General features: G+C 47.9%; 52 protein-coding genes and 1 tRNA gene (2 of these 53 only partly in view). 24 read left to right on the top strand and 29 right to left on the bottom strand.

Translation table 11 applies throughout. From position 1 onward, the window contains the following. The 5 genes from leuC to CAP50_RS07395 form a co-directional block, all read left to right on the top strand. Nucleotides 1–841, top strand: partial view of a 3-isopropylmalate dehydratase large subunit gene (gene leuC / locus CAP50_RS07415; RefSeq protein ID WP_100749555.1) — the 3' portion only. Its footprint begins 578 nt before the window's first position; 841 of the gene's 1,419 nt are visible here — the last part of the coding sequence; the start codon falls outside the window, past its left edge; its stop codon occupies nucleotides 839–841. Between the two features lie 44 nt (nucleotides 842–885). Then, nucleotides 886–1,536, top strand: coding sequence for a 3-isopropylmalate dehydratase small subunit (leuD, locus tag CAP50_RS07410; RefSeq protein ID WP_100749554.1), 651 nt, complete (start codon nucleotides 886–888; stop codon nucleotides 1,534–1,536). Between the two features lie 136 nt (nucleotides 1,537–1,672). Continuing rightward, complete coding sequence (locus tag CAP50_RS07405; RefSeq protein WP_100749553.1) at nucleotides 1,673–2,341, top strand: hypothetical protein; 669 nt, start codon at nucleotides 1,673–1,675, stop codon at nucleotides 2,339–2,341. A gap of 204 nt (nucleotides 2,342–2,545) precedes the next feature. Beyond that, entirely contained in the window at nucleotides 2,546–3,649 is a 1,104-nt protein-coding gene (gene leuB / locus CAP50_RS07400) for a 3-isopropylmalate dehydrogenase (RefSeq protein ID WP_100749552.1), read from the top strand. A gap of 377 nt (nucleotides 3,650–4,026) precedes the next feature. Then, on the top strand, nucleotides 4,027–5,160 hold the full coding sequence (locus tag CAP50_RS07395; protein WP_100749551.1) for a L,D-transpeptidase family protein: 1,134 nt from the start codon (nucleotides 4,027–4,029) through the stop codon (nucleotides 5,158–5,160). 481 nt (nucleotides 5,161–5,641) lie between these two features. On the opposite strand, the gene infA is transcribed toward CAP50_RS07395, so the two are convergent. From infA to dinB, 7 genes are all read right to left on the bottom strand, one after another. Beyond that, nucleotides 5,642–5,863 (bottom strand): translation initiation factor IF-1, encoded by a 222-nt coding sequence (infA, locus tag CAP50_RS07390; RefSeq protein ID WP_021814850.1) that lies wholly within the window; start codon nucleotides 5,861–5,863, stop codon nucleotides 5,642–5,644. A 107-nt stretch (nucleotides 5,864–5,970) separates the two neighbouring features. Beyond that, entirely contained in the window at nucleotides 5,971–6,810 is an 840-nt protein-coding gene (truA, locus tag CAP50_RS07385; RefSeq protein ID WP_100749575.1) for a tRNA pseudouridine(38-40) synthase TruA, read from the bottom strand. Nucleotides 6,811–6,874: 64 nt separating this feature from the next. Next, nucleotides 6,875–7,960, bottom strand: coding sequence for an asparaginase (locus tag CAP50_RS07380; RefSeq protein WP_075101600.1), 1,086 nt, complete (start codon nucleotides 7,958–7,960; stop codon nucleotides 6,875–6,877). 213 nt (nucleotides 7,961–8,173) lie between these two features. Beyond that, nucleotides 8,174–9,793 carry a FimV/HubP family polar landmark protein gene (locus tag CAP50_RS07375; RefSeq protein WP_100749550.1) on the bottom strand — a complete coding sequence of 540 codons (1,620 nt, stop codon included), beginning with the start codon at nucleotides 9,791–9,793 and terminating at the stop codon, nucleotides 8,174–8,176. A 51-nt stretch (nucleotides 9,794–9,844) separates the two neighbouring features. Further along, nucleotides 9,845–11,704 carry a type IV pilus assembly protein FimV gene (locus CAP50_RS07370; RefSeq protein WP_100749549.1) on the bottom strand — a complete coding sequence of 620 codons (1,860 nt, stop codon included), beginning with the start codon at nucleotides 11,702–11,704 and terminating at the stop codon, nucleotides 9,845–9,847. A gap of 123 nt (nucleotides 11,705–11,827) precedes the next feature. Next, a complete protein-coding gene (gene queA, locus CAP50_RS07365; protein WP_100749548.1) occupies nucleotides 11,828–13,042 on the bottom strand; it encodes a tRNA preQ1(34) S-adenosylmethionine ribosyltransferase-isomerase QueA in 1,215 nt (404 codons plus the stop codon). Nucleotides 13,043–13,272: 230 nt separating this feature from the next. After that, nucleotides 13,273–14,358 carry a DNA polymerase IV gene (gene dinB, locus CAP50_RS07360; protein WP_100749574.1) on the bottom strand — a complete coding sequence of 362 codons (1,086 nt, stop codon included), beginning with the start codon at nucleotides 14,356–14,358 and terminating at the stop codon, nucleotides 13,273–13,275. A 404-nt stretch (nucleotides 14,359–14,762) separates the two neighbouring features. On the opposite strand from dinB, the gene CAP50_RS07355 reads away from it, so the two are divergent. Then, on the top strand, nucleotides 14,763–15,017 hold the full coding sequence (locus tag CAP50_RS07355; RefSeq protein ID WP_241900690.1) for a hypothetical protein: 255 nt from the start codon (nucleotides 14,763–14,765) through the stop codon (nucleotides 15,015–15,017). 51 nt (nucleotides 15,018–15,068) lie between these two features. Here CAP50_RS07355 and CAP50_RS07350 read toward each other — a convergent pair. Both CAP50_RS07350 and CAP50_RS07345 read right to left on the bottom strand, forming a co-directional pair. Continuing rightward, nucleotides 15,069–15,155 (bottom strand) — tRNA-Leu (locus CAP50_RS07350). Between the two features lie 153 nt (nucleotides 15,156–15,308). Further along, a complete protein-coding gene (locus tag CAP50_RS07345; protein WP_100749547.1) occupies nucleotides 15,309–16,082 on the bottom strand; it encodes a ferredoxin--NADP reductase in 774 nt (257 codons plus the stop codon). A gap of 531 nt (nucleotides 16,083–16,613) precedes the next feature. Between CAP50_RS07345 and CAP50_RS07340 the strand changes: the two genes are divergently transcribed. Together CAP50_RS07340 and CAP50_RS07335 are read left to right on the top strand one after the other, a co-directional pair. Next, nucleotides 16,614–17,489, top strand: a complete 876-nt coding sequence (locus CAP50_RS07340; protein WP_100749546.1) for an SAM-dependent methyltransferase — start codon at nucleotides 16,614–16,616, stop codon at nucleotides 17,487–17,489. 117 nt (nucleotides 17,490–17,606) lie between these two features. Next, a complete protein-coding gene (locus CAP50_RS07335) occupies nucleotides 17,607–19,394 on the top strand; it encodes a GspE/PulE family protein (protein WP_100749545.1) in 1,788 nt (595 codons plus the stop codon). 46 nt (nucleotides 19,395–19,440) lie between these two features. Here CAP50_RS07335 and CAP50_RS07330 read toward each other — a convergent pair whose 3' ends face one another. Next, nucleotides 19,441–20,106: an acyltransferase gene (locus CAP50_RS07330; protein WP_100749544.1), complete on the bottom strand. Its 666-nt coding sequence runs from the start codon at nucleotides 20,104–20,106 to the stop codon at nucleotides 19,441–19,443. Between the two features lie 225 nt (nucleotides 20,107–20,331). Here CAP50_RS07330 and CAP50_RS07325 point away from each other — a divergent pair, with 225 nt between their 5' ends. The 6 genes from CAP50_RS07325 to gspK all read left to right on the top strand — a co-directional run bounded on the left by CAP50_RS07325 (nucleotide 20,332) and on the right by gspK (nucleotide 25,408). Beyond that, the gene (locus tag CAP50_RS07325; protein WP_075101591.1) at nucleotides 20,332–21,120 is read left to right on the top strand and encodes a TatD family hydrolase; all 789 of its coding nucleotides are present in this window, start codon (nucleotides 20,332–20,334) and stop codon (nucleotides 21,118–21,120) included. Between the two features lie 233 nt (nucleotides 21,121–21,353). Continuing rightward, nucleotides 21,354–22,037, top strand: coding sequence for a TetR/AcrR family transcriptional regulator (locus CAP50_RS07320; RefSeq protein ID WP_075101590.1), 684 nt, complete (start codon nucleotides 21,354–21,356; stop codon nucleotides 22,035–22,037). Between the two features lie 172 nt (nucleotides 22,038–22,209). Next, nucleotides 22,210–23,058: a prepilin-type N-terminal cleavage/methylation domain-containing protein gene (locus CAP50_RS07315; RefSeq protein ID WP_100749543.1), complete on the top strand. Its 849-nt coding sequence runs from the start codon at nucleotides 22,210–22,212 to the stop codon at nucleotides 23,056–23,058. Between the two features lie 3 nt (nucleotides 23,059–23,061). Beyond that, nucleotides 23,062–23,535 (top strand): type II secretion system minor pseudopilin GspI, encoded by a 474-nt coding sequence (gspI, locus tag CAP50_RS07310; protein WP_100749542.1) that lies wholly within the window; start codon nucleotides 23,062–23,064, stop codon nucleotides 23,533–23,535. Beyond that, on the top strand, nucleotides 23,532–24,341 hold the full coding sequence (gene gspJ / locus CAP50_RS07305; protein ID WP_100749541.1) for a type II secretion system minor pseudopilin GspJ: 810 nt from the start codon (nucleotides 23,532–23,534) through the stop codon (nucleotides 24,339–24,341). Before gspI ends, gspJ begins: the two co-directional genes overlap by 4 nt. 38 nt (nucleotides 24,342–24,379) lie before the next feature. Further along, entirely contained in the window at nucleotides 24,380–25,408 is a 1,029-nt protein-coding gene (gspK, locus tag CAP50_RS07300; protein WP_100749573.1) for a type II secretion system minor pseudopilin GspK, read from the top strand. Nucleotides 25,409–25,420: 12 nt separating this feature from the next. Here gspK and CAP50_RS07295 read toward each other — a convergent pair whose 3' ends face one another. From CAP50_RS07295 to ychF, 4 genes are all read right to left on the bottom strand, one after another. After that, on the bottom strand, nucleotides 25,421–26,101 hold the full coding sequence (locus CAP50_RS07295) for a TetR family transcriptional regulator (protein WP_075101587.1): 681 nt from the start codon (nucleotides 26,099–26,101) through the stop codon (nucleotides 25,421–25,423). A 144-nt stretch (nucleotides 26,102–26,245) separates the two neighbouring features. Further along, on the bottom strand, nucleotides 26,246–27,694 hold the full coding sequence (locus tag CAP50_RS07290) for a deoxyguanosinetriphosphate triphosphohydrolase (protein ID WP_172953079.1): 1,449 nt from the start codon (nucleotides 27,692–27,694) through the stop codon (nucleotides 26,246–26,248). Between the two features lie 128 nt (nucleotides 27,695–27,822). Further along, the gene (locus tag CAP50_RS07285; RefSeq protein WP_100749540.1) at nucleotides 27,823–28,374 is read right to left on the bottom strand and encodes a hypothetical protein; all 552 of its coding nucleotides are present in this window, start codon (nucleotides 28,372–28,374) and stop codon (nucleotides 27,823–27,825) included. Between the two features lie 178 nt (nucleotides 28,375–28,552). Next, a complete protein-coding gene (gene ychF, locus CAP50_RS07280; protein WP_075101584.1) occupies nucleotides 28,553–29,644 on the bottom strand; it encodes a redox-regulated ATPase YchF in 1,092 nt (363 codons plus the stop codon). Between the two features lie 453 nt (nucleotides 29,645–30,097). Here ychF and CAP50_RS07275 point away from each other — a divergent pair, with 453 nt between their 5' ends. The 3 genes from CAP50_RS07275 to arfB all read left to right on the top strand — a co-directional run bounded on the left by CAP50_RS07275 (nucleotide 30,098) and on the right by arfB (nucleotide 32,524). Then, nucleotides 30,098–31,345, top strand: a complete 1,248-nt coding sequence (locus tag CAP50_RS07275) for an NAD(P)/FAD-dependent oxidoreductase (protein WP_075101583.1) — start codon at nucleotides 30,098–30,100, stop codon at nucleotides 31,343–31,345. A 64-nt stretch (nucleotides 31,346–31,409) separates the two neighbouring features. Then, nucleotides 31,410–31,748 (top strand): RidA family protein, encoded by a 339-nt coding sequence (locus CAP50_RS07270; protein WP_075101582.1) that lies wholly within the window; start codon nucleotides 31,410–31,412, stop codon nucleotides 31,746–31,748. Nucleotides 31,749–32,110: 362 nt separating this feature from the next. Continuing rightward, complete coding sequence (gene arfB, locus CAP50_RS07265; RefSeq protein WP_075101581.1) at nucleotides 32,111–32,524, top strand: alternative ribosome rescue aminoacyl-tRNA hydrolase ArfB; 414 nt, start codon at nucleotides 32,111–32,113, stop codon at nucleotides 32,522–32,524. 62 nt (nucleotides 32,525–32,586) lie between these two features. Here arfB and CAP50_RS07260 read toward each other — a convergent pair whose 3' ends face one another. The 4 genes from CAP50_RS07260 to CAP50_RS07245 form a co-directional block, all read right to left on the bottom strand. Beyond that, nucleotides 32,587–33,399 carry an enoyl-CoA hydratase gene (locus CAP50_RS07260; RefSeq protein ID WP_075101580.1) on the bottom strand — a complete coding sequence of 271 codons (813 nt, stop codon included), beginning with the start codon at nucleotides 33,397–33,399 and terminating at the stop codon, nucleotides 32,587–32,589. Nucleotides 33,400–33,530: 131 nt separating this feature from the next. Then, a complete protein-coding gene (locus CAP50_RS07255) occupies nucleotides 33,531–33,725 on the bottom strand; it encodes a hypothetical protein (protein ID WP_241900689.1) in 195 nt (64 codons plus the stop codon). A gap of 78 nt (nucleotides 33,726–33,803) precedes the next feature. Continuing rightward, nucleotides 33,804–34,961 (bottom strand): glycerate kinase, encoded by a 1,158-nt coding sequence (locus CAP50_RS07250; protein ID WP_075101579.1) that lies wholly within the window; start codon nucleotides 34,959–34,961, stop codon nucleotides 33,804–33,806. 65 nt (nucleotides 34,962–35,026) lie between these two features. After that, nucleotides 35,027–36,376, bottom strand: coding sequence for a GntP family permease (locus CAP50_RS07245; RefSeq protein ID WP_075101578.1), 1,350 nt, complete (start codon nucleotides 36,374–36,376; stop codon nucleotides 35,027–35,029). A gap of 281 nt (nucleotides 36,377–36,657) precedes the next feature. Between CAP50_RS07245 and cobT the strand changes: the two genes are divergently transcribed. The 3 genes from cobT (at nucleotide 36,658) to CAP50_RS07230 (ending at nucleotide 39,411) form a co-directional block, all read left to right on the top strand. Beyond that, on the top strand, nucleotides 36,658–37,734 hold the full coding sequence (gene cobT, locus CAP50_RS07240) for a nicotinate-nucleotide--dimethylbenzimidazole phosphoribosyltransferase (protein WP_075101577.1): 1,077 nt from the start codon (nucleotides 36,658–36,660) through the stop codon (nucleotides 37,732–37,734). After that, complete coding sequence (gene cobS / locus CAP50_RS07235; protein ID WP_083608559.1) at nucleotides 37,734–38,681, top strand: adenosylcobinamide-GDP ribazoletransferase; 948 nt, start codon at nucleotides 37,734–37,736, stop codon at nucleotides 38,679–38,681. The genes cobT and cobS overlap by 1 nt, the downstream gene beginning before the upstream one ends. A 172-nt stretch (nucleotides 38,682–38,853) precedes the next feature. Next, complete coding sequence (locus CAP50_RS07230; RefSeq protein ID WP_075101576.1) at nucleotides 38,854–39,411, top strand: histidine phosphatase family protein; 558 nt, start codon at nucleotides 38,854–38,856, stop codon at nucleotides 39,409–39,411. A gap of 152 nt (nucleotides 39,412–39,563) precedes the next feature. Here the strand turns inward: CAP50_RS07230 and CAP50_RS07225 are convergent, their stop codons facing one another. The 6 genes from CAP50_RS07225 to ppsA all read right to left on the bottom strand — a co-directional run bounded on the left by CAP50_RS07225 (nucleotide 39,564) and on the right by ppsA (nucleotide 45,076). Then, complete coding sequence (locus CAP50_RS07225; protein WP_241900688.1) at nucleotides 39,564–39,833, bottom strand: hypothetical protein; 270 nt, start codon at nucleotides 39,831–39,833, stop codon at nucleotides 39,564–39,566. A 245-nt stretch (nucleotides 39,834–40,078) separates the two neighbouring features. Further along, a complete protein-coding gene (gene rplI / locus CAP50_RS07220) occupies nucleotides 40,079–40,588 on the bottom strand; it encodes a 50S ribosomal protein L9 (RefSeq protein ID WP_075102155.1) in 510 nt (169 codons plus the stop codon). A gap of 25 nt (nucleotides 40,589–40,613) precedes the next feature. Further along, the gene (gene rpsR, locus CAP50_RS07215; RefSeq protein WP_058368567.1) at nucleotides 40,614–40,841 is read right to left on the bottom strand and encodes a 30S ribosomal protein S18; all 228 of its coding nucleotides are present in this window, start codon (nucleotides 40,839–40,841) and stop codon (nucleotides 40,614–40,616) included. 16 nt (nucleotides 40,842–40,857) lie between these two features. Further along, nucleotides 40,858–41,256: a 30S ribosomal protein S6 gene (gene rpsF, locus CAP50_RS07210; RefSeq protein ID WP_075102154.1), complete on the bottom strand. Its 399-nt coding sequence runs from the start codon at nucleotides 41,254–41,256 to the stop codon at nucleotides 40,858–40,860. Between the two features lie 300 nt (nucleotides 41,257–41,556). Further along, a complete protein-coding gene (locus CAP50_RS07205) occupies nucleotides 41,557–42,537 on the bottom strand; it encodes an RDD family protein (RefSeq protein ID WP_241900687.1) in 981 nt (326 codons plus the stop codon). 154 nt (nucleotides 42,538–42,691) lie between these two features. Next, nucleotides 42,692–45,076, bottom strand: coding sequence for a phosphoenolpyruvate synthase (gene ppsA, locus CAP50_RS07200; RefSeq protein ID WP_075102152.1), 2,385 nt, complete (start codon nucleotides 45,074–45,076; stop codon nucleotides 42,692–42,694). A 625-nt stretch (nucleotides 45,077–45,701) separates the two neighbouring features. Between ppsA and ppsR the strand changes: the two genes are divergently transcribed. From ppsR to sthA, 3 genes are all read left to right on the top strand, one after another. Then, nucleotides 45,702–46,598, top strand: coding sequence for a posphoenolpyruvate synthetase regulatory kinase/phosphorylase PpsR (ppsR, locus tag CAP50_RS07195; protein ID WP_075102151.1), 897 nt, complete (start codon nucleotides 45,702–45,704; stop codon nucleotides 46,596–46,598). Nucleotides 46,599–46,677: 79 nt separating this feature from the next. Further along, the gene (locus CAP50_RS07190; protein ID WP_100749539.1) at nucleotides 46,678–47,082 is read left to right on the top strand and encodes a DUF4377 domain-containing protein; all 405 of its coding nucleotides are present in this window, start codon (nucleotides 46,678–46,680) and stop codon (nucleotides 47,080–47,082) included. 89 nt (nucleotides 47,083–47,171) lie between these two features. Continuing rightward, nucleotides 47,172–48,821, top strand: coding sequence for a Si-specific NAD(P)(+) transhydrogenase (gene sthA / locus CAP50_RS07185; RefSeq protein WP_100749538.1), 1,650 nt, complete (start codon nucleotides 47,172–47,174; stop codon nucleotides 48,819–48,821). Between the two features lie 294 nt (nucleotides 48,822–49,115). Here the strand turns inward: sthA and CAP50_RS07180 are convergent, their stop codons facing one another. The 5 genes from CAP50_RS07180 to CAP50_RS07160 all read right to left on the bottom strand — a co-directional run bounded on the left by CAP50_RS07180 (nucleotide 49,116) and on the right by CAP50_RS07160 (nucleotide 55,538). Then, nucleotides 49,116–50,306 carry an ABC transporter permease gene (locus CAP50_RS07180; RefSeq protein WP_100749537.1) on the bottom strand — a complete coding sequence of 397 codons (1,191 nt, stop codon included), beginning with the start codon at nucleotides 50,304–50,306 and terminating at the stop codon, nucleotides 49,116–49,118. Then, the gene (locus CAP50_RS07175; protein WP_100749536.1) at nucleotides 50,306–51,682 is read right to left on the bottom strand and encodes an ABC transporter permease; all 1,377 of its coding nucleotides are present in this window, start codon (nucleotides 51,680–51,682) and stop codon (nucleotides 50,306–50,308) included. Before CAP50_RS07175 ends, CAP50_RS07180 begins: the two co-directional genes overlap by 1 nt. 3 nt (nucleotides 51,683–51,685) lie before the next feature. After that, the gene (locus tag CAP50_RS07170; protein WP_100749535.1) at nucleotides 51,686–52,879 is read right to left on the bottom strand and encodes an HlyD family secretion protein; all 1,194 of its coding nucleotides are present in this window, start codon (nucleotides 52,877–52,879) and stop codon (nucleotides 51,686–51,688) included. 45 nt (nucleotides 52,880–52,924) lie between these two features. Beyond that, nucleotides 52,925–53,791, bottom strand: coding sequence for a YihY/virulence factor BrkB family protein (locus tag CAP50_RS07165; protein ID WP_100749534.1), 867 nt, complete (start codon nucleotides 53,789–53,791; stop codon nucleotides 52,925–52,927). A gap of 109 nt (nucleotides 53,792–53,900) precedes the next feature. Beyond that, nucleotides 53,901–55,538: a TolC family protein gene (locus CAP50_RS07160; protein ID WP_241900686.1), complete on the bottom strand. Its 1,638-nt coding sequence runs from the start codon at nucleotides 55,536–55,538 to the stop codon at nucleotides 53,901–53,903. A 696-nt stretch (nucleotides 55,539–56,234) separates the two neighbouring features. On the opposite strand from CAP50_RS07160, the gene CAP50_RS07155 reads away from it, so the two are divergent. Then, nucleotides 56,235–57,671, top strand: the 5' portion of a protein-coding gene (locus CAP50_RS07155) for an FGGY family carbohydrate kinase (protein WP_100749532.1). 222 nt of this gene lie beyond the right edge of the window; the window shows 1,437 of its 1,659 coding nt (coding positions 1–1,437); it begins with the start codon at nucleotides 56,235–56,237; the stop codon falls past the right edge of the window.

Genomic DNA, 57,671 nt, shown 5'->3' with positions numbered 1-57,671 from the left:
TATTGCCAAAATCGGTACGGCAGGCGGCACAGGATACGCAATTGAATTTGCAGGGCAAGTGTTTGAAGACATGAGCATGGAGGGGCGCATGACCGTCTGTAATATGGCGATTGAGGCGGGCGCACGCGTTGGTATGGTGGCGGTCGATGATACGACGATTGACTATGTCAAAGGCCGTCCTTATGCGCCAACCGAGGAGCAGTGGGAGCAAGCCGAAGCTTATTGGCGTACGTTATACTCAGATGATGATGCCGTATTTGATAGCGTGATTGAGATTGATGGTAGTGAGATTGCGCCGCAGGTGTCTTGGGGCACGTCACCTGAAATGGTCGTCGATGTCACTCAGTCTGTCCCGACACCTGACGAAGCTATCGATGAGGCGCAGCAAGAAGGCTGGCTACGCGCATACACCTATATGGGCCTAAGCGCAGGTCAAAAGATTACCGATATCCAGCTTGATCGTATTTTTATTGGCTCATGCACCAACTCGCGTATCGAAGACTTGCGTGATGCTGCTGCGGTCATCAAAGGCCGCAAAGTCGCTGACAATATCAAGGAGGCGATTGTGGTGGCGGGCTCAGGGCAGGTCAAGCAGCAGGCAGAATCAGAAGGCTTGGATACCGTCTTTACGGAGGCGGGTTTTGAGTGGCGTGAGCCTGGCTGTTCGATGTGCCTTGCGATGAATGCCGATAAGCTAGAGCCTGGAGAGCATTGTGCCTCAACCTCTAACCGTAACTTTGAAGGCCGTCAAGGCAATGGTGGTCGTACGCATTTGGTCAGCCCCGCGATGGCAGCAGCAGCAGCATTGGCGGGTCACTTTGTGGACGTGCGTACGTTTTAAGACCGTTCATCCATAACTCCCTCATTGAATTGATAGGAAAAACTATGCAAGCTTATAACACCCAAACGGGTATCGTTTGCCCACTTGATCGCGCAAACGTCGATACCGACCAGATTATCGCCAAGCAGTTTTTAAAGTCCATTAAACGTACTGGTTTTGGCGTCAATCTATTTGATGACTGGCGTTATTTGGACGAAGGGTTTCCGGGGCAAGATAATAGTAAACGCCCGATCAACCCTGATTTTGTCTTAAATCAGCCCCGCTATCAAGGTGCTACCATTTTGCTGGCACGCAGAAACTTTGGCTGTGGCTCAAGCCGTGAGCATGCGCCTTGGGCACTGTCAGAATATGGCTTTCGTACGATTATTGCGCCAAGCTTTGCCGATATTTTTTATAATAACTGTTTTAAAAACGGTATGTTGCCCATCGTCTTAGACGAAGAGATTGTCGATGAATTGATGAAAGCGACCATGGCCAATGAAGGCTATGAGCTCACCGCCGATCTTGAGCGTCAAGTTGTCATCACTCCAAGCGGTGAAGAGTACGCTTTTGAGGTCGATGAGTTTCGTAAGCATTGCTTGTTAAATGGTCTTGATGACATCGGACTGACTTTGCAGCAAGGCGACGCCATCAAAGCGTATGAGGACAAAATGAAGCAAAAAACACCGTGGGTGTTTAATGACGTACAAGCATAAAAAAGTGCCTCTTAACCGTGGTGGGCAACGTGCTGAACAATAGTAATGCAGCGTTGAGTTATGGCGGTGAACTGGCTAAAATAAGGGGGTCGTTGTGTTGTTTTTATCTTCCTTATTATAAACAGTAGCCGCCATTATGAATAAAACACGTTATGCTTTGTGGACCAGTACAGTGATTGCTGCCAGTTTTTTAATGTCAGGCTGCCAGCTATTAACCGGTTATCAAAAAATTGATGAAGCCGAAGATGCCAAAGTATGGGCAGGCCATATTCAGCCAGTCGCAGGCGAGGTAAGTATCGCGTGTGTTGGAACCTATCACTGCGAAATCGTGCAGATAGACAAAACACTCGTCATCGCTCCTGACAGTCACGAGCCGGTAAATCCAGCCATGGTGACGACGCTTGCAGAGGGCACAAAAAAGACCCCAACCAGTGCAGAGATGATGCCGCTTGCCAATAAAAAGTCGATCAAGATAGTGCCGCTATCCGCCTCTGCAATGCCAGGATTGACCAATTACTATGCCAGAGTCATGCCAGCCAAGCGCGAAATTCACGTCAATTTCTATCCAGAAAATAACGTGGGCTATGTTGAGCGTTTTGCCATGATTCATGATTTTACTCAGGCAGGGACTTATCAGTTACGTGCTTATCAAAAAAAGCCTAGTAATAAGTCAGGCAGCTTGCTAGAGACCGCGTCGCCCGAGCCTTTATGCATTGAGCTGCTACAGGGTAGTACCGTACAGCGCCGGTTTTGTAAGCAGTTAGATAGCAAGCATCGAGGTGAGTTTGTAGAAACCCGTATATAAAAATCTGGTTAATACGTCGATGTCATCTATTTGTGCTAGATAGCCTGCTTCACTGTCGTTTGTCTCATGTTTAACGCAGTTTTTGAGATAAAGACACGCCTTAAAAGCCGCGAAACACGCTGTAGCGAAGGCGTATATTTTGGTATGTTTTAGCAAAAATCCATCGCAGTATTATTCAATAAAAACCTATGAAAAAGGATCAGTATGGCAACGATTTTGACACTAGCGGGCGATGGCATCGGCCCTGAGATTATGACCCAAGCCATTGATGTATTAAATGCCGTCAATGACAAGTTTGCATTAAATTTGACCCTCGAATCTGGGCTGATCGGCGGCGTCGCCATCGATGCGACTGGCGAACCTTTACCAGATGAGACCTTGGCTCGTGCCCGTGTCGCCGATGCAGTATTACTAGGCGCGGTCGGTGGTCCAAAATGGGATGGTATCGAGCGCAGCAAGCGTCCTGAGCGTGGTCTTCTGAAGATTCGCGGTGAGCTTGGCTTGTTTGCCAATCTACGTGTGGCAAAGCTGTATCCTCAGCTGGCCAATGCCTCGAGTATCAAGCCTGAAATCATCTCAGGTCTCGACCTGCTAATCGTGCGTGAGCTGACAGGCGGTATCTATTTTGGAGAGCCGCGCGGTATTCGTACGCTAGATAATGGTGAGCAGCAAGGCTATAACACCATGGTATATAGCACAAGCGAAATTCAGCGTATCGGCAAGGTGGCGTTTGAGTTGGCAAAAACGCGGGCAGCCGCGATAGGTAGTGCTGCCAAAGTCTGCTCAGTGGATAAGGCCAATGTCTTAGAGGTTACTGAGCTGTGGAAGCAGACGATGATTGAGATGCAGCAGGCTGAGTATGGTGATGTGGCGTTATCACATATGTATGCTGATAATGCATGCATGCAGCTGATTAAAGACCCAAAACAGTTTGACGTTATGGTGACGGGCAATATGTTTGGTGACATCTTATCTGATGAAGCTGCGATGCTGACAGGGTCCATTGGTATGTTGCCATCAGCCAGTCTTGATGCGTCAGGAAAAGGCATGTACGAGCCTTGTCATGGCTCGGCACCGGATATCGCAGGGCAAGACAAGGCCAACCCATTAGCGACGATATTATCTGTTGCCATGATGCTGCGCTATACCTTTAAGCAAGAAGCGGCCGCCCAAGCCATTGAGCAAGCAGTCAGCGACGTGCTGGATGATGGACTTCGTACGCTCGATATTTTAGATCCTAGTGAAGCTGGATTGACCCAGGTTGGCTGTCAGCAAATGGGACAAGCCGTTTTGGCAAAATTGGTATAAGGCTCTGCGATATTGCGCCCTATAAAAAGCCATATACAAAGTCTGACGACTCATTTAACGTCTGACTGCTCGTTTTTTGACTGTTAAATCGTCGTATTTTATAAGTTTAGCACCCATACATTGCTCTGCAGTTTATGGGTTTTTTATATTTGTCTTATATTCATTTGGCTGCGCTGGGTAACATAACCAACCTGTTATCCGCAAAAAAGTACTTTTATTAACACAGCTTGTGCAGAAGGCCGGTCTTATTAACATAAAGGTGTTATATGCTCACAGACCGATATGGCACCATATTTCACGTATACAACTGATAAAAAACAATCTGATAAAAATAATCGATATAACAATAAAACCTGATAAAAATGCTAGGAGCACACATGTATCATTTAAATAAAATCAGTGCAGCGCTCGCCGCGGTTGGTTTTTCAGCTGCCGTATTGATAGGACAAAGCGTTATCGCCGATACAGACAATGCCAGGGGCGATGCTCAGGCAACGATGAGCAAATCCGCCGCCACTAAAGACGTTAGCCCAGTCACCAACGGCGTCAGTCAAAAGCTGACTGGTGATAGCAAAACGTCGATGTCGCTTAACAAACTGCTTCCTACCATTAAGTACAGCACCGACGATTTGCCAGCGATGGCAAAAAAAGTAAACGACGCCAGCTGGACGTCAGGTACTAATATCGATCGGACAATTGGCACCAAGTTACAAGCATTATTAAACTGGCATCACAGTGGCGTGGGTGCGGTCGATGGATACTGGGGAAAAAACACCAAAAAAGCCATGCAAGCCTTTCAAAAAGCCAATGGCCTAAGTGTCACAGAGGCTTTAAATACCGAGACTTGGCAAGCCCTTACGAGTGATAAGGTGCTTATGATGCAGCCTGTGTTGGTCAGCTACCAATTGACAGACGCGGACGTCGATATCAAAACCACTACTATCCCAGCGGGCGCTACCGCAAAAGCTGAGCTAGAAGGTCTATATTATGAAAGTGTGATAGAGGCGTTGGCAGAGAAGTTTCACATGAGTGAAAAATATCTTAAAACCCTAAATCCCAATGCCAGCTTTTCAGCGGGTGAGACCATAACGGTCTATAATCCAGGAAACCCCAACACCGCGCCCGTCAGCCGTGTGGTCGCCGACAAAACCACTCAGACGCTATATGCGTACGATGATAAAGGGACTCTGGTTGCCAGTTATCCGACGACAGTAGGGAGTACGGCCACCCCGTCGCCATCAGGCACGCATACAGTAGAGGTCAAGGTTCATGAGCCCAACTATACTTATACTGCCGATGATGGGAGCCAAACTATCTTGCCGCCAGGCCCTAACAACCCAGTCGGCTCTGTGTGGATTGGCCTGAGTAAACCCTCTTATGGTATTCATGGCTCGCCAGACCCTGCTCGTATCAGCCGTCAAGCATCCGCAGGCTGCGTGCGTCTGACCAACTGGGATGCCTTGGCACTATTAGGTGTCATACAAAATGGGGCTACGGTAGAGTTCAAATAGCTTCAGACAAAAGACACAGAGCATGAAGCCATCGAGGTTTTTTGCTCATAAAGGCGGGTTTTATGAACGCGCCAAAAAAATACCGCTAACCATCAGTTAGCGGTGTTTTTATGCGGGTATGGCGGATATAGTTATTACTAAATAAAAAAGATGCACAGCATAAATTCGCGAGATTGGTACAAGTTTTTCTTGCTTGCTGTGCCTGCGCCGCTCGATGCCGCAAAAAACTTATTCGAGTCTCGCCATATCTTTTTTATATTAATCTGACTAACTTGTAAGACAAAACATTGATAGCCAATAATGAGTCGGTTTGCATTTTCATTATTATTATCTGTTAAACCACCCAAGCATTCACAAAAATGCTCTTAAAATTGTCTTAGCAAGTACTGCATCATTTGGTAGTGATGAGATTTGTCATAACCACGTTTTCGTCATCACTGTTTAATAAAATCGATTGCAATAAAGCCGATTTTTATCGTAATTAGTTTTTACCACGATAGGTGATACGACCCTTTGATAAGTCATAGGGGGTCATCTCGACTTTAACTTTATCGCCAGTCAAGATACGGATATAGTGTTTACGCATTTTACCAGAGATATGCGCGATGATTTCATGTCCGTTTTCTAAACGAACTTTAAACAATGTGTTTGGAAGGGTGTCGATGACTTCGCCTTCAAATTCGATAATATCGTCTTTTGCCATAATTTTGTATCAATCAGTTAAAAATAAGCCCATATTATACGCAAGCTAGCGTATTAAAGCAATACAGAACCTGGTTTTGGCTTGACAGCTTGTAATCGATATGTATATCAGTCAGGCAGGTTTAGCCAGAGGGGCGTAAGAGGCGCGGTGGGCAATAGTTTTTGCCAATGCTCAGGGTAGTAAGCATTGATAAAGTATAGGCCGTCACCAGAGGCGGTCGGTGGTGCAATAGTACGGTCTTTTTTGGCCAAAATAGTCAAAAAATCAGACGGCTCTAGCTCGTGCTTGCCGATAGCGTACAAGGTGCCCATTAGGTTGCGTACCATATGATGCAAGAAGCCATCTGCTTGAATGTCAAACACGATAAACTGACCATGGGCAAACAGTCTGGCATGACTGACTGAGCGCACTGGCTGATTGGACTGACAAGCGGCGGCGCGAAAGCTACTAAAGTCGTGCGTACCGACGATATCCGCTGCTGCCTGCTGCATGGCGGCCAAGTCAAGTGGTTCATAAATATGAGTGACTTGATGGTTTAAGATAGCGGGGCGCTGGGGTTGATTGAGGGTGATATAACGATAACGACGGGCGATAGCGCCAAACCGTGCATGAAAGTCGTTCGGCATGGGCTGTATCCAGCGCAGCGCAATGTCGTCAGGGAGTAGGCTGTTTACACCGCGAAGCCAGTTATGAGTCGGGCGATAGGCGTGAGTGGTAAAGTGGGCAATCATATTGCTGGCATGGACGCTGGCATCGGTACGCCCTGCGGCGACGACTTCTACGGTCTCATTGGCGACTTTGCCGATAGCGGTTTCGAGGGCCTCTTGGACACCCAGCACTTCTTGTTGCCGCTGCCAGCCGTGATACTGCGTACCCAAAAACTCGATAGCGATTGCTAGGGTGTAAGTGGGTTGGCTGGCGGTTTCGATAGGAAGTATCTCAGACATGATAATGTGTGGCTTATAAAGTAAATGGTAAGGGCTTCTTATGGTCGTAATAGGACCGATCAAATCAGCGCTTTTTGATGGTGATGCTGGCTTGGCTGACATTGTTTGTCCAGCGTTGACGGCGTCTGGTAGGACTGTCGTACCGTAGCAGCAGCCACAATAACCGCGCATAGATGGCTGGAATGGTCAACCGGCCGCCAGCGATGACATGATACTCATATTGCCAACTGCCAGCCGCATAGTTGTCACTCACGCCGCCAAAAGGCGATTGACTGGCGCAAACCACCATATGCCCATGCTGATGCGCAAGGGTTAATGCCTGCGCCAAATCAGCTGAATAGGGCACGTTGCCTGCACCAAATCCTAATAAGATAATGCCACATGGCGGCTGAGAAAGTAGGGCTTGTAGCTGATTGCTCATAACCTCAGTATCGTTGGGTAGGCAATACAGCGCATGAATACGTGCTTGCTTGGCACGAGCATCGATGCTTTTGCTGACTTCTTGTTGGTCCTCGAGCCAGTGTTGGCGGCGGGCATCTGGCAAGTGCTTTATATAACTATTGGCAGGATAGGCTGCCCGAGAGTGACCAGTAAACGCCATGAGATCATGACTATGGATTTTTTGTACCGTTTGCGCAGGCCAAGATTCGCCGCCAAAGGCAATTTTTACTCCTGACTCACCCGCTGCTGCCAGTTTTAACGCATCGTTTAGGTTGCCCCACGCATCGCTATGCGTATCGACGCTATAGGTATGTAGCATCTCGCTGTCTAATAGCGGGCGCATACTGCCAGTGACCGCCACACAGATATCACTCCCTGCAAAGGCCTCTGCCAAAAACGCCCCGAGATAACTGAGCGTATCGGTACCAGTGATCAGCACAAAACGTCTGTGCCCCTGCGCATAGGCGGCTAGTATCAGCTGGTAAAAATGCACAAAATCGACGGGCGTCAATTGGCTACTGTCTTTGATCAAAGTGTTGTCTAGCCAAGAGACTGGCGGCAGATAGTGGGCATGATCTGGCTCTGTTAGCAGTGTTTGTAACGTCGGTAAAAACACCTCTGCTGGTAGCGGTGCTAATGGCCGGCCATAACTGCCAAAAGTGCCGCCTGCATAAATCAGCTGGACGGGATCAGTAAGCGTCTTGGTCATAACAGAAGAGGGCATAGTCGGCGCCGTCATAAAAAGTAAATAAAAATAAAAGCTAGGGTACCCCAGCTCAATCGCTCAAATGAACTGCTCAATGAGTTGCTCAATAAATTGATAGTCATCTAAATCAGACCCTACTATAAAGGCTCAATGCAAAAAAAAGCAAGTATTCTCAAGGCACAAGAATACTTGCTGATAAAAAAGCCTGCTTTTTAATTACGCTGTGCGCTCGAGTAGTAACTGCGCTTGCTGCTGCTGTGCACTATTGCCTTGAGAAATGACTTCATTGAGCAAGCGTTTGGCACTATCGTACTCACCTAGCTGCAGGTACTGGCCTGCCAAGTCTAATGCTACCTGATTGCTGTCTAATGATTTGACAAAGTCAAAATCAGCGGCAAAGCGTGCTAAGAAGTCCTCAGCGTTATCTTTTTCAATACTCCCGGCAGGTTGAGCTGCTACTGGGGCAGCTGAGCTTGCTGCTGTATCCGATTCATCTGATAATGCATCAAGATCAAAATCAAAGTCATCATCGATCAATGTATTATCATCAAACGATGTGGGGCTACTCGAAGTCAGCTCAGAGGCTGCTGTCAAAGTAGGAGTAGCGTCATCACTGCTGTCTGCAAAATCACTGTCTAATGTTAAGTCATCAATATCGATGCTGTCATCACTTAATTCGCCACTTATCTCATCGCTCAGATCAAGCACAGGCTCATCAGTGTTTGTTTCAACATCTAAGTCAGCTAAGTCAGACTCTGTTTCAATTCCTAGTCCAGTCTCTGATGCAACGTTTAAGTCATCTGCGTCATCCAAATCGTCTAAGGACAAGACAAAGTCGTCGTTGCGGCTTTGGGCGGTCGCATCAGTCATGTGGTCAGTCGTGCTTGCTTTATCAGCAGCATCTTCTGAATCCATATCTGTCACTAAATCATCAAAATCTAAGACGAAATCCTCTTCATCTAGCGTTAGCGCTTCATTGGTATCCGCGCCGACACTGTCCGCTTGGGTTGAGACATCAGATGACTCTGGCTGCGCTGTTTCAATGTCCTCAAGACCAAAGTCGAATTCACTAAAATCTGTCTCTTCAGTCGTTTCTGTGGCCGCAGTGCTCTCGTCAGCTGCCGTGGTAGGCATTGCTGCCAGTGCCGGCTCATCTAAATCCGCTTCCAAATCACTGAGCGTCAAAGCAAAATCTGTGTCGGTATTGTCATCTGCCAGCACTTGTTCTGATAATGCTGGGGTCTCGACAGAAGAAGTTAAGGAGGCATCGCTCTCGCTGATATCATCAGTTGCCACATCATGGGTGGGACTGGCAGGTGTCGTTGGCAGATCAAAATCTATGCTTTCAAAGTCGGCGGCTTGCTCAACGGGCGCAGTTTGCGCGGCGACTTGATTTTGCTCTTCAAAAAACAGCATCTTTAGCTCATCTGCTAAGGCAAGGCTTTTTGGGTCATTTTGCGAGCTGATGGTGTCATAGACTTTGTTGAAATTCTCTGATTGATTGATCGTCGCATAGATGCTTAGCAGCTTTAAAGAAAGCTGACTGTCGTTAGGCTTTTCGCGCAAGCCGCGATTGAGTGTTTCAATCGCTTTGTCATAACGCTGCTGATCTATAAAGCGTTGGGCAATGGTGATGGTGTCAAACTTGTTTTCGCCGCTGACATCAGTTTGTACGGGCGCACTTGCTTTTGGCGCTGGTGTCTGTGCCGCTGCATTTCTATCTGATTTGACATAAGGCTGCGCCGAAGGTTTTTGCGCTTTGTTTTTACGTATCACTAAAACCGCTATTAATACAATCAGTACCAAGCCGGCGATGATGTATAGCATATTGTCCATTGTTACTCCCACGCCTATGATCACAGCATAATACGCTGCTATATCAGGCAATTATTGGTTGCGTAGTTTTTTGAGACGAGCTTGCAGCTCTGCCAATTTTTGATTCTGTAATTGAATTGTTCGCGTATAACTGTCAAGTGCGCTACTGGTCTTGGATAAGCTTTGGGCCTGAGAGGCTGCCGCTTGCCGTGATGCTTTTAAAGTAGCTAGTATGTCTGTGCTAATTCCATTGCCTGTGGCCGCCGCTGATTTGGTTTGGGTGCCATCGGCATTGCCATCATGTCCTGGAGCCAATACAGAAAACTGCGCTCTTGGCAGGGTCTTGGTAATGGTTGGTTTTTTTTGTGACTTGGCTGCAGGTGCTGAGTTGTTTTGCGCTTTAGCTGTATGGGGCTTTGCTTTAGGTGCTGGCTGTGCGACAGGGGTATTTATCCGCCGACGATATTTTTGTTTTTGGGCGCTGATAGCGGCCTCTAGCGCTTGCTGTGATGGCAATACATCATAATTCGGCAGATTTAGCTTGGCGTCGGCTTTGAGCTGGTCTGCGTCTTTATTGATAAAAGCATTGGGGTTTTGTGATTGAATCTGTTTCATTACGGTTTGAATATCGACATTGTTTTCTTGGGCAATCTGCTGAGCAATGATCCATAAGCTATCATTGCGCTGTACTTGATATTGAAAGTTTGCCGTGCTTTGCGTTTGGGCGTCTGCTATAGAGTCTGCTGCCACGTGGTTTGTAGGTGCAGTCTGATCGTTGGTGCTTGATTGAGAGGGTGCGGCAGTATCAGCCGGTATGTTGCTACCGACAACCGTTGCCGCTGCCGTATGCGCTGTGCTCAAAGCCGCTTGCTCGGCGGTTTGGTTGTCCTGAGCTGCGTCGTTTTTTGGGGCGGCAGCTACGATGCTGGCACTCACATCCGTGTTTTTTTGCTGACTCGGCTGTATCTGACGCGTGACTTGAATATTTAGCGTATCTAGTGCGTTGTTTGCTTGCGCTGTGCCGAGCGTGTGTTGCGTAGCAGATGATACTTCGCTCGCGGTGCTAATACTTGAGGCGGTTTGCTCTTGAGCCAAACGGCCATTGTCCAAGCGGCTGGCAGGGTTAGGTCGGCTAGCATTGGTCTGCGCTGGACTGGCGGCGGCTGTGAGCTCAAAGTCATTAGCCAAACGCCCATTGTCTAAACGGCTAGGCGTATAGGTTAGATGGTCAGTTGCTGATACAGATGTCTTGGCAGGCGTGCTGGCTGAGGCAGCTTGCGTTTGAATACTTGCGTTTTGCGTATTGGCCCTTTGCGTATTCGGCAGTTGCACGTTGGGCGCGGACCGTTTGACGGCCGTAGGAGCGCTTGTCGATGAGCTTGCGGCTGATGCCGATATCAGTGGTGGCGGAGCACCTTTTCTAAGGGTCAAAGGCTTGGCATTATTGGCGGATACGGCAGGTAAATTGGGCTTTTTTGCGCCTGTTACGATGTTTTTGGTGGTGTCGATGGGCAAGCTGGCATCGAGCGGCATCAATAATGTTTTGGGCACGACATTACGCTGACCCTGATCATTGATGGTTAATACAATATCGGCAAAGGGTTTAGAAACAGGTTTTGATGTACTGATATAGACTTGGCCGCTGGTTTCTGAAGTCGGCTGAAAGCGTACCATCATTGAGTCAGTTGGCGTCAACCCCATTTGCTGATAGATAGCAGGGTTGGCCAAGCTGGCTGAAAAATCAGCCGCCCGAATGTCTGAGACACTGATGTTGGCTCTTAGAGGCTCATGCTGTGCTGAGGTCACAACGGTCTTGCCAATCGTGGCCGCTTGGGCACTAGAGACAAAGGCGGCACAGCTTACCGAACACAGTAATGCCATCGATACCGCACGGTGTACGTGAGTCAAACGATGAGATAAACGACAAGACATATGCAGCCCTTAGAATATAGGTTATCTTTGCTTTTATAACAAAATCTGGTTTAGTTTACCAGTTTATTTCACAACTGTTGTGTCCAATGTATCAAATGTTAATTTACTGTATAAAACACTCGTTTATTCAGTCGTCATCTGCTTCTCAAGTAGCATGGCGTCTCCATAACTAAAGAAGCGGTATTGCTGCTCGACGGCATGTTTGTACGCTTGTTCAATCGCTTGTTTACCCGAAAATGCCGAGACCAGCATCAATAGGGTAGACTTTGGCAAATGAAAGTTGGTTAGTAGCTTATCGATGACAGCGAATTTAAAGCCTGGATAAATAAAAATATCTGTGTCGCCTGACCAGCCAGCAAGCGGTTTGCCCGTGCTCGCAGTCTTTTGGTAGGCAGTTTCGAGCACGCGCGTGACTGTCGTGCCAATCGCGATCACTTGCTTGCCGTTTGCATGGGTTTGATTGATCAGATCCGCGGTTGCCTGCGGTAGATGCGCATATTCACTGTGCATGGTGTGATTGAGCAAGTTGTCGGTTTTGACAGGGGCAAAGGTGCCCGCGCCCACGTGCAACGTCACAAAGGCGGTGTGAATGCCTTTGGCTGCCAGTTTATCCAAAACCACTTCATCAAAATGTAAGCTGGCAGTCGGTGCCGCCACGCTAGCGAGTTTGGCTGGATCATGAAAAACGGTTTGATAGCGGGTATTGTCCGTGGCGTCTGCATGACGCTCAAAATATGGTGGGATAGGTAGCTCGCCGTATTGCTCTAGCTGCGGCAGGATAGGAGCATCAAAGGCTAGGATAAATAAATTATCCTGACGACCAATCATGACCGCATGTATATGACCATCGCCGAGCTGCAAGCGCTGTCCAAGCTTGGGCGCTTTGCTGGCTTTTATGTGACCAAGCGCGATATGGTCAGTGCAGACCGGCTGATCATCCGCGGTCGTCAAATGCAGGGCGGCGGGCGCCAAGTCTGCAATATCGACCAAACGCTCGATCAGCACCTCGATCTTACCGCCCGTGTCTTTTTGTCCAAACAGGCGCGCTTTCATCACCTTGGTGTCGTTAAACACAATCAAATCACCCGCATTTAGTAAATCTGGCAATTCAGAAAACATGCGGTCTTCGGCACGGCTATCTGCCACATTGGCGGGATTGCTGGCGGGTAAATACAATAATCTTGAGGCTGAGCGCTGCGCTAGTGGGTAGCGGGCAATTAACTCATCTGGCAGCTCATAGTCATAGTCATTAACGCTCAGATAGTCTAAGTCATTATTGTTTTTATGGGTATCAGTTATGGTATTACGATCTAAATCTACAGCGTGGGAGTGGGTCATAATGGGTCTTTCAGTGAAGAGTGATGAAGGATGGTATGAGCGTAATTGTAGCAGAAATGACAGGATAAACGCATGTCTCATTGAGTGACTCACGGGCATAATGTGTCATAACGACCACGTTATTACGGCCATGTCGTCATGACCGCGCGCTGCCACAAAAACCTGACAGCCATACTGATGGTTTGAGGTAACCATCGCTCAGATATCAATCAGATATCAATCAGACTCATCTATTCAAATAGTTTTAACTGAGGCAAGAGCAGGGCGGCGGGCACCAATGAAGAGAAAGTCACACCGACCAGACGTATGGGCAGCTGACGCGGGATGTCCAAAAACAGCTTGTCTAGCCAATAATGGGCGGATTCGGCGCTGTCAAAGGCCGTCGATAATGTGTGTGAGCGCGTGACTTGAGTAAAATCCGCGTATTTAACTTTTAAAGTGATGGTATGCGCGACCAGTTGTTTTTTTTGCATTTGATCAAACGCGTCTTCATTTTGTGCATAAATTTGTACTTTTAGCTCAGCATCGTCGTCAAGATTATCCCGAAAGGTGGTCTCAGAGCCTACGGATTTGTGCGTGCGCTGCGACTTGACCGTACGCTCATCGCGGCCATGAGCGATATCATGATAGAACTGACCACGTTTTCCAAACTCCTGTACCAATGCCGCCGCTGGCAAGCGCCGCAAATCAGCACCCGTGCGCACGCCCATGGCATGAAGGCGCTTGGCAGTGGCTTTGCCAATACCATGAAAGCGCTCGATGGGAAGGGTACTAATAAACGCATCGGCATCGGCTGGGGTGATAACTGCGATACCATTGGGTTTGTTGATATCAGAGGCAATCTTGGCCAGCATCTTATTAAATGAGACGCCAGCAGAAGCGGTCAGCCCTGTGTGCGCCAAAATCTGCGCTCGTAGCCAATTGGCCATCAACGTCGCTGAGCCCTTATGTATAGATAAGCCGGTGACATCCAGATAGGCTTCATCCAATGACAGCGGTTCGACATGAGGCGTCAATTGATGCATGATTTGGCGTATATCACGACTGACCGCCCGATAAACCTCAAAGCGCGGCCGAACAAATATCGCCTCAGGACAGCGTTTACGCGCTTCATAGCATGACATCGCTGAGCGTACACCAAACTTGCGCACCTCATAACTGGCTGCTGCGACAACCCCGCGCCCGCTTGGGTCACCACCGACTACCAAAGGCAGACCTCGTAACTTTGGAAAGTCACGTTGTTCGACACTGGCATAAAAAGCATCCATATCAATATGAATGATTTTGCGGGGTGAAAGAGGAGTAGAAGCAGTCATGACCACTATTTTACCCCAATTAGCAAAACTATTTTAGCGGCAACCATAAATATGGCTTGATTTTATAAATAAATAGGATGTTAAAACAATTTAAAGAATATCAGTGGGTTAAACCCGCCAATCTCCCTAAGCTCGTACCTTTTGTTTACCGTTTAACCTAAAGGATTTGCCGTCTATCATGAATAATGCATTTAGATGTTACGCTTTTGCTTCAGACGTTCTACACTAAAGTAAGTATCGAAGTAGACGATTGTTAAAAGGATAAACAACTTCTTTATACGCCCTAGTCTATAGCGAATAAAAAGGTTGTTTATGGCTCGCACCACACTCGCCTATAGAGTATTGGTAAACTCGCCGCCTAAGGGAACATACTTAGGGGTGCATGAGGGACTAAGGAGCTGATGATGAATAAACTAACAGGGAGCGAATTGACACGCGCAATGCTAGCACGAGGAGATAAAGATATCTGGTGTGCAGTTTGTGATGAGAGTGATGAGCTGGCGATGATGGATCTGTATGGTAATGACTTTACTGTCTATATTGTCGCTTATCGTGACGGATATTTTTACTGCCGTAGCGGCACATCTTGGGCCTGTGCAGTGCCTATAAAGATAGCAGCCATCACGCAAGAAGACATTGATAGCCCAATGATACAATAAATCTTATAAACACAAAAAAACCTCCCATATAGGAGGCTTTTTTGCTAAAGATGGTACCAGTGGTCGGACTCGAACCGACACGCTTTTAAAGGCAACGGATTTTGAATCCGTCATGTCTACCAATTCCATCACACTGGCATGTAAGTAGATAACGTTTATAAAAACAACAGTTATCGAATTGGGTTACGGTGTTCGCCGTATAGGCTGCGTATTATAGCAGCCTATTTTTTGTCGTCAAGAATTATTTTAAATAATTTGCAGTTATTTGACGATATAGCAAAAAACGCAGACCTAACCGACAAAGGCTCGTTCAACGGCATAGTCGGCTTGTACGCCCATACGTGGGGAGACAGTGAGGCCAAACCCGTTTAGTATCTCTGATACTTCCGCGTTAAATGGCATGCTACCGCATAGCATGACACGATCATCGTCTTTGTTCATCGGTGGCAAGCCGATATCGTCAAACAGCTTACCTGATCTCATCAAATCGGTGACTCGGCCTTGGTTTCTAAATTCTTCACGGGTCACGGTGGGGTAGTAAATGAATTTTTCACGGTACCATTCGCCAAAGATTTCATCGTTAGGCAACTGGTTTTCAAACATATCGCGATAGGCCAAGTCTTCGACATGACGCACGCCATGTACCAAAATGATTTTGTCAAAACGCTCATAAACCTCAGGGTCACGTGCCAATGCCAAAAAAGGCGCAAGTCCAGTACCCGTCGATAGCATGTAAAGGTGCTTACCTGGTAACAGGTCATCCAACACTAACGTGCCTGTGGGTTTTTTACTGACCAATAACTCATCGCCAACTTTGATGTGTTGCAAGCGTGAAGTCAGTGGGCCGTCTTGTACTTTGATCGAAAAGAACTCTAAATGCTCTTCGTAGTTGGGACTGGCAATAGAGTAAGCGCGCAGCAGCGGTCTGCCATCGACCACGATTCCAATCATCGCAAACTCGCCATTACGGAAGCGTAAGCCATCGTCACGCGTGGTTTTGATGCTAAATAGAGAGTCATTCCAATGATGAACCTCTGTAACCGTTTCGGTGCGAAGTTTTGACATAAAGTCCTCGTTAATAAGTGATTATCGGTATCGTATGGGTTAAATAGGTATAAGATAAAATTTTTCAATGACCGTTTCGGCGCTAATAAGGCGTTGGGTTTTGTAGGCAGTATGAAGCGCTATTTTAGCCTTTTATATACTTTAACTTATATATTTTAACATTTTATATAATGTTATAAATGACAGCGAATGCCTGTGGCGTCAAGCCATGAAAATCAGTTTGTTCAGCCAAATCTGCCCACTAAGATAAGGCAAAACACGACAAGGTATCACTATTTTTATCAAAAGCGGTTTCGTCAGCGCGCCTAGCCTATCAAGTCGCCTCTATTGAACTGTCCATATCAAATTGCTTTTATAGAGCTGTTTCTATAAAACTGTTTTTATAAAAATAGGGGCGGTCATCAAATTCTCGCTCATAATACCAAACTTTAAAATAAAAATCCGTCTGGCAGCGACTATGTGGCATGATAAAATAGAATATCGTTAGTAAATAATTTTGTATCATGCAATAAGCGTGTTTTTGGAGAATTTATGCCTGTATCAGGTGACGATGTGCTCGCCGATTGTCATCGGGCGCCTATTATTGGCTATCATCGTGCGCCGCTCTCGCAAAAGTTTGGGGCGCCAAGACAACCAAACTTGGTGGCGCTGATGAGCGTAGTTGAGATGATTGCGCCTTATGATACGCCCGCCGCTTTTGTGGGTTTAGAGGCGTTTAGTCATATCTGGCTGAGCTGGCAGTTTCATCATAATGATACGGTCAAGGCTGGCAGAGTGAGTGCAGGCGCACCTACCGGCGAGGTGGGTATGACAGCGGCGCGCACGATAGCAAAGGGGCATTTTCGTCCGCAAGTGCGGCCACCAAGATTGGGTGGCAATCAAAAAATAGGCGTGTTTGCCAGTCGTAGTATGTATCGCCCATCAGCGCTGGGTCTGTCTGTGGTCAAGCTTGAGCGCGTCGAGGTAGTACAAGGTCGCGCGTTTCTTATCATCAGTGGCGCTGATATGATAGATGGTACGCCCATCATCGATATCAAGCCCTATGTGGCGTATAGCGATGCGCTGATCGATGCTCGTAGTGGCTTTGCTCCTACGGCACCTGAGCTGCTAGAGGTCACAGTCACTGACACCGCTTATCAGCAGTTTTTGCAGCTAATATCAGATGCGCCTACTAGAGACACCGCGCAAGGGGCTGGCAGGCAAGTGTTAATCGATCAGGCGCGCTGGCAACTTGTTGATACGGATATGGCCATCATTCAAGCACTCATCGCTCAAGATCCGCGTCCTGCCTATCGCCGCAAGGAAGTGCACAAAACCTTTACGATGCGCTACAAGTCTGTCGATATAGCGTTTTGGCGGCTTGCCTCAGGGGCGCTGCAGATCACAGGGATTACCGGCATAGCATAACGTTATACAGTATCACGCTAACATAGTATCACGCTAAAGAGCTTATATAATGCTGCAGCTGAGCTTGGCCAATCTAGACAATGGCCTCACATGTACTGACCAAAAAAGAAGAAAAATATGTCTGAGCAGAAGTATTCGATAGTCATAGATTTACGGTGGTGCCTAGATGAGTTACTGGCGGATAGAGTCATTGATCAACGCAGCTATAATTTGGTCATTACCAGCCGCCGAGCCAAGGAGCAGCACCCACTACTGACCATTAGCGAGTTTGGTTTGCCCAATGCTCATGCGCTAGACAGCGCCTCTGAGGCCAAACTAACGCTGTCATGGCTCAACCAATGGTTGGCAGTCAAAGCGGGTATGGCGATGGTGCGTATTGATCCGCTAAAGGTTGATGTGCCAGCAGTCACGCAGCTGATGTCTTTTGAATATGCTCGCTCGCAGCATATTTTGCCGATTGAGGTCACATTAGATGAGGTCGTCATTGGTACAGACCAGCCGTTTTTTACCGATTGGCACGCCAATATCGAAAAACTGATCAAATCCAAAACCTATCGCACCGTCTATATCAGTCCCGATCAGCTCAAGCGCTATCGTCAAGAGTTTTATCAAGTGACACAAGCGATTGCGGGTGCCAACTCTTTACATAAGCGTGCTGCCGCTGATGTGACCAATGTCGAGGCATTATTGCAGCTTGGGGACAACACCAACCCCGATGCCAATGATCAACATATTGTCAAAGTCGTCGACTGGCTGCTGCAGTATGCCTTTGAGCAGCGTGCCAGTGATATTCATTTAGAGCCGCGGCGTGAGATGGGGAGGGTGCGTTTTCGTATCGATGGGGTGCTGCACACAGTATATGAGATGCCGCTGGCCATCATCGTCGCAGTGACTGCGCGTATCAAAATCTTGGGGCGGCTAAATGTCGCCGAAAAGCGCAAACCGCAAGATGGCCGTCTAAAGACTCGTACGCCAAAGGGGCTAGAAACCGAGCTGCGACTCTCTACCATGCCGACCGCTTTTGGCGAAAAACTGGTGATGCGCGTCTTTGACCCTGAAGTGTTGGTACGCTCGTTTGCTCAGCTTGGTTTGTCGGGTAAGCAGCTCGAGACATGGCATGAGCTGACCGCCCATCCAAACGGTATTATTTTGGTCACCGGCCCGACAGGCTCTGGTAAGACCACCACCCTATATAGTACGCTCAAACAGCTGGCGACCGAGCAGGTCAACGTGTGTACCATCGAAGACCCTATCGAGATGATAGAGCCAAGCTTTAATCAGATGCAGGTCAATGCGGGAGTGGATTTGCATTTCGCTGATGGTATCCGCTCATTGATGCGTCAGGATCCAGATATCATCATGGTTGGGGAGATTCGAGATACTGAGACGGCCAATATGGCGGTACAAGCATCGCTAACTGGGCACTTGGTACTCTCAACACTGCATACCAATGATGCACCAAGCTCACTGACACGTTTGCATGATTTGGGGGTGCAGCCGTTTTTGACCTCAGCGACCATACTCGGAGTCATGGCACAGCGTTTATTGCGTACCTTATGTCCACACTGCAAGCAAGCGCTAGAGGTACGCCCCGAGAGTGAGATTGCCATTCAATGGCAGGAGATGGTGCAGCCTTGGCGCGCGCCCTTGCCTGCGCAAATCTACCGCGCAATAGGCTGTGAGCATTGCCGCCAAACGGGCTATCAAGGCCGTGTGGGCCTGTATGAAATCATGCCGCTATCCAATGAGTTAAAAAAGTTGGTCGCAACCGATGCCAATGTAGAGGCACTAAAAAAACAAGCCTACCGCGAAGGGGTGCAGCCGCTGCGATTATCGGGTGCCAAGCGTATCAGTGAAGGGGTGACGACCATAGAAGAGGTGATGCGCGTGGTACCGCTGCATTAAGTGTATGCGGCAAATAGACAGCTGTCCTTCATGTCTGCATACTGCCTTAGCGCTCCCAGCGTACATTTTGGCGCATGATTTTCGCGGGCGTACCTGCGACCATGCAGTTTGGGGTGGTAATGGGTTTGTTGACAAAAGACCCTGCGGCAATGATACAGCCGCTAGCGATGGTGACATTTTTGGAGATAGTGACGTTGGCTGCGATCCAGATATGATCTTCCAATACCAAATCAGCGCGGGCCTGGTTTAGGCGCTCGTTGGACTCGGTGTCGTAGACTTTGTGGACATCGGTTGCACGGATTTCTATCCCGCGCGATATCATGCATGCTTTGCCGATGCGCACGCTTTTGTCACGTGCCAACACATAGCAGTCAATCGCCGTGGTCCGATCGCCGATATTAATGTGCAAATGATCGCCCACAATCAGCAGATGGCCTGAAAATTTGACGTGCTTACCGATGGTAATATGATTATGACTGCCATTGATATCGATATTGAGCTTGTTAAACTTCCCGTGCTTGCCGATACTGATTTGATTGTCATGACCTTTACGTATGGTAATGGCTGAGCCGCCGATGATACGTGCATCATGGGCGATGTCGATATGATTGTCCTGTCCGTTATCTGTCAATAAAAACCGCTGTCTGTAGAGTTGTTTGGGGAGCAGGGTTTTGAGGATAGAGGGCAGGGTCACTGTCTTTTTTGGCGTCATAATAGCAGGGCTTATGTGGATGAATGTTAGGCGTGATAGGCCGCTGGTCGCAGCGCTCTATGGGTCTTTATGGATTATGCCTTGAAAACAGCGCAAGTCAGAGCAATAAATAGCACAGAGACGAAGCATTTTATACTGTTAAAATTATTTCTTAACTGTCATTTCTCAAGTGCCATGTCTTATTTTAAAATTTACCACTTATGTATTTAATTAACGAGATTGTTTATGTTTACTGATACGCATTGCCATCTAAACCGTCTGGATTTAACCAAATATGATGGTCAACTGTCCGGCGCAATTGACGCGATGAAAGCGGCCAATGTCACGCGCGCGATGGCGATTATGTGTGATTTTGCTGAATATGATGACATCGCTCATATCGTCAGCACTCATAGCGATGAGGTGTTAGAGCTGGGCATGAGTGTCGGCATTCATCCTTGTGAAGATATCACAGTGCTGCAATCCGCGACAACCGAGCGGCTGATACAAACCGCTGATGCTGAGCATGTCTGGGCCATCGGGGAGACGGGACTGGATTACTACTGGTCAACAGAAAATAAAAAAGAGCAGCAAGCAAGTCTTGCTCGTCATATCTATGCCAGCCAGCAGCTCAAAAAACCCTTGGTGGTGCACATGCGCGATGCCAAAAAAGATACCCTTGATATCCTAAAAGCAGAAGGCGCTGAGCATGGCATTATTCATTGTTTTACTGAAGATTGGGAGACGGCCAAACGAGCGCTGGATCTAGGATTTTATATCTCATTTTCAGGTATCGTCAGTTTTAAGAGCGCACAGATGATTCAAGATGCGGCGCGCAAGATGCCCAAAGATAGAATCCTCATCGAAACCGACAGCCCTTATCTGGCTCCTGTCCCCAAGCGCGGCAAACCCAATGAGCCTGCCTATGTGCCGTATGTCGCCCGTTATCTGGCTCAGATGTATGAGTGTGACAGTGAGGAGGTTGGAGCGCTGACAGCAAAAAACTTTGAAAATTTGCTGGCACAGTACTGCTAAAATGGTTATGCTATGACCACTCAGTCATTTGTCGGGTAATTTGATGGTTTTGTCTCTTTTTTATTTCTAATATCGAGCGTAATCAGGCAGTTATCCATGACTATTTAGCAAACACGAGCATATTCCCTTTGGCAGTTCTCGAGCAGTCTTCATATAGTTGCATCCGCTTGTTGCCGATACATCCGTATAAACGATGGTTATATGCTTAATCTTGTCAAGTTTTAGGAGAGATTATGAGTCGTCAGCATCAGTTCAAAGCACGAGAAGAGAATATCTTAGCGATGGCAGAGCAACTGTTACTTGAGTCCGGCGATGGTGATATCACTTTGGACAGTTTGGCAGATCAGCTGGATTTGGCCAAAGGCACGTTATATAAGCATTTCTCCAGTAAAGATGAGCTGTATCTGCGTATTATTATTCGTTATGAAGAGCAGTTGTTTGAGATCAACCGTATTGATGACTGCCCATCAGCGGGGGTGGCTCGTATGATTTTGCAGCAACTGTTTAATCCCCAAAAAGCCATGTTGCTCAACCAGATAGAAGAGCGTCTGGCGGCCTCGGTGACAGGTCTTAACCGCTTGTTTGGCGAGCTGTACGACATTCGCCGTCAGCGTATGAAGCGTTTGATCGACATCATCAGCGCGTATCTAAAAGACGAGCACAGTAGTTTGAGCACTCGTGACTATTTGTCGTCAATTTGGGCGATGGGTCAAGGCGGGGCGGGGTTATTAAACTCAAGTTTTTATCAGCGTTATTTGGGTCGCCGCGACACCTTGCGTTATGCTTTTGTGCAGCAAATGCTGGAGTTGCCAAGTCACTACCCAGCTGCTGACGATGACGTGATGGATGAGGACATGCAAGAGTTGGTAGAGCAAATCGATACAGAATCAGAAGAGCACCGTAACACCAATTATTAGCGCGTTTCTCGTGTTAAAAATGATGATTTACATGAGTTAAGAACACATATCCCAACAGATAAAAACAGTGCCCAATGTAGGCAGTCACATCGCTCTGTGCTGTGGCCTTTTGGCAGGCAGCACAGCAATTTTTGTACTTACCTTAATACAATCATGAGCTTATAGGTGCAATATGCCGGTCACTGTCAAGACTCAGACTCGCTCAGCGACCAGCTCTCTAAGATTGATTCAATCAGAATTTAGTCAGTATAAGCTGTATGATAAGGCGTTTATGCCTGATGCTGATGGTCATACACTTCCTTTCATAAAAAACGCCCGTACTTCTTTTGTTCATACATCTGCTTCGGCACACTCGCACTTCATGTCTTCTAAATCTCAAACAGGTTTTACGCTGGTCGAAATCGTGGTAGTGGTGGTCATATTGTCGATATTCGCTGGTATGATGAGCCTATCTGTGGGCAGTAGTGAAGCGCGTAAAAACCGCGCGTTTTATGAGCATCTGACCGACTCACTCAGCTATGTACGGTTATTGTCCGCTGAGCGTATGCAGCCGATGGGTCTTAGTCTGCAGGCCGATAAGCGCGGTCAGGTGACGCCTGTGATTGTGACCTTGTCCAATCCCTATGCCGCGTATCAGGCAGCGAGCATCTCAGCAGATACCAATGATAGTACGCCCAAAAATGCCATGGAGCTGTCGGCAGAGCTGACTACCATGAGCGGTGGTTCTGATGAAGCTTTGCCAACGCCAAGCTGGGAGACTGAGACGGAGGTGACGCTGCCCGAGCTGCCATCTGGTGTTCATATCAGGGTGCAGAGCTTGGCGGCTGTAGAGGTATCAAGCGCTCAGCAAGCTCAGACATTGCAGCCTTGGTTTGTCGGTCAAATGGTGCCGCAGGTGGTTTGGTTTGGTACAGGGCAGGCCACGCCGGTGACCATCGAGGTGCTGCATGAGGCGCGGCTGGTGGGTGATGTAATCACGATTATGCCCGACGGTAGTATGATGATTGGACAAGGACAGTAAGTGATGAGCCAACACACCAACGCTTATGATAAAGCTGCCTCATCACATTTAGAGCAGAGCCAGCGCGGCTTTACGTTGATAGAGGTGATGGTGGCGCTAGCGATTTTGGCTGTGGTTGCTGTTGCAGCCAGCCGTGCCAGTAGCGCTTATTTAAGCTCAGTCGACATACTGCGAACCCGTACACTGGCGCATTTTGTGGCACAAAACGCGGCGGCGGATTTACGTATTCAAGAGACGTGGCTGACGGCCAATCGCACCCAAACGATCAATGCCCAAGGCCGAGATTGGCAGGTGGTCATGACGGTCAATGAGGCGATCACGCCTGCGCTAAAGGAAGTAAATATCTCAGTTGCGCCGATAGTAGATGGCCAAGCACGTACGGCTGTGACCGATATCAGTGTGATGCTAAGCAATAGTGAGCAAGACATCGGCAGCCTAGATATGGCAGGTTTGGCCGCATCTGGCGGTGCGCCATGAGGCAGCAGCGGGGCTTTACTTTACTAGAGCTACTGCTAGCAATGGCGATATTTGCCATGCTCGCAGTCGCAGGGTGGCAAGTGTTTGACAGTGTCAGCAAGTCGCGTGAGCGCGCCCAGCGTCATGCAGATGATTTGGCAGTATTACAATACGCGTATTTGCAGTTGCAACAAGATATGGGGCAAGTCATTGTTTATCAGGCCAATGAAGCGTCAACGACTGATGACTTAACCAATAACAGCAGCACAGATCCGCAAGCAACACTTCCGCCGCCTCAGCCGTTTATGAGCGTGGATGGTGAGTCTGTCAGTTTTGTACGATTTGCCGATCCTGATCCACGCTATCAGAGTAGCGCTAGTGTGCAGCGGATCGCCTATGTGTTTGCTAACGATCAGCTAATTCGCCGTCAATATCATACTATCCATAGTATGAATGGCGAGAGCACAAGCTTAGATAGTGTGCTATTAAAAGGCGTGAGTGCAGGACGCTGGCAGGCATTAATGCCAGAGCCAAGCGATCAGTTCCCTAATACAGAGGGGGAGCGCTTGGGTACATCGGCAACTCAAACGAGCCGCGTAGCCAATACAGCCAATACAGTCAATACTCAGGCCAAAATCACTCTTTTGCCAAAAGGTGTGGCGGTGAGCTTTACTTATCAAGACATGCCAATCACGTGGCAATGGGCGCTCGCTCCTAAGTCGCTAGCTGTTGGTAACTTTAAAACAGCAAATACAGTTAATGATGACAACAGCAACAATGATGATAATGGCGGTGCCCAAAACGATGATGCAGGGGGTGGTGTCTAAATGCATCCTTTATTCGATACTAGAGGGCAGTTATGTCGATGACAGCGAACTCACAGCGCGGGGTTGCCTTATTGACGATATTGCTACTGGTGGTCAGCATCACCGTCGTGGCAGGTGCCATGCTGGCCAGTCAAAAGATTGCCATCAGACGCAGTGGGTTGTTGTTTGAGCAAAACCAGCTTTTACAAGACATCCATGCTGGTCAACAGCTGGCCGTGACGCTGCTTCGCGCTGATGATGCGCTAAATGATACGGACAGTGAGCAAGATATTTGGGCGCAGTCGATCCCGCCGTATACTTTGGATGGGCACAGTATCAGTATCGAGGTGCGTGATGAAGCCAGTCGATTTAATATCAATAACTTATATCATGACGGCGCAGTGGATGGCACCGCATTGGTGGTATTTCAGAGGTTACTGGTACAGTTAAATTTGGCACCAGAGATTGCTATAGCTGTGCTTGACTACCAAGATAGTGACAGCACGGTTTATCAAGATGGCGGTGATGAAGGTGTGGTCTATGGACAGCAATCGAGGGGCGCGGCCAGCACACTGCCCAATCAGCCATTTGTCAGTGTGGAGCAGCTACAAGATATCGAAAAGGTCAGCGCTGAGGACTTAGCAGCACTACGTCCTTATATCACTGCAGTGCCTTATTATTTGCCTATCAATATCAACACTGCCAGTCCAGTTTTGCTCGCTGCCTTGACAGAGACGGCTGATCGTCAGCAGATGCAGGCGCTGGTCGATATGCGCGGCCAGCAAGCATTAGCGGCGATTGATGCGCTGTGGCAACTACCAGCGCTTGGTACGGTGAGCGCTGACGAGCGCCAAGCCTTGACTCCGCTGCTTGCTACCGAAAGCCAAGCATTTATGGCGCTAATCACGGCTGCTGATACTGGTGCAGGAAAACAACGCTTTGCCACCATACTGATCAGCAAAACGCCTGCCAATGCCGCAAACAGTAGCGGCGGCAACAACGAGGGCGTCGCGAGTGAGACCGATAAAATCGCTAAGCATATTCAGGTGGTGGCACAGCGCTTGTGGGCCTTTAGACCCAGCTTTTAAGCTGTAGAGCCGCTAATCTTTTAAACGAGTCTCTTCGCTTGATTTCCAGTTGTACGCACCATAAAACAGCATCTGTGCTTGCCGAGTACAGTTATGGAGCATCAGTTGTTTGTTTTTTTCGATTTCGTTTAGATCGATCTCGTCATCATGATCTTCGGTGTAAGTCAGCTCCAACCAATCGATGATCCAAGAAAAAAACATATTGATGCCAGCTTCAGCCAGTAGCCGTCGATCATAAGCATTGATGTGAGTAAAGGCTGGCTGCAACGCTAAGTCATCGGCTAGGTTTTGCGTGTGATTTTTGACCAGATCGCTGATGGCTTTGCGCACCGCATCAGAGCCGCCATAGCGCTCACTGACCAAAAACTGCCAATAGTACGGCTGATCGCTGACCATATACAAAAACAGCTGGATACTTTTGGCGATTTGCCGATCAAAACTGCGCTTACGGCCAATCTGCAGGCTATCACTCAGTATAGCGAGTGTACTGCCAAGCTCCTCAATCACTAAGGCGCGACCAAGCGATTCCATATCGTCAAAATGCCGATAAAATGCCGTCGGCACCACGCCCACCTCGCGGGTGACCTGCCGAAGACTAATAGAGCTAAAGGCTTGACCAGTCATACATAAATCGAGCACCGCATTAAAAAAAGCGTGCCGAGTTTGAAGTTTTTTTTGTTCGCGACTACTCATAGTATTTCAAAAATTATCCAGTAAAGGGTTATCATACGCATTTTAGCGCACAAATACGACCAAAATACGCAACGACTGTTAACTCAATAGTCGCCATATCGCACCCATTCATTTTTTTATCGCGGTTTTTCAAACGGACACGGTTTATACCATCGTCCCCCAATGCCCCTGTAACTCTTGCGCCAGTCGATAGGCTTCATGATCGTTCATACCCGTAATAAAATCTAGAATGCTTAAAATATTATGATAGACATTGTCTGATAACGTACGGCGCTGCTCATCTAAGTGCGGCTGTAGCAGCTTTAGCAAACGCTCCTGCTCAAAAGACATAGGCTGCGCGGCGCTTATGATCGTACTCCCCGTCCACGCCAGCGGCATAAAGGCATCTAAAAGACGATGCAGGCATTGATTGGCCATCAGCTCCATACGTACTTTACTTGGATGGTTAAATATCTGCTCACGCGCCAGCTGCTTGGCTTGATGGATGCCGCTTTGTACGCTGGTATCACAGTGGGCAAACAGGCTGCCGCTAAGGGTTCCCGCCAGTAATGCGTCATCATTGGCAACAAAAGCATCCGTCACGGTATTGACCAAGCGCATCATCGCCCGCGCGCGCAGTGATGCCAGACTTTGTCTGACAGACATATGAGCAGGTAACTCGATGGTACAAGGTCGCTCACCGATCAGCTCATAAAATATCGCCGCCACATCTTGATAAGTCAGCATATTTAGATTGATGCCGTCTTCTAAATCAATCAATGCGTAACAAATATCATCCGCCGCCTCTAATAGATATGCCAGTGGATGACGGGCAAAACCGTCATGCTGCTTGGAGCGCGGCAGATTTAAACACGATGCTAAGGTTTCTAGCTGCGCCGCTTCACTATAAAAGCAGCCAAATTTTTGTACTTTTTTGGCTTGCGATGGACGGGCTTGTAAGGTGGCAGCAGGGCGCTGCGGGTAGGTAAGGTGTGAGCTGTCATTGCTGTGGGTGGCCAGCCAAGGATATTTCATAAAAGCGCCCAAGGTTGCGCAAGTCAAACGCATGCCGCCTTTATCAGGATGATGCTCGTTACGTGCGAGCAAACGAAACCCTTGCGCGTTACCTTCGTAGGCCAATAAATCCAACTGCTCAGATGGGGATAAATGCTGCAAAACCGCCTGCCGCTCAGGATGGGCAAACCAGTCGCGAATGGCGTACTCACCTGCGTGCCCAAATGGCGGGTTGCCGATATCATGGGCCAGACACGCTGCTTGTACGATGACCCCGACATCAGCAGGCGAAACCCCAGTGGGCAGACCGTGGGACAGCTTATCATGGAGCTTTTCTGCTGCCATCATACCCAAAGAGCGCCCGATACAAGAGACTTCAAGAGAGTGGGTCAGACGGGTATGAATACCCAGCTGATTGGTCAAAGGATGTACTTGGGTCTTTTGATTGAGCTGACGAAAAGAGTGCGAAAATACCAGCCTGTCATAATCTTTATGAAACTGAGAGCGAGTGCTGGTATTGGCATTGTGTTTTTTATGAGCGCCGAGGCGCTGAGCGTTTAGAAGATGAGACCATTGGGTGGTGGCAGACGACAAAGACATAGAGGTGCCTAGCATATAAAAATATCCAAAACCAAGGGAGCCTCTAGCATAGCAAAAATAGCATCCTTGGCACAGCTGCTACTTAGTACCGCTTTCGTATTTCATACCACCGCTCAGCGTGATGATTGCTAGGCTGTATGGCAGTTAAAAAGTATCTGCTCATCGCTGATGGCGACCTCATCATCTAAGGTTTTGTTCAGTAGTATCGCCTCATCACCACTGACTTGCCAGATGATGCCGTGGCGGTCATCAAGACCGATATCGCTCATATAGGTTTGTTGGTCATTGCTCTCAGCGCTAGCGGTCAAGTCGTATTCGATACCATCGATGAGCAAATGCGCTGTCTGCGGTGTACTGTCGCTATGATAAGAAACGCCAATAGTAGCAGTAGGCTCACAAGAGAAAGGAGTGCTGTTGCTGGTATGAGCTGCATGATCGTGTCCTGCGTGCGCATGTTCATCGTGAATATGACTCTCATGACTGTGATCTTCATGATTATTAGGCCCTTCATGACCGTGTTCCATATCGCTATGCTCTTCGTAGCCGTGCTCTTCATGCTCTTTATTGTCATGAATTTCATGACCTTGTTCATGATCGACGTGATTATCTACTGGTGCTTCTTTAGATACCGCTGTATCGGTATCGTTGTTTGGCTGACAGCCCAATAGAGAGCCTGCCATCACACTTCCTAATATAGTAATACCTGCAAGGCTAGAAAAATAATTATTCACAGTATGAACCCTAAAATAAGTAAATAAAGATATGTTATAATATAACAATGTAGCGATAAAATAAAGCCGATGATGGAGAATATCCAACATCGGCTAATTAACTTTAAACAAGCTATACTATTTAGAGTTACACGTTAAATCTAAAGTGCATCACATCGCCGTCTTGGACGATATAGGTCTTGCCTTCTAGGCGAGATTTGCCAGCGGCTGCAGCGCCTTTTTCGCCGTTATACTCGATAAAGTCATCATAAGCGATGACCTCAGCACGAATAAAGCCGCGCTCAAAATCGGTATGGATAACACCAGCAGCTTGCGGTGCAGTAGCGCCGATAGCGACCGTCCATGCGCGCACTTCTTTGACCCCAGCAGTAAAGTAAGTCTGCATATCAAGTAAGTCGTAACCTGCACGAATCACTTGATCAAGACCAGCTTCTTCCATGCCCATGTCTTCTAAAAAGTCTTTTTTGTCGTCTTCGTCGAGCTGCGCGATTTCAGATTCGATTTGGTTGCACAAAGCGATAACGATCGAGTCTTCGCCTGTGGCGTAGTCGCGCACCGCATCAAGATAAGGGTTGTTTTCAAAACCATCCTCGCTCACGTTGGCGATATACATGGTCGGTTTCAAAGTGATCAAACCATAGCTGCGGATCAGTTTTTGCTCATCTTTATCCAGACCTGCTGCGCGTGCTGCTTTGCCTTCAGCCAATAAAGGTTCGATTTTTTTGAATACCTCAAGCATGGCCTGCGCGTCTTTATCACCGCCTTTGGCTTTTTTGCTTTGGTTTTGAATAGCGCGCTCGACTGCTTCTAAGTCTGCGAGCGCCAGCTCTGTATTGATGGTTTCGATGTCATCGATAGGGCTGACGCGGCCGTCGACGTGGACGACGTTGTCATCGTCAAAACAGCGTACCACATGTGCAATCGCGTCGGTCTCACGGATATTGGCCAAAAACTGGTTACCCATGCCTTCACCTTTGGATGCGCCTGCGACCAAACCTGCGATATCGACAAACTCCATGGTCGTAGGTAGCACGCGCTCAGGATTGACAATATCGGCCAGTTTTTTGAGACGAGGATCTGGTACAGGCACGATGCCGGTATTGGGGTCTTTGGTACAAAACGGAAAGTTTTCAGCAGCGATGCCCGCTTTGGTCAACGCATTAAATAAGGTGGATTTGCCCACGTTTGGTAGGCCGACGATGCCGCAATTAAAACCCATAATGGTCTCTCGATAGTATTATAAAATAAGGTCGGCCGATGCTCGATGAAAGCGCCAGCCAAAATTGGGCATATTGTAGCAAATTTTCCGAGGATAAGGGTGAGGTTGTTGCGGTGTATTTGGACTCAAATATCTATCGCAAGACTGGTCTCAGTACTGACATCAAAATACACATATGACGATGCCCTTGTTATGGGCGCTCTTATGAGCTATCGCCACGTGTGATTTGCGCGCAGGTGCGCCATTAATATCAGGCGAGTGGGGCGCTTGCGGGCTTTATGTTTGATAAAATAGCCTGTTATTCCTGAAAAAAATACCTTTATTAAAAACGTATAACCAAAAGTATTTTTCGGCGAAAAAATCCGTTAAATATGGGTTTATTAATTATCAGGTTCGCGTTATTATCACCCCCTGATATGCAAGACTCTACTACCTGTTAGGAAAGGATATTCTATGCGCTATGAGGTTATTGTTATTGGTGCTGGCATGGTTGGCACCTCAATTGCGTGGCATCTACAAAAAAATAATTCGCAAGTACTGTTACTAGATAAAAAACTCCCAGGGTCAGAGACCTCTTATGGAAATGCTGGCTTGATCCAGCGTGAAGCCATCCATACTCATCCTTTCCCGCGTCAGCTGACAGAGATGATTCGCGTACTGCCCAACCAAGGTACTGATATTCGTTATCGGATACCGGCTCTTTTGCGTTATCATCAAGCCTTGCTGCAATACTGGAAGTACTCGGCGCCAGCCACGGTTAAAAAAATCGAAGCTGAATGGCAGACGCTGATTGCGCATTGTACCAGCGAGCATCAAACCATGATTTCGGCATCTGGTGCCGATGAGCTGATCACGCGTGATGGATGGTTGCAGCTGCATCGCTCTGAAGACACCTTTAAAGAGGCAATCGAATCAGCCATTGCGGCTCGCGAGCAGGGCGTCGAGCACAACGTACTGAGTCTTGCAGAGTTGAAAGCGATGGAGCCGAGTGCCAACTTTGATGGGTTTGTGGGCGCGATTCATTGGCTCAACTCGTGGCAAGTTTCAAACCCAAGCGCCTTGGTCAAAGCTTACGCCAAAAACTTCGAAGAGATGCAAGGGACGATCAAAGAAAGTGACGTAAAAGAAATCGTCAAAGAAGGTGAAGGCTGGAAAATCATCACGGATAAAGAGACCTACTATAGTGATAAGCTGGTCATCGCTGCCGGCCCTTGGTCAAACGACTTGATCAAACCACTGGGTTATAACCTGCCGTTGTTCCCGATGCGCGGCTACCATCAGCACTTTAAAGTGACGGACAAAAACACCATCCATCACAGTATGTTTGATATGGACAAAGGCTTTGTCATGGGACCGATGCAGCAAGGTATTCGCATCACCACCGGTGCTGAGATGACCACCATGAACGCGCCAAAAAACTTCGGCCAATTACAGACCGTCCTAAAATTCGCGCGCAAAATTCTACCGCTAGATGACGCTGTCGAGAGCGAAGCGTGGGCAGGCTCGCGTCCTTGTATGCCAGATATGAAGCCGGTCATTGGTCCTGCACCTAAGCATGACAAGCTCTGGTTTGCCTTTGGTCATAGCCATCAAGGCTTTACTTTGGGGCCGATGACAGGACGCATCGTAGAAGAGATGATTCATGATAAGCCGCTATTGGTCGATATCACCCCATTTAGCGCTCAGCGTTTTTCTCGCTAGGCGCTAGAGCTACTTACCGGACAAATGCAACTTAACTTTCGTTAGATATTAAGGATAAAATACGATGAAAAAGCTACACAGCAATCAGCGTATGAGTAAAATCGTGGTACACAACCAGACCGTTTATCTGTGCGGTCAGGTGGGCAACGCAGAAGACGACATTAAAGCTCAAACCCTCACTTGCCTAGAAAAAATCCAAGCATTGCTCGAAGAGGTTGGTAGCGATAAATCAAAGCTACTCTCTGTGACCGTTTGGATTAAAGACATGGCAGACTTTGCTGCGATGAATGAAGTATGGGATAAGTGGTTTGAAGGCATACAGCCACCAGCGCGTGCTTGCGGCGAGTCTGCACTGGCGCGTCCTGAGCTACTCGTCGAGATGATTGCCACTGCCGCAGAGTAGCTTAGCGTTGCTACGAGCGGAGCGCTGCTATTATAGTGAGTTCAATATAAAAACGATACAGTGGTACTGGGATAAATTTTACGCAGCATCGAGCAGCGCAGGCACAGCACGCAAGGAAAATTTATACCAGTTCCACGTTGACATATAATGTATCTGTTTTATTTAGAATTGACTATAGTATGCAGTCAGAGCCAAACAAAAAGGACATGATAGCGATATCGTGTCCTTTTTTATTGGTATTCTTTATTGGTATTGTCCTTTGGCTTCTTGCTGTTAGCTTTTTTGTCATTACTCTACTGCGGTTTATAAATGCCAAGTTAAGCCCCATATCATAAAAACCATATACAACAAAAAAGAGTCTTATGATTTTTATCAGTCATACCATGCGTCTGAGCGATAGCGACGTGGAGATGCATGCCATTCGTGCGCAAGGGGCAGGCGGACAAAACGTCAATAAAGTCGCCTCGGCCATTCACCTACGCTTTGATATCAATGCCTCAAGCTTAAGCGAGGAGCACAAACAGCGTTTATTAAACAGTAAAGATAGCCGTGTCACCAAAGATGGTATCTTTGTATTAAAAGCGCAGCAGTACCGTACGCAGGAGCGCAATAAGATAGATGCGCTTGAGCGCCTCAAAGCCTTTATTTTGCAATCCACGAAAACGCTGCCGACACGTAAACCAACCAAACCCAGCAAAAGTGCTAAGCGTAAACGAGTCGATCAAAAGACGCAGCGCGGCAAAATAAAAGCGTTACGCGGCAAGGTGGATTTTTAATCACATGTTTAATCATGCTTTTCAATCACATTATGGTGGCCAGTCACACTGGCGCGTGAGTCTTATCGTCCCGTCCATACAGCATCGCGCTTTTCGATAAACGCATCAATGCCCTCACGCACGTCATCTGCCATCATATTGCAGCTCATCACTTTGCCTGCATAGTCATAGGCGTCTGCCAAGTCCATCTCCAACTGCTGATAAAACATATCCTTGCCAGTTTTGAGCGCGACAGAGGATTTGGCAGTGATGCTATCGATTAAAGTGTGTAGGCTGGCCGCCAACTGATCCGCTGGCGCGACACGGTTAATAAGCCCTTGCTGCAAGGCGGTACGGGCATCGATAAATTCACCAGTGATGAGCATCTCAAACGCTTGCTTGCGAGAGAGGTTGCGACTGACAGCGACAGCCGGCGTCGAGCAAAACAGCCCGACATTGATGCCAGAGGTGGCAAACTTGGCTTCATCAGCCGCCACGGCGAGATCGCAAGCGGCGACCAGCTGACAGCCTGCGGCAGTGGCGATGCCCTGTACTTTGGCAATCACGACTTGCGGCATCTGGTTGATGGTCAGCATCATCTGGCTGCATTGTTTAAATAATGCGCTGTGAAATGCTTCATCCGAGTGGGCGCGCATCTCTTTTAGATTGTGACCTGCACAAAATGCCTTGCCAGCCGCCGCGATGACGACCACACGGATATTGCTGTCTTGGGCGATATTGTCCAGCTCTGTCTGCATGGCGGTGAGCATATCGCTTGATAGCGCATTGAATTGTTTGGGGCGATTGAGAGTAAGCGTGACGACGCCGTTTGCCTCTTTATGGTTTTCTCTGATAACGAACGGATCATTGGTTTCAGGCGTATGGGTGTTGTACATTTATCTTCCTTGATAATGGGACATAAACCCAAATGATAGCATGGCTTATCAGTGATATAACAGCTGGCTTGTGATAAAAATAGCGTACCTAAATCATGAGTACGCTATGTATGAGGCAATAAATCTGCGGCCTAGTATGCACCCTCGCTATATATCAGCTCATAGCTGTGGCTATATATCTCAACGATATTGCCAAACGGGTCTTCCATATAAATCATACGATAAGGCTTTTGGTTAGGGTAGTAATAGCGCGGTTTTTCCATACGCTTTTTGCCGCCAGCGGCGACGATGCGCTCGGCCAGATCTTCTACGTTTGGGTCTTGCACACCAATTGCCATCGAAGCAGTAAAAAGCTGGCTAACCTAAGAAAGGCACGTTATTTTGTTTTTCCTATTATTTAATGATCAGGGCAGTGGCATTATATCTTGCTCGAGAGATTGCCCAAGTTTAATAGCCGCTGCAATATTGCTCGCAGTGGTCTCAATATTGTCATAAGCGCTGCCTAATACCTTATCTAGGCTATCTAGTTTTTGGATACTGGGCATGACAATGTCAAAGTGACTGGCTTGATCCGCGGTCAGTCCATCCACGCTACCACAAATGGCAATCACAGGTTTGCCGCCAGCTTTGGCAAGTTGGCTGATACCACCTGCGACTTTGCCCATGGCGCTTTGGGCATCGAGCCTACCTTCACCAGTAATCACCAAGTCAGCGTTTGCAATGTGTGCTGGTAAGCTGACCGCCTCGGCCACGGTATCAAACCCTGACTTTAGGCGAGCGCCGCAAAAGCTCATCAAGGCAAAGCCAAGACCGCCTGCAGCGCCAGCACCCGCAATGTCTTGACAGTTTTGATAGCCATGCTGTTCAGATACCTCTCCAAAATGACTTAGTGCCTTATCTAGTAGCGCCACTTGCTCAGGACTGGCGCCTTTTTGTGGCCCAAAGATAGCACTGGCGCCCGATGCTCCGCATAACGGATTGGTCACATCGCAGGCCACTTCAAAGGTGGTATCTTGCAGTTTTGGATGTAATTGTGAGCTATCTAGCTGTGACAGATGAGCAAGCGCACTACCGCCTTGTACCAAAGGCATGCCATCATGATCATAAAACGTAATACCCAGCGCCATTAGCATACCGAGTCCGGCGTCGTTGGTAGCACTACCGCCTAGACCAATAATGATGCGCTTGACGCCTTCATCCAACGCATCGGCGATCAGCTCACCCACTCCGTAAGTGCTTGTGACTAGCGGGTTGCGCTCATCCGTCGTCAATAAATGCAGACCGCAGGCGTGTGCAATCTCAATCACGGCCGTCTCGTTTTCTAGTAATAGATACTTGGCGGTGATGGGGCGCATAAGTGGATCGTTGACCGTCACTTCTTTCCAGCGTCCGCCCCGTACATAAGAGAGCACCGCAGAGGTGCCTTCGCCGCCATCAGCCATAGGCAGCAGCGTATAGTCGGCATTGGGAAACACCTGACTAAAACCAGACTGAATAGCGCGGCACACATCCAGCGCTTCTAAGCTTTCTTTAAATGAGTCGGGGGCGATCAGAATATTCATGTATGTCTCTTTGTTTGTCTTATATTTTTTGCTTATATGGTCGATTCAATTTTATAAACCAGCAATTAAATAAATACCAAGGTCAACAGCCAGATAAAGAGGATACTGGTCACCCCTTGAATGCCAGTCGCCATGGAGTGCGCTTTGTACGCTTGCGCGACACTCATACGGCTAAACTGGCTGACAATCCAAAAGAAGCTGTCGTTGGCATGCGAGATTGTCATGGCACCGGCGCCAATCGCCATCACACAAAACACGCGACCAAGCTCGCTGTCGAGACCAATTTGATCCAATAACGGTGCAACCATCGCTGAGGTGGTGACCAGCGCGACAGTGGTCGAGCCTTGCGCGGTTTTTAGCGCAGCCGAGACAATAAATGGCATAAAAATACCCAGCCCCAATGCCGACAGTGTGGTGCCTAAATAGTCGCCTATTGGCGTGATCTTTAGCATAGCGCCAAACGCACCGCCTGCGCCAGTGATGAGCAAGATAGGTGCTGCCACCACGAGGCCTTGCGAGATGCTATCGCTAATCTCCTGCGTTTTTTGTTCAGTGTTGATCAGTAAAAACGATAAAAACAGCCCAATAAGCAGCGCCGTCAAAGGATTGCCAATAAAGATGAGGATGTCTGCCAGCGTGCCGCTACCGAAAGGCGCGCTTGGAAAGTTGGCAATAGAAGATAAGCAAATCAAGACGATAGGCACGATAATCGGCAAAAACGCCATCGTGGCAGACGGCATACTGCCATAATCATCACGTGTTTTGATATTGTCAGGCATTGTCGCTGCGGGTGCACTTGTATTATCAGGCATGACATTCAAAAAACGATTGGACCACCACCAGCCTGCCAATACCGCAACCGCTGTCACTACCACGCCGACCATAATAACCAAACCTAGATTGGACTCTAAGCCCAAGTTACCCGCTGCAGCGATGGGCCCTGGGGTTGGCGGCACAAAGGTATGAGTGGCGTATAGACCAGTTGCTAAAGCAATACTCATCGCCACGCTAGATACTTTTAAGCGCTCGGCCAAAGACTCTTTTAAAGAGTTTAAAATAATATAGCCTGAGTCACAAAATACAGGAATTGAGACGACGGCACCGACGATAGACATGGTCAAAGTCGGGAAGCGTGGCCCCAAAACCTTGATGACAGACTCCGCCATCACAATGGCAGCGCCGGTCTTTTCTAGGATAAGCCCGATGATAGTACCAAAAACAATGACCAGACCAATATAGCCTAAGATACCACCGAAGCCATCAGAGATAGTCTTGGCGACGGTGTTGAGCGGTACTTGATAAAATAGCGCGACCAAAAAGGCAGATAGGATCAGCACTAAAAAAGGATGCCATTTTAGCTTTGCGGTGGCAAAAATAATAAAAAGAATGGTCAGCACAAGCCAAAATACAATCATTACTGTCTCTACATAATAGGGTGGATATCATCACTGCTTGTGTCATTGGTTATGCTGGTGTCAGTGCCCATACGCTTATCAGCAAGCATCTGCCATCAAGCAAAGCCATCATAGAACAACAGCAGTCATGATATGAGTTTTTAAAGGCGCATATTCTATAGCAAATACAGGCAGCGAGGAAATTTATTTAGCATAGTAGTCGGTGTCGACTGCCTTTGGTTATGCCAAAAACTCCATACTCTGCTAGTATGTACTCTTTGTTTAATAGCATCGACATTAGGATGACTGCCTTGACTCTCTTGCCCACCTTTACCGCCCCCACCATTGCCACGATAGAAAACAACGAGCTACGCCAGCATCTACAGCAAATCATCGACCTCAAGACCAAACCACGTGGCGCGCTGGGTCGTTTAGAGTCGCTGGCGCTGCAAATCGGCATGATTCAAGGGACGACGAGGCCGCAAATTTATCAGCCGCAAATTCGAGTATTTGCCGCCGATCACGGTTTGACCAAACATGGCACCTCAGCCTATCCAAGTGCTGTCACCGCGCAAATGGTTTATAACTTCTTGCAAGGTGGTGCTGCTATCAATGTGTTTGCCCGCCAACATAATATCGAGCTAAAGGTCGTCGATGCGGGAGTGGATGCAGACTTTGCCAATTCTCCTTTTAAAGACCATCCGCAGCTGCTCGATTATAAAGTTCGATACGGTAGCCGAGATGCCATGAGCGAGCCTGCCATGAGCGAAGCGGAGTGCATCGCTGCCCTAAGCAGTGGTATGGAAGTGGCTAAAGGCTTGGCAGGTAATTTGCTCATCGTCGGTGAGATGGGGATTGGCAATACGTCGGCGGCGAGTTTATTACTGGCACGCTTGGGTGAGATGTCGATTGCCGATTGTATCGGCCGCGGTACGGGACTTGACGATGCGGGACTACAGCATAAGACAACAGTTTTGACCCAAGTATTGCAGCGGCATAAAAACGCACAGACGCCATTAGAAGTGCTGGCGGCATTAGGCGGGCTTGAGATCGCCATGATGGCAGGGGCGCTGATTCAGGCCGCCAGTGAGCGCCGTATTTTATTAATTGATGGTTTTATTGCCAGTAGTGCATTATTGGCTGCCGATCATCTAGCGCCAGGTGTCGCGCAGTATGCCATCTTTGCTCATCACTCAGTCGAGCCAGGACATGCGCATTTATTAAAATTACTTAATGCTGAGCCATTACTCGATATGGGTATGCGTCTGGGCGAGGGTAGCGGGGCTGCGCTTGCTTATCCACTATTGCTGTCCGCGTGCAGCTTTATAAACGAGATGGCAAGCTTTAGTGATGCTGGCATCAGTGAGCAAAACAGCTAATGTCAAAGTTGCTGAACGAGCCACCAAACCAATTGCCAAACCAGCCAAAAGGTCAGTCAACGGAGCAACCAACACGGCAGTCAGAAAACGCGCCTTTAGATCGATCAGCGCCGCCACAGCAGTCTGTCGCAACGCCACGCATTGGTCAATGTATCAAACAAGAAGGCATACTGTTACTGGTTGCGGTGCAGTTTTTGACGCGCCTGCCGGTGCCCGCGTTTAAAACCTACGATCCGCAGTGGTTACACCAGAGTAGTCGTCATTTTCCTGGGGTAGGTCTGCTGGTTGGGCTACTTTGCGCGAGCGTATTTTGGCTAGGCAGTCTTTTATTTACGCCTTTGGTGGCGGCAGTGATAAGTACGGTCTTTGGAGTTAGGCTGACTGGCGCTTTTCACGAAGACGGTCTTGCCGATAGCTGTGATGGACTGGGCGGTGGTCTGACTCGTGAGCGCACGCTGACGATTATGAAAGACTCACGTTTGGGCACTTATGGCGTGTTAGGGTTAGTCTCTGCGCTATTGATTAAGATTTCTTTACTGGCGTCCATGCCGTTATCGGTGGCTATCGTGGCGCTAATTATGGCTCATACCGCGTCGCGCTTATTATGTATCAGTTTGCTTGCGCTATTGCCGTATGGCGGCGAGGTCGAGCATGCCAAGGCCAAACCAATGGCGCAGCAGTTGACACCGCTACAAGCGCTGTTTAGTAGTGGTTGGCTATTGGTGGCAGGCGCGCTCGTTGTCTACTTGTTTCCGAGCACTGTACAGCAGATCGGTCTGAGCCAGTGGATAGTAGCGCTGATATTGGCGCTGCTGGCGACAGACTATATGCGCCGCTTATTACTTAGGCGGTTAGATGGCTATACGGGTGATGGGCTAGGGGCGACGCAGCAGGTAAGTGAAATCGCCATATATGCGGGGCTGGCTGCTTCTATACCTTTTGTCTGAAGTATATAGTCAGTCCTACATGAAAGAGTACAAGTATTATGACGCGCTACTGGTATAAATTTTCCTTGCTTGCTGTGCCTACGCAGACAGATGCTACGAAAAATTCATCTCAGTAGCACTGTGTTTATTTTATGGTGAATTGACTATAAAAAAACAGGAGGCAAATTCATCAATGACGCTTTATATTTGGCGGCATCCAAAACCTATGGACACTGACGGGCGCTGCATCGGCCAGAGTGATGTGGCCGTCGATAAGCGCAAATTAAAACGTCTGGCGCATCGTGTCGAGCGTTTTGTGCGGCAGCATCAACTGCCAAAGGTGATCTGGGTAAGCCCATTACAGCGCTCACTCAAAGTCGGGCAGATATTGGCGCAGCGCGGTTTTGCCTGTCATGTCGCCCTTGAGCTTGCTGAGATTAATTTTGGTCAATGGGACGGTCAAGATTGGGCGCAAATCGCCAAGCAAGAGATCGATGACTGGTGTGCTGATTTTACTCACTTTGCACCCGATGGTGGTGAGAGTTTGCAGCAGCTATTTGAGCGTGTTGAAGGCTGGTTGCATAAGGTTTTGGCTAAACAAAACAACCCCCGAATACTAGCCATTGGTCATGCGGGCTGGATAACTGCTGCAAAAACACTCGCCGCTGGGCAGGATGTACCGAAGATAGCAGCAGATTGGCCAGCTTCAGTGGCGTACGGAGAGCGCCAAGACTTGTCTTTTCTTTTTTGAGCGTATTTTTAATGCCAGCTTCCATAATAATCCAATTAAAAAAAAGCCCTAATAACATGCTCTAATAAAAAGGCTCATAGTAAAAAACTGGCCATGTGTAATGACCAGTGTATTTTATCTTCTGCAGCGATGGACAAGGGCTTTTGCATCATTTAAGCAATCTTATCAAACCATGCTTTGTTATTATCAGGCGTCATAGAATCAAAGCTGACATAAATACCTTTTTCATCTAGTGTGGCATACCAGTGATCCTCATTACTGCCAGTTAACAGTTGAAAATACTTATTATTTACAATTCTACCGACAGTGTAAACCTCACCTTCTGCATAAAACTTATTACCTTGGATACATAACAATTTATCATTGGTATTTATCACACGACTGTCTAATGTTTTATCGTTCAACGTATCGTTATTTGGCATACTATTCGTCGTACCCTATCAACAAATGAGAGGGCGATAGCATAACAGTCAGATAATTAAATATATAGAGGGTTTTATAGAGGTTATCTTGTCATTAAGTATAAGATATTTAAAGGTTTATTGCAGATAGTTGCTAGAGTATATCATCAGGTAGCAACAAATAGATCAAACGAGATTAGCAGCGATCAGCAATAAAAAAAGCCAGCAACATGATGTCACTGGCTTTTTTAGAGTGCTACAAAGGCTTACTCTTCTGAGTAATCTTCGTTGTCGTCTTCTACATCGTCAGCTGCGTCTTCATTGTCGCCATCTTCAGACAAGATAGTGACCAAGATGCTAGCAGTCACGTCATGGTGTAGCTGAATATCAACATTGTATTCGCCCACTTGACGTAGAGTGCCTTCAGGTAGCTTGATTTCAGCACGGTCTACTTCTAGACCTGAGTTAGTCAATGCTTCAGCGATATCGCGAGTACCGATAGAGCCAAATAGCTTGCCTTCGTCACCTGATTTAGCACGCATGATGACATTAACGTCAGTTAATGCGTCAGCACGCTCTTGAGCAGTAGCGATTTCTTTTGCTTCTTCAGCTTCAAGCTCAGCACGACGTGCTTCGAACTTTTCAATGTTAGCTTTGGTCGCAGGTAGCGCTTTGCCCTGAGGGATAAGAAAGTTACGACCGTAACCTGGTTTTACATCGACAGTTTCACCGAGTTTACCAAGGTTGACGATACGCTGTAACAAAATAATTTGCATGAGTCATTCCTAGTTAACGGTTAAATTACTGATGGTTGTCAGTATACGGAAGTAGTGAAAGGTAACGAGCTTGCTTGATAGCAGTGGCTAGTTGACGCTGATACTTAGTAGACGTACCGGTAATACGGCTTGGTACGATTTTACCATTATCACTGATGTACTGTTTTAGCAATTCAACATCTTTATAGTCGATGTGAGTGATGCCTTCAGCAGTGAAACGGCAGAATTTGCGACGGCGATAGAAACGTGCCATGAGTATTCTCCTTTAATTAGTCTTCACTGTTGTCGTTGTCGTCGTTTTCACGATTGTCTGGACGACGAGTCGTTGCTTTGCGTGCGCGTTTTTCATCGGCATTCTTGGCTAACTGCGACTCTTCAGTGACAGCTTCGTCACGGCGCATAACTAGACTACGAATGATCGCGTCGTTATAGCGGAATAATTCTTCAAGTTCAGCTAAAGTATCACCGTCAGTTTCGATGTTGAAAAGAACGTAGTGAGCTTTGTGAATCTTGTTGATTGGATAAGCCAATTGACGGCGGCCCCAATCTTCAAGGCGATGGATAGCACCACCGTTGTCTTGAACCAACTTGATATAGCGTTCAACCATGCCGACCACTTGGTCGCTTTGGTCTGGGTGTACAAGTAACACCAGTTCGTAATGTCGCATTATGACTCCTTACGGATTAGTAGCTATTGACCCTATGTCAATAGCAAGGAGATTTATAAGGTAAACCCAACGCCCAGTTTTATAACACCCTATTTATAAAAATAGTTCTTATAAAATCTTGGAGATAAGCTTAGTTTATAAAGCGCCGTATTATAACAGTAGTGAGTGGCTAATACAAAGGTTAATCACTCATGCGCTGCTTATAGTACTAAAAAAGCAACGATCATACGCTGCTTTTTCAGTATGTAAAGATGTATTTAAGGATGAATTTAGAGATCGAGCTTGTTATTTATCGGTGGATTACTTCAGGGTTGGCTCTTTTGTCAGCTGACTGCTGTCGGCTTTGACCACCAACGTCTTAGCCAGTTTGTCATGCCAACCGATGTTTTCAGGGCTTTTGGAGGCCATATAATAATGAACGGCGACAACAACAAATCCTAAAAAGCTGGTAAACGAAAACAGCAAATTATAAATAATAAACAGCAGTAACGTACGCATACCGATGAGCTTGGTAAATGAGGGCAGGCGATGGGTGGTTTGATCGACCACACGAATACCAGTGATTAGCTTACCCAGTGACTGCCCGCGTAATGCGATAAATACCAGTTGCAATGCAAATAGGCCAAACACCATGATTTGCGACATCATCAATGTGCTACTAGGTAGGCTCTCCATCAGTGTCATAGAGTACTGGTACGCGGCGTCCATGTCTTGAATGTTTTGAAACTTACTATAGTCGACATCCATTTTGGTCAGTGCCATCACCAGCGGAAAGATCGCCAGCAGATATAGCAGTCCATTGATGGCAGTCGCTAAGACCCGTGACATAATTGGCGCTAGTACGACGTCGCCAACGACTTTGTCTTGGTTGGTGGCAGCTTTATTCAGCTGGGTTTTGTTTAATGAGACGTTATGATGCGGGGTGTGGTGACGATTGGTCGTCATGTCGACCTTGGTATTATTCGCCGTATCTTTACGCTCAGGTTTGCCGTACAGTCTATCTAAAGACACAGGCTTTTCGGTTTGATTACCTGAGGCATTGTCTTCTGGAAAGATAGTGACGTTGTTAATGATAGAGTCATTGACCTCAGCGCCATTAACCGGAGCGGGTGTATAGACCGTTTGGTTGTTGGTTAAGGTGCCGACACGTTGCCATTGCTCCAAGCCTTCATGCCACATCAGGTCATCTAGCACCACTTCGCCAGATGCCAACATGATATTGAGCTGCTCCAAATTGTATGGACCAGCTTGTACGTTATTTCGAGCAAGAAAAATTTGCATAATTGCCTGCATAGTTAGTCAAATATTAAGTCACTGTTTTTAAGCCACTACTTGTCTCACATTATATTAGGGTCTATTTGAAAAAATCAAATAGACCCTAAAAGTAGTACTTGTAATGACTGTATCAATCACCGTCGTGACTTAATGTAACGGCTTATTTTTTGTCTTCACCAGCTAAGAAGAACCAAGTGTCTAGCACTGAGTCAGGGTTTAGTGACACAGAGCTGATGCCTTGTTCCATGAGCCAGAACGCAAGATCTGGATGATCTGATGGACCCTGACCACAAATACCGATGTATTTGTCGGCTTTGCGGCAAGCCTCAATCGCCATAGACAATAGCTTTTTAACCGCAGGATCACGCTCATCAAATAAATGTGAGACGATACCTGAGTCACGGTCAAGACCGAGCGTTAGCTGAGTCAAGTCATTAGAGCCGATTGAGAAACCATCGAAATGCTCAAGGAATTCTTCTGCCAATAGAGCGTTGGTCGGTAGCTCACACATCATGATGACGCGTAGGCCGTTTTCACCGCGTTTTAAGCCATTTTTCGCGAGTAGCTCGATGACTTCTTTGGCTTCGCCAACGGTACGTACAAATGGAATCATGATCTCAACGTTGGTCAAGCCCATCTCGTCGCGGACACGTTTTAGTGCTTTACACTCAAGCTCAAAGCAGTCGCGGAAGTTGTCAGACACATAACGGCTGGCACCGCGGAAGCCTAGCATTGGGTTTTCTTCTGATGGCTCGTATAGCTTACCACCCAATAGGTTGGCATATTCGTTTGATTTAAAGTCAGACATACGAACGATGACAGGCTGGTCCATAAAGGCAACTGCTAGGGTTGAGATACCTTCGACCAATTTATCAACATAAAAATCGACAGGTGAGGCATAGCCTGCGATACGTTCATGGATGGCTTGTGAGATTTCGCGTGGCAAGCTATTCATGTTTAGTAGCGCTTTTGGATGCACACCAATCATACGGTTGATAATAAACTCAAGACGGGCAAGGCCGATACCTTCGTTTGGCATTTGGGTAAATGAGAAGGCACGGTCTGGATTGCCGACGTTCATCATTACTTTAAATGCTAACTCTGGCATGGTCTCGACAGAGTTGGTTTGTACTTCAAAGTCGATCTGACCTTCGTAGATAAAGCCTGTATCGCCTTCGGCACAAGAGGCGGTGACGTCTTGACCGTCGACCAATAGCTCAGTGGCGTTACCACAACCAACAATCGCTGGTACACCTAGCTCACGAGCAATGATAGCCGCGTGACAGGTACGGCCACCGCGGTTGGTGATGATCGCAGAGGCGCGTTTCATGACCGGTTCCCAATCTGGATCCGTCATGTCTGATACCAATACGTCACCTTCTTCTACTTTGTCCATCTCGTTTAGGTTGGTGACGATGCGTACTTTGCCTGAGCCGATACGCTGACCGATTGAACGACCTTCGCACAATACTTTGGCATCAGTGGTATCGATGACATAACGCTCCATGACATTGCTGTCTTGGCGGCTTTTGACGGTCTCAGGGCGCGCCTGTACGATAAAGATTTCACCGCTGTCACCGTCTTTTGCCCACTCGATATCCATCGCTTGGCCATAATGCTGCTCGATGGTGACCGCTTGCTTGGCAAGTGAGGTTAGCTCTTCTGTGGTGAGTGAGAACTGCATGCGATCTTGTTTTTCAACATCAACGGTCTTCACTGATTTTGACGTGCTGCCTTCATCGCCATACACCATTTTCTTATGCTTGCTACCGAGGTTACGGCGAATAACTGCAGGCTTACCATTGGCAAGTAATTTTTTAGAGATGTAGAATTCGTCTGGGTTCACCGCGCCCTGTACGACCATTTCACCTAGGCCGTAGCTTGAGGTGATAAAGACCACTTGATCAAAGCCACTTTCGGTATCAAGGGTAAACATCACGCCCGCGGCACCCGTTTCTGAACGTACCATACGCTGTACAGCAGCAGACAATGCAACACCTTCGTGCTCAAAACCTTTGTGCACGCGATAAGAGATTGCACGGTCGTTATACAAAGAGGCAAATACTTCTTTAATAGCGATTAAGACGTTATCAATACCGCGAATGTTCAAGAAAGTCTCTTGTTGACCAGCAAATGACGCATCTGGCAAATCTTCGGCAGTCGCAGAAGAGCGTACCGCAACCGCGATGTCTTCGCCGCCGCTCATGGCTTCAAATGACTTGCGTACTTCTTGCTCAAGGTCGCTTGGCAGCGCTTGCTCAATGATCCAAGTACGGATTTTTTTACCAGTGGCAGCAAGTTTGTTGACATCGTTGACGTCTAAAGCTTTTAGCTCGTTGTTGATCTTATCGAGCAAGCCTGTTTCGGTCAAAAAACGATTGAACGCATTGGAAGTCGTCGCAAAACCGCCTGGAACACTAACGCCTAAATCAGATAGGTGGCTGATCATCTCGCCGAGTGAGGCGTTTTTGCCACCGACCATATCGATGTCGTCTTTTCCTAACTGATCTAGATTGATTACAAGTGCTGTAGATTGCGCTGCCATGATAACTCCAGAAAATAAGGTTATTTAGTAAAGATTATAACGGTGAATTATACCGCTATATTTGTAGAATTTCGAGGGGTTGACCTAAAAAACTTGTGAAAAAGATACAAATTGTCGGATTTGCTACATAATTTATGATGACGCTATAAAGGCAGCTCTTATAAAGGTCGATCTGTATCCAAAAAATCTAAGCAAACAATCCGTTTATTGATATCTTCAAATGCTCACCGTTTCGACTGATTTTACCAAAATCACCAGCAATGATAACCACTAAAACCATCGATGGATGTTTTATAAAGCCTGTCGCCTCAAAAACCACATAACATGGCTGGTTTTTGAGAGGTGTGGCGCGGCTATTTGATCGCCGTTGCAGCGCACAGCCTTTGTGCCGGCATGGATGTTGGTGATAAGTGTACGCCTGTAACATTGATTTCTATTAGACTTTTATTATGCGTATAATATACAGCAGAAAAACAGGGCGCTCAGCCGTGCACGGTATGTATAATAAAGACCCAGATGCTATATATCAGACAACATATCAGATAACGCCATATAATAGACAAAAACTAGATGAAGACTCCTATTGAGTTTTCAATCGATGAGTTTTCAACCGAGGTATCCACGCATGTACTCAAGCAATCCAGCTGAACAAGTCAAGCCTACCATTCAAAACCGCCACGCGCTAAACTTGGACAGCTCTCAGGCCATCAGAACCGCGTTTTTTATCTCAGATGGTACGGCGATTACGGCGGAGACGCTGGGACGCGCGATCTTAAGTCAGTTTGCCTCGGTTCCTTTTGAGACCAGAGTGTTGCCTTATGTCGATAGCCTAGAGCGTGCTGAGGATGCGGTTGAGCAAATCAATATGGCTTATCAGCGTGATGGTTTGCTGCCATTGGTGTTTGATACCATCGTGAGCCCCGAGATTCGCGAAACAATCAACTCAGCGCACAGCTGTAACTTGGATATGTATGAGGGGCTAATCGGCCGCGTCGCAGAAGAGACTGGGGTAGAGCCAGACGGTCATTCAGGCCACGCTCATGATGATGTCGACTCCGAGACGTATAAAGAGCGTATCGACGCGGTGCACTTTGCATTAGATAATGATGATGGGGCACGCACCCGTCATTATAATGCTGCCGATATTATCTTGGTGGGGGTATCACGCTCGGGCAAAACACCGACGTCACTATATCTTGCATTACAATTCGGTATTCGCGCCGCCAATTATCCATTGACCGAAGATGATCTGTATGACAATCAATTACCAAAAGCCCTGCGCGAACACAAAGACAAGCTGTTTGGTTTACTGATTGATACCGATCGCTTGGTCAAGATTCGCCAAGAGCGCCGCGCGGGTAGCCGTTATTCGAGCTATCAGCAGTGTCAGCAAGAGCAGCGCGCCATACAAGGTATTTATATCACTCATGGTATCCCAAGCCTCGATGTCTCTGAGATGTCGGTAGAAGAGATTGCCACGCGTATCTTGCAGATGACGGGGCTAAAACGCCGCATCGGTTAGAATGCTGAGCGCTCACATTTTATACCTCCAGATTTATCACACTATCTTTATCAAACGGTCATTTTATATAGAGAAGATTATGCGTTCACTTTATCAAGCCAAAAAAACGCCTTTATTATTGGCAAGCGTCATTAGCGCCGCGACGCTATTGAGTGCCTGCCAGACATCGCCATTCGCTCGTGAGCCTGTGCCTGAGCCACGTTATATTCCGAGTATTGTGCTTGGTGACGCTCAAACGCTCACCATTATGCCCAATCGTGTCGCCTGCGCCTCAGCGCTACCGATGCAATGCTTGCTGGCCAAATCTAGCAAAGATGGCAGTGTGTTTCAGATTCCTTATGACTGGATTGATGATTTTGCGCCAAGCCTTGGCACCGAATACGTCATCAGTGTACGGCCACAGATCGACGAGGGGCAACAACGTCTGACGGGTCATTGGACGTTGCAAAATATCCTATCTCAACGTATGGTAGGCACCCCTTAGAGCTATGATTAAAGCTATGATAATGAGAAGATCCATGACGCTGTTTCATGGGCGATACGATACATACATTAATATATAAAGAGGACATAATGGGAAGTAAAAAACCAAGCGATGCGACCAACGATGTTGGTGAAGATACCCATACCGAAGTATCTAACAAACAAAGCGCGCCTATACCAAACCCTGAACACACCAAAGGTAAAGATAAAAAAGAGAAAATCGAGCAAACCCACGAGCAAGTCACCGAAGACATCATGCATCATCCTGACTTGGTCAATCCGCTCGATGATACTCGTATCGATATCCAAACTGGTTTTACCAAAGACTCGCGTCGTCTAAAGGGCGATAAGCATCAGTATGAGTATGATGTAGTAGTCTTAGGGGCGGGTCCTGCTGGTGAAGCGGCGGCCATGAAGCTGACCAAAGCGGGCAAAAAGGTGGCGGTAATTGATCCCCGTGAGCAGGTCGGTGGTAACTCAACGCACGTCGGCACCATACCGAGTAAAGCGCTGCGTCAATCGGTGTTTAACTTGATCAACTTTCGCCGTGATCCCATGTTTACCAAAGCGATGGAATACAAGCAAGTCCCGCTCAATGAAGTGCTGGCCAAAGCGCGTCAAGTGATTCGCCGGCAAGTTAATACCCACACGCGTTTTTATGAGCGCAACCGTATCGACGTGATTCATGGTTGGGCAAGTTTCGTCGATGCCCATACTCTGCGCGTCGAAACCGATGACAATATCTTTGAGACCGTCACGTTTAACAAAGCCATCATCACCGTCGGTAGCCGCCCTTATCGCCCAGATATTCTTGACTTTGATCATCCACGGGTATTTGACTCTGACAAAATCTTGCAGATGGACTATGTCGTCAAAAAAATCATCATCTATGGCGCAGGGGTTATCGGCTGTGAGTATGCTTCTATCTTTACCGGCCTTGGCTACAAAGTTGACTTAATCAATAACCAAAACCAGCTACTGAGCTATTTAGATAGTGAAATTAGCGATGCGATTGCTCATGACTTTAGGCAGTTTGGCGTTCTGATTCGTAGTAATGAAGAGATTGACTATTTAGAAACGCATGACGATTATGTGGTCTTGCACCTAAAGAGTGGCAAACGCATCAAGTCGGACGCGATCTTGTGGTCCAACGGCCGCTCAGGCAACACAGAAGGCCTAAATCTAGAGGCCATCGGTCTTGAAGCCAATAGCCGAGGCCAGCTAAAAGTCGATGATACTTACTGTACCGAAGTCGACAATATCTATGCAGCCGGCGATGTGATTGGCTGGCCGTCTCTGGCGTCGGCCGCTTATGATCAAGGGCGCTGTGCGGCGGCCTTTATGGTCGGTGACAGTGATGCAGAGCCTGTATCCAGTGTACCGACTGGTATCTATACCATTCCTGAAATCTCTTGTATCGGTAAGACAGAGCAAGAGCTGACGGACGAAAAAGTCCCTTATGAAGTAGGCCAAGCATTCTTTAAACATCTGGCGCGGGCACAGATCATCGGCGAGCGCTCTGGTGTATTAAAGATATTATTCCACCGTGACACGCTGGAGATTTTGGGTATTCATTGCTACGGCAATCACGCCTCAGAGATTATCCATATCGGTCAGGCGGTGATGAAGTGCAAGAGCAACAATACCCTTGAGTACTTTGTAAATACCACCTTCAACTATCCAACGATGGCTGAAGCGTATCGCGTGGCTGCATTAAATGGACTAAACCGCGTTTTTTAAAAATGACGCGCGACGTTCAGCCAAATAAAAAAGCGCCTGCTTATGATTAGCAGGCGCTTTTTTTATGGCATTTTTAGATGAGCTGCCTTTTAGACTAGGGCGTGTCCTCATTTTAAAAATGGCGATAAAAATGAGATAAATCGCCGTCAAACAAGGAAAATAGCGCAGATAATATTGAGATATTAGTCAGCTATTTGACACCGTTTGGCCAGATTTAGCCATTTTTAGCCCATTTAGATGGCTATCGATTGAATTGAGGACACGCCCTAGAAAGCTTTTAAACGAGCCGAGCCGCTAAGAGACTTGCGTACGCTTTGGCGCATTGTACCAGCGAAGCCACATGAGTAGCGCAAAATACAGCGCCCATAAGGCCGCTAGCGCATAAAACCCAGTCGCGACCTGAGAGATACTCGCACCCATTTGGTTTAGCTGGACTGAGGTATTGATGGCGGGCGTGGTCGGAATAAACCAGCGCACTATTTGTAAGAAAGTAGGCAACTGGTCGGCAGGCCATGGGTAGCCGCTGACAAAAAACATCGGCAATGAGCTAAAAATCAAAATCTGCATGCTACGTTCACGCTGACGAAACCAAAGCCCAAGTAGGCAGCCAAGTGTCGCCACCGCCGGACAAAACAGTAAAAGAAATAGCAGGCTGCCGAGCATATTTTGCCCGCGTGGGTAGTGATGTAGCTCAAACGCCCAGCCATAATAAAAGCAGCCGATCAAAAAGCTCAGTCCACTAAGCGCTGTGATACGTCCAAGCCAGCCGTTGATGCTGGTCTGATGCCGCCGCTGCTCATACCAAGTACCAATGAGCATGGCAGTGGCCATAAGTAGTGTTTGCTGCAAGATGATAATAGAAACGGCGGGCACCACATAAGCGCCATAGCCTTCTGTCTGGTTGTATAGCGGGACAATTTGTAGCGGTACGGCCTGTGCGTTTTGGGCAGCTGTCGGGGCATAGGCACCTTGCGCGACACTCTTTTTGATTTTGACACCAGCGGAGACCGTGCTAACCGCTTTTAAAAACCCCATCTGCACGTTTTTGTTGAGCAAAAAATAACCGCCATTACCAAGAACACTGACACTAGCTGCTTTACCCGACAGCACGTTTTGCTCAAGCCCACTTGGGATCACCATATAGCCTGCAATTTCATCTGCCCAAATGGCTTCCTTAGCGCTTTGTTCGTCTAAAAACCGTCTGGTGTCGAGCTGCGGGCTGGCGCTGGCATAACGAACGATGGTGCGTGATAAATCGCTGTTGTCTTTATCAATGATGCCGACTGGCACATGATTGACGACCTCCGATGAGTATGGCCACGGATAAAAAAAGCCATAGATGATGGGGGCAATAATCAGCATCAATACAATGCCTTTGTCCGTAAAGACGTCTGTTAGGGTCTGAAAAAAGCTTGCAAAAAAGCCTTGCGCTGGCGGCTGCGGCTGGGTGCCTTTAGCGTTATGGTTTGTTGATAATGGCGGCATTAGCGTGCTCCCCAGCGCTCAGGATGTGCCAGTGCGCGTTTGGTGAGTAGGGTAGTCAGCATCATAGCGACGACAGTGGCGATGGTAAGGCCGTAGAGTATCGGCAGGGAGATGGCAACAGGCGCTTGCATCTGCATCTGCGCGATATGTAGCTTAAGATAATGGGTAAGTGGCAGGGCATCTGACCAATGCTTGGCACTGTCACTGATGGCAATATAAGGAAAAGTCACGCCAGCAAAGGCATACGAAGGCGCGGAGATAAAGCCAGTGGCAGACAAACCCATACGTAACGAAAAAGAGCCTAAAGTAAAAATAGCACCCAGCCAAAACGATAGCATCATCAAAAGCAGCAGGCCAAGATAAGTGGCAAAAACAGCGCTGCTCGCTACGGACTCTTGCGGCGTGGCCAGCCACAGCGCCAAGATAGACCAAAGACCATAAGCCAGCATCGGCCAAAAGTACTTACCCAACAACCCAAAAAGCAAAACACCCATGTGCACGCTCGGCAGCGTAGATACAGGTTTTTGATTGGTATTGTCCTTAGCGGTACTATTTGGCAGCTTAGCTGCAGGTTGACTGAGCGCGGCTATCTTTTGCACAGTGTTATCAGCTACATTATTATTCACATTGGCACTAATATTGGCGCTAACACTATCACTAATATTGTCATAAGCCTGAGCAGAGGCGATAAAACCATACCAACGGCCAAGCTGCCTATCTCGTAGCTCACGGCCGATGGTCGTGGCACCGATGACCATGGCCAGTATGTGTAATAGCGCTGGTATCACGGTAGAGGCCAAAAACTGCTGATAGTCGGTGGCGGCATTAAACAGACTGATGCGTTGTATGCGGATTGGCGAATAGGCGATTGCCGCTTGTGATGGTGCCATGCCTTGTTTGATCAAACGCTGAATCTCAACGCCTGCCGACAGAGTACCTGCGACCGCCTGCACACCAGTCTGAATAATACCTGAGTGTGTGCCATACTGGGCATTTACTTGTAAAATAAGCGGTGCGGATTTGCTCGATAAGATATTGCGCGAGAAGTCTTCAGGGATGATGACAACAGCGTAGATATCACGCTGCAAAATAGCCGCTTCTGCCTCTGCGGCTGAATAATACATCTGTCTGACGCTCAGCGTTGGGCTGGCATCAAGATAGCGCACGGCGGTATTGGCCACTGGCCCATTGTCTTGATCAATGACCCCAATAGGCAGGTTGGTAATCTGAGTCTGCGAAAATATCCACCAAATCAGCAAGACGGTGAGCAAGGGAATCCATACCACCATGGTCAAGTCCCATGGGTTTTTGCGCAAAAACCGCCGCTCATAGGCGGCGCTACGTATAAAAGCCTCACTTAGCTGAGTTAGGCGCATGGCTTACTCTTGGCTCATGGTGGTTGGGTCGATAGGTACGATGACACTCATGCCGGAGCGGATACGGGCATCGGGCACAGTCGGGCGAGCCTTGACCTCAAAGGTGCGCACATCAAAACCATCATCGTTATTGGTCGGTCGCCATGTGGCAAAGTCGGAGAGGGTCGAGGTGGCATAAACGGTAAATTGTTTTTTGTAGGGCTTGCCGGCAGAAGATAGCGCTGGGATGGTGCCTGTAAACACTTGACCGATGGCAAATTGATTGAGATGCGACTCGGTGACATTGAGCACCACCCACTGATCGTCGGTGTTGACCAGCGTCAAGATTGGCACCCCTTGACCGACGACTTCGCCTGCGCTTACGATGACATTATCAACGATACCAGCAATCGGACTTTTAAGATTGGCTTCTTCTTTTGCGACCAAAGCCTCGTCAAGCTGGGCATCAACCTGCGCCACTTGTGCGGTGGCCGCTGATTTATCCTCACTGCGCGCACCTTCTAGTGCCAAGTCATACTGCAGCCGCGCCGCTTCGGTCTGATCTTGGGTGGCCAGATACTGCGCATAAGCTTCATCGCGTTTTTGCCGTGCCATCAAGCCTTCTTTATAAAGGCGGTCGACACGCTGATAGGTGTTTTGTGCCAAATCAGAGGCGGCTTTGTTGGCCTGCCATGCCGCTTTTGCCTGCGCAATCTCTTGCGGGCGCGCGCCGTTTTCGGCTTTATCCAACTGGCTTTGGGCCATTTGTTTGCCTGCCCGCGCTTGAGCGATCTTGGCATTGATCTCAGGCGAGTCCATTTCAATCAGCTGCTGGCCGGGTGTGACGTCATCACCTTCGGTAACTAAGATTTGAGCGATGCGCCCTGGCACCTTTGCGGCGATAGACGTTTGCTGCATTTGCATCTGTCCTTGCAGCGTCACAAGCGGCGGCTCACTTTGCGCGGTGCTTTTGTATAGGCCATAGGCAATGACAGCAATGATGATAAGTGCCACGCCAGCCAGTAGGGCTTTTTTTCGCATGGCTGCATTGTCTGACTTTGGCGTACCGCGATAATAATCGGCCGCAGCTGGTGCTGGGCTGTCATCAGGCATCTCTTTTACAGACTCCGTTGGCGTCTGTGCATCATGAGGCCGCGCTGATTCATCAGAATCAGGGAGTTTGCGTGAGTCGTCTGATTCGTTTGGAAATTCAGTCATGACGGTGAGAGTCCTAAAGCAACAAAGTTGAAAACAAAGAGGATATTAATACACACGAACTGCATAAGGCTTGGCGTTTTCGATCGTCTCAGCGTTAAAAATAGCACCAAAGGCGACGATAAACGCTGAATAATACAGCCATAGCATAATGACCACAGCAGCCGAAAGCACGCCAAACTCAGCGCTATAATTATTAAAGTTTTGTACATACAGCGAAAACAATATCGACAGCACAATCCAAAGGACGGTCGCTACCAGCGCACCTGGCACCAGTTTTTTTAGCGCGACCGCGTCCCGATTGGGCGCTAATCGGTATAAACCCAAAAAGCATAAAAATATCATGCCTGCCAGTATCGGCCATCTGCTCCAAAGCGCCACTGTCTTGGCGACTTGCGGGAAGGGCAGATAGGCGGCGGCGACAGGAATAATCGCGATAGAGGATATAGCTATAATCAAAACCACCACTGCCGCCAAGGTCAAACCAAGGGCGCGTATGGTGCCTTGAATAAAACCGCGCTCTTGGCTGATATGAAAGGCCAGATTGATAAGAATGATTAATGATTTAATCCCTTTGGAGCCTGCATATAAAGCAAGTAAGGCTGAAACAGTCAGGCCAAAAGTGAGGGTAGAGGCGGTGTTAGAGACCAGATCGCTTAGGCGCGAATCTAAGACGTCATATACCGTATTAGGTATAAAGGGGCGTAGCAGTGATATCTGCTCTTGCATCTCGGCGGGCGAAAACGCCAAGCCGTACAGCAGCACAAACACAGCCATGACTGGAAAAATCGACAAAAAACCAAAATAACCGACGCTTGCGCAGTGTGCCCAAACGTTTGAGGTATTGGCAATACGCCACGTCTCTAGTAACGTCTGTCGCCAATTGCGGGTCGAGGTAGCAGTCAGATTTTTCATAAAACAATCATTCACACTAAAGGTTCAGGTTAGGTGTCTCTATCAGCCATGTTAAGTAAATGACGGTAGCTTACTTAAGTCGTTGTGATTTGTTTTTCGCTGTGTTTTTTTATTGCTGAGTATATAAAGTCGGCAATTGAATGTCAGCAGCATTGAGGTAAGCATTGAATGCCAACGGTGTACCGCAGCTTTGCATCAAGGAGGCCAGTGCTTGTACATAATCATGTGCTGCTTGCGCCTGCTCGGTACGAGCTTTGAGCGCTTGCGTTTGTGCTTGTACCACATCTATCGTGGTATTGACACCTTCTTGTAATCCCAAACGGCGTAAGCGCAGCACCTCTGCGGCCAGATCTACATTGCTCTGCAGGGCTTGATAGCGTGCTTGGGCATTATTGACGTCATGCCAGTTTTTTTCGACCAGCAGGAGTAAGTTGTCACTGACCTCGATCTCAGACAAGTCAGCTTGACGAATCTGCGCGCTACTAGAGGCCAGTGATGCGGTTTTGTCGAGCCCGCCCCACAGTTTCCAGCTGGCAGAGATACCAGCGACCCAGCTTGGGTCTTTTTCAACTTGCCCGTAGCCATAAAGCATGACTGTCGGCTTGTAGCCTGTATCGGACAAGGCATGTAGCTGCTGCGCCTGCGCGCGCTTGGCCGCAACTTTTTGTAGCCCTGGGTGATTGTTGAGCGCCAAGTCCTGAAAGTAGCTGACATCAGGCAACGGGCGGCTGGAGACAAACAGTGGCGTAGTGGGCTTGATACGGTAGTCAGTGCGCAGCAGTCTTTGTAGTGCAATCATCGCAAGGCGAGCATCGTTGTTGGCTTTGACAGCTTCGCTTTTGGCATCTGCCAGCGCCGACTGTGCCTCTAGTCTATCGACATGAGAGATAAAGCCTTCTTCATACAAGCGCTCGGCCATATGGTCGGTCTGTTTTAACGTGTCATAAGCATCGTCTCGTAAATAGGCGGCAATGATGGCAAGCTGCGCTTTAAAATACCGCTCGATTAATGTGTTATATAGTGCGTTTTTATCTAGTATGCTGTCTGCGAGTGTCTCTTGGGTACGGGCGCGGGAGGCTCCCGTTAGAGCTGCGGTGCGTCCGGCGGTATAGATGGGCCACGCCACGCCTAGGCCAGCGCTGGTCGTCTCGCCTGATCGCTTAAAATCATAAGAGTCCGGCAGGCGTTCGCCAACGAGCTCACCGAAGTTTGGCAAATCTGGGACAGGCGGCGGGACAATGCCATCGACGCTGTTATTGATCTCATTGACAATACCGCTTCTGAGTGAAGACAAATCGATATCCTCATCGAGGTGGTAGGCACTGGCTGAAACGCGCGCAAACACCAGTGGGTTGTCTAAGGTTTTGAGCGCGTCGGTTTGGTATTCACTGGCGGCGATGGCTGCATCATTGGCCGCGATCTTGGGTGAGACTTGCAATAAGATGTCTTGTGCTTGCTCAAGGCTCAAAAAACTAGGCACATCCAGCGCATAGCTGTTGTCCACTGTCTTGTGCGTGATGGGGTCGATAAGCGTGCTTAAGGGCTTTGTCGTACGCTTATGGTCATGACTCATCGCACTGTGTGTGATGCGGATGTCGTCGGTTGCCTGAATATGCGCCGCGCTATCCTCTGCCTCAACGATTTGCGTGATGGTTTTTATCTCATTTTGAAAGCCGGCGTGGCTAGGCGCTGCCGTGGGGTCTACACGAGTGTCTGTGTTTGCATGGGTAACTATCGATGCACTCATTAGAGTCACCGTCGTCATAGCAATAGAGAGAGCCGATAAAGCAAATTTCATAAGTCACATAAGCCGTTAATGAGAGTGCAAGGTATGATTCAAGACCATCAGACCTGAATAAAAAAGTACACTGGTATACAGGTTGCTACGGGTATGACTGCGTATCGCAAGCTGGCAGCAGATAGCATTGTACATTTATTATAGACTATTCATCCAAAGCAAATAAGTGAGGATGTGCCCTATTATGAGCACACTGTAGAGCCTCAATCGTGACGGGTCAATGCTCAGTATTTTGACTTTTTCTATTGTGTATTAAATAGCGCTATGATAGACAATCAGCTACAGTAAATGAATAGACATCAAACCGCGCAAAAGATGGCTATACATATGGCAAGCAGTGCCGGCAAAATACCGCGCTATAATCGGTATCACAAGCCAAACATCAAAAATAGAAGACTTAGCGTTATATAGGACATATAGTCAGTTGAAAATGAAACGGTTATATAAACTTAAACGCACTACTGGTATAAATTTTACTTGCGTGCTGCATTCCCAAAGGCTGCGCAACCGACGTTTAAAAAGAGCATCCCAGTAGCGCTATGCTCTTTTTAGAGTACATCGACTATACTCAGAATAGGACAGACTCAGGACATATTGTAAACTGAGCTGACGATTATTTAGCATATCAGCAAAAAGGGACAGGTAATGGCAGGATATATATTGGCCTTGGACCAAGGCACGACATCGAGCCGAGCGATACTCTACGACGATCACGCCCGCCCCATTAAGATGGCGCAGCAACCGACGACCTTGCAGACACCTAAGGCAGGTTTTGTAGAGCAAGATGCCCAGCAAATTTGGCAGACGCAGATTAGCTGTGCGCACGATGTGATCAACCTCGCAGGCCTGCTGGCCACCGATGTCAGTAGCATTGCCATCACCAACCAGCGCGAATCTATTGTGATGTGGGACAAACAAACCGGCAAGCCATTAGCGCCAGCGATTATTTGGCAAGATAGGCGTACGGCCAGCTATTGCAAAATTCTGGCCGCTGAGCCTGCAAGTCGCGGCGAGTCTGACAGCGGTGTACGGGGCAAAAGCGCATTGAGCAAAGTTGCAGGTAGCGACACGGGTCTCAATAGCGGCGCGCAGCATAGCATGGCAGAAGAGGTGCAGCGCCTGACTGGCCTGCGCCTCGATCCATATTTTAGCGCCAGCAAAATCGCTTGGCTGCTCGAAAACAACCCTAAGCTGAGCGTGCGCGCCAGTAGAGGTGAGATAGCGGTGGGCACCATCGATAGCTGGTTGATATACAAACTGACTGGTGGCGAGCATGTCATCGATGTGACCAATGCATCTCGGACGTTATTGTTTGATATTCATAAGCTGGCATGGTCAGAGGCGCTGTGTGCCCGTTTTTCGATACCCATGAGCATCCTACCCACCGTTTTGCCGTCTGATGGAGATTTTGGTAAGACCAAAAAAGGCCTGTTTGCCAAGCAAATACCCATTCAGTCGGTATTGGGCGATCAGCAAGCGGCGCTCTTTGGCCAAGGCTGTCTGGACGCGGGTATGGCCAAAAACACCTACGGGACTGGGTGCTTTATGCTGATGAACATAGGCAAACAACCAAAAATCAGCGAACATAAACTGCTGACCACCATCGCGTGGCAGCGAAAAACCAGCCCAACGCGCCCAGATAACTTATCATTTGACCAAATCGTTCAGTCAGGTATGCGCCTATTACAGCCACCAAAAAAAGAAGTGACCTATGCCTTGGAAGGTAGTGTGTTTATGGCAGGTGCCATTATCCAGTGGCTACGAGATAATTTGGGTATGATTAAGACAAGTGGTGAAGTGGAGGATTTGGCACGGCAAGTAGACAGTAGTGAGGAAGTGGTACTATTGCCAGCTTTTACAGGACTTGGCGCGCCTTATTGGTGCTCTGATATCAGCGCTAGTATCACTGGGATGAGCCGCGGCACTACTAAGGCGCATATTGCTCGTGCAGCGCTAGAAGCGGTCGCTTATCAAACCTATGATGTGCTGATTGCAATGCAAAAAGACAGCCCCCATCCGCTTACAGAGCTCAGGGTAGATGGCGGCGCGGCCAATAATGATTTGCTGATGCAGTTTCAGGCA

This window comes from Psychrobacter sp. L7 (assembly GCF_002810365.1).
Lineage (GTDB): Bacteria > Pseudomonadota > Gammaproteobacteria > Pseudomonadales > Moraxellaceae > Psychrobacter > Psychrobacter celer.
This window is presented reverse-complemented; position numbering and strand designations above follow the sequence as displayed.

Excerpts from the sequence above, each read along its gene's own strand:
- CAP50_RS07335 (WP_100749545.1), top strand. The coding sequence starts at position 17,607 with ATGTCTGAGCAGAAGTATTCGATAGTCATAGATTTACGGTGGTGCCTA.
- CAP50_RS07375 (WP_100749550.1), bottom strand. The coding sequence starts at position 9,793 with ATGGACAATATGCTATACATCATCGCCGGCTTGGTACTGATTGTATTA.
- CAP50_RS07160 (WP_241900686.1), bottom strand. The coding sequence starts at position 55,538 with ATGAGTGCATCGATAGTTACCCATGCAAACACAGACACTCGTGTAGAC.
- arfB (WP_075101581.1), top strand. The coding sequence starts at position 32,111 with ATGATTTTTATCAGTCATACCATGCGTCTGAGCGATAGCGACGTGGAG.
- CAP50_RS07405 (WP_100749553.1), top strand. The coding sequence starts at position 1,673 with ATGAATAAAACACGTTATGCTTTGTGGACCAGTACAGTGATTGCTGCC.
- CAP50_RS07370 (WP_100749549.1), bottom strand. The coding sequence starts at position 11,704 with ATGTCTTGTCGTTTATCTCATCGTTTGACTCACGTACACCGTGCGGTA.
- infA (WP_021814850.1), bottom strand. The coding sequence starts at position 5,863 with ATGGCAAAAGACGATATTATCGAATTTGAAGGCGAAGTCATCGACACC.
- CAP50_RS07170 (WP_100749535.1), bottom strand. The coding sequence starts at position 52,879 with ATGACTGAATTTCCAAACGAATCAGACGACTCACGCAAACTCCCTGAT.
- ppsR (WP_075102151.1), top strand. The coding sequence starts at position 45,702 with ATGTACTCAAGCAATCCAGCTGAACAAGTCAAGCCTACCATTCAAAAC.
- rpsF (WP_075102154.1), bottom strand. The coding sequence starts at position 41,256 with ATGCGACATTACGAACTGGTGTTACTTGTACACCCAGACCAAAGCGAC.
- CAP50_RS07380 (WP_075101600.1), bottom strand. The coding sequence starts at position 7,960 with ATGACCAAGACGCTTACTGATCCCGTCCAGCTGATTTATGCAGGCGGC.
- gspJ (WP_100749541.1), top strand. The coding sequence starts at position 23,532 with ATGAGGCAGCAGCGGGGCTTTACTTTACTAGAGCTACTGCTAGCAATG.
- CAP50_RS07250 (WP_075101579.1), bottom strand. The coding sequence starts at position 34,961 with ATGAATATTCTGATCGCCCCCGACTCATTTAAAGAAAGCTTAGAAGCG.
- ppsA (WP_075102152.1), bottom strand. The coding sequence starts at position 45,076 with ATGGCAGCGCAATCTACAGCACTTGTAATCAATCTAGATCAGTTAGGA.
- dinB (WP_100749574.1), bottom strand. The coding sequence starts at position 14,358 with ATGACTGCTTCTACTCCTCTTTCACCCCGCAAAATCATTCATATTGAT.
- CAP50_RS07175 (WP_100749536.1), bottom strand. The coding sequence starts at position 51,682 with ATGCGCCTAACTCAGCTAAGTGAGGCTTTTATACGTAGCGCCGCCTAT.
- sthA (WP_100749538.1), top strand. The coding sequence starts at position 47,172 with ATGGGAAGTAAAAAACCAAGCGATGCGACCAACGATGTTGGTGAAGAT.
- gspI (WP_100749542.1), top strand. The coding sequence starts at position 23,062 with ATGAGCCAACACACCAACGCTTATGATAAAGCTGCCTCATCACATTTA.
- CAP50_RS07395 (WP_100749551.1), top strand. The coding sequence starts at position 4,027 with ATGTATCATTTAAATAAAATCAGTGCAGCGCTCGCCGCGGTTGGTTTT.
- leuD (WP_100749554.1), top strand. The coding sequence starts at position 886 with ATGCAAGCTTATAACACCCAAACGGGTATCGTTTGCCCACTTGATCGC.
- rplI (WP_075102155.1), bottom strand. The coding sequence starts at position 40,588 with ATGCAAATTATTTTGTTACAGCGTATCGTCAACCTTGGTAAACTCGGT.
- CAP50_RS07230 (WP_075101576.1), top strand. The coding sequence starts at position 38,854 with ATGACGCTTTATATTTGGCGGCATCCAAAACCTATGGACACTGACGGG.
- CAP50_RS07325 (WP_075101591.1), top strand. The coding sequence starts at position 20,332 with ATGTTTACTGATACGCATTGCCATCTAAACCGTCTGGATTTAACCAAA.
- CAP50_RS07205 (WP_241900687.1), bottom strand. The coding sequence starts at position 42,537 with ATGCAAATTTTTCTTGCTCGAAATAACGTACAAGCTGGTCCATACAAT.
- CAP50_RS07340 (WP_100749546.1), top strand. The coding sequence starts at position 16,614 with ATGCCTGTATCAGGTGACGATGTGCTCGCCGATTGTCATCGGGCGCCT.
- CAP50_RS07245 (WP_075101578.1), bottom strand. The coding sequence starts at position 36,376 with ATGATTGTATTTTGGCTTGTGCTGACCATTCTTTTTATTATTTTTGCC.
- rpsR (WP_058368567.1), bottom strand. The coding sequence starts at position 40,841 with ATGGCACGTTTCTATCGCCGTCGCAAATTCTGCCGTTTCACTGCTGAA.
- cobS (WP_083608559.1), top strand. The coding sequence starts at position 37,734 with ATGTCAAAGTTGCTGAACGAGCCACCAAACCAATTGCCAAACCAGCCA.
- truA (WP_100749575.1), bottom strand. The coding sequence starts at position 6,810 with ATGTCTGAGATACTTCCTATCGAAACCGCCAGCCAACCCACTTACACC.
- CAP50_RS07165 (WP_100749534.1), bottom strand. The coding sequence starts at position 53,791 with ATGAAAAATCTGACTGCTACCTCGACCCGCAATTGGCGACAGACGTTA.
- CAP50_RS07285 (WP_100749540.1), bottom strand. The coding sequence starts at position 28,374 with ATGGCAGGCTCTCTATTGGGCTGTCAGCCAAACAACGATACCGATACA.
- CAP50_RS07355 (WP_241900690.1), top strand. The coding sequence starts at position 14,763 with ATGAATAAACTAACAGGGAGCGAATTGACACGCGCAATGCTAGCACGA.
- queA (WP_100749548.1), bottom strand. The coding sequence starts at position 13,042 with ATGACCCACTCCCACGCTGTAGATTTAGATCGTAATACCATAACTGAT.
- CAP50_RS07290 (WP_172953079.1), bottom strand. The coding sequence starts at position 27,694 with ATGTCTTTGTCGTCTGCCACCACCCAATGGTCTCATCTTCTAAACGCT.
- CAP50_RS07270 (WP_075101582.1), top strand. The coding sequence starts at position 31,410 with ATGAAAAAGCTACACAGCAATCAGCGTATGAGTAAAATCGTGGTACAC.
- CAP50_RS07330 (WP_100749544.1), bottom strand. The coding sequence starts at position 20,106 with ATGACGCCAAAAAAGACAGTGACCCTGCCCTCTATCCTCAAAACCCTG.
- CAP50_RS07295 (WP_075101587.1), bottom strand. The coding sequence starts at position 26,101 with ATGAGTAGTCGCGAACAAAAAAAACTTCAAACTCGGCACGCTTTTTTT.
- CAP50_RS07320 (WP_075101590.1), top strand. The coding sequence starts at position 21,354 with ATGAGTCGTCAGCATCAGTTCAAAGCACGAGAAGAGAATATCTTAGCG.
- CAP50_RS07180 (WP_100749537.1), bottom strand. The coding sequence starts at position 50,306 with ATGCCGCCATTATCAACAAACCATAACGCTAAAGGCACCCAGCCGCAG.
- CAP50_RS07315 (WP_100749543.1), top strand. The coding sequence starts at position 22,210 with ATGCCGGTCACTGTCAAGACTCAGACTCGCTCAGCGACCAGCTCTCTA.
- cobT (WP_075101577.1), top strand. The coding sequence starts at position 36,658 with ATGACTGCCTTGACTCTCTTGCCCACCTTTACCGCCCCCACCATTGCC.
- CAP50_RS07225 (WP_241900688.1), bottom strand. The coding sequence starts at position 39,833 with ATGCCAAATAACGATACGTTGAACGATAAAACATTAGACAGTCGTGTG.
- CAP50_RS07275 (WP_075101583.1), top strand. The coding sequence starts at position 30,098 with ATGCGCTATGAGGTTATTGTTATTGGTGCTGGCATGGTTGGCACCTCA.
- CAP50_RS07190 (WP_100749539.1), top strand. The coding sequence starts at position 46,678 with ATGCGTTCACTTTATCAAGCCAAAAAAACGCCTTTATTATTGGCAAGC.
- CAP50_RS07260 (WP_075101580.1), bottom strand. The coding sequence starts at position 33,399 with ATGTACAACACCCATACGCCTGAAACCAATGATCCGTTCGTTATCAGA.
- leuB (WP_100749552.1), top strand. The coding sequence starts at position 2,546 with ATGGCAACGATTTTGACACTAGCGGGCGATGGCATCGGCCCTGAGATT.
- gspK (WP_100749573.1), top strand. The coding sequence starts at position 24,380 with ATGACAGCGAACTCACAGCGCGGGGTTGCCTTATTGACGATATTGCTA.
- ychF (WP_075101584.1), bottom strand. The coding sequence starts at position 29,644 with ATGGGTTTTAATTGCGGCATCGTCGGCCTACCAAACGTGGGCAAATCC.
- CAP50_RS07345 (WP_100749547.1), bottom strand. The coding sequence starts at position 16,082 with ATGTCAAAACTTCGCACCGAAACGGTTACAGAGGTTCATCATTGGAAT.